We start from the raw sequence: 51,701 nt of genomic DNA on the forward strand, positions 1-51,701 counted from the left end.
CCCCCCCCCCCCCCCCCCCCCCCCCCCCCCCCCCCCCCCCCCCCCCCCCCCCCCCCCCCCCCCCCCCCCCCCCCCCCCCCCCCCCCCCCCCCCCCGCCGGTCAGGTCGCCAGGGCGCAGGCGAGGTCCTCGGCCGGGTCCGGGGCGTCCACGACGCCCTGGAGCCCGACCAGGTTGCCGAAGGGGTCGGCGACGACGGCGGTGACGAACGGTCCGTGCACCGTGGCCGGGTGGTGCACCGTCGCGTCCATCGACCGCAGCCGCGCCAGCGTGGCCGACAGGTCGTCGACCCGCCAGTGCATGACACCGCCCCCCGACGCGGCCGCCGTGCCGGGCGGGTCCTCGGTGCGGCCGGTGATCGTCAGCTCGTCGTAGTGCTCACCGACGCCGAACACGGCGTGGACCAGGCGCCCGTCGGGCCCCGCCCGGGTGTGGAAGGGCCCCACCCCGAGCAGCCGGGTGTACCAGGCCACGGCCGCGGCCACGTCGTCGGCGCGGTAGATGAGCGTGGAGAAGCCCTGCAGGCTCACGCCGGCCTCCCGTCGTCAGTCCTCGGGCTTCCAGTCGTCGGCCTGCCAGCGGTAGAAGACGTGCGCGACCGAGTCCCGCGGGCTCTGCCAGGTGTCCGGGCGGTACGGGCTCACGTACGGGCTGAGCTCGTGCATGATCCGCGCGAACGCCGGCCGGTGCGACTCGTGGTTGGCCCGCACCGCGGCCGCCTTCTCCACGTCCTGCTCCAGCAGGTGCACGAAGACGTCCTCCATCGAGAACAGCCAGCGGCCGGTCACACCGGTCACGGTCGGCAGGTCGCCGGCGTCGGAGTCGCCGAAGACGCGGGCGATGTCGGGCTCGGCGCCGGGCTTCATCCGCTGGACGATCACGGTCAGCTCCCGGTCCGCCGGCACGTCGCCCTCCGGCACCCAGGCGTAGAACGGCTTGGCCACGGAGTGCGACGGGTTCTCCCAGTAGCTCGGGTACGGCGTCACGTAGGGCGCGATCTTCTCCGCGATCGCCTGGAAGGCGGGCAGGCCGCGGCGCTGGCCCGAGACGGCCGGGTCCTCCTTGCGCTCGATGACGTGGATGTAGAGGTCGTCGTGCGAGAGCAGGTACCGCCCGATGACGCCGAGGTCCTGCGGCCGGGTGGTCCGGTCGTAGTAGGCGAAGACGGGGCCGACCTCCTCCTCGCTCCCCGGCACCATGCGGCAGACGATCACGTTGCGGAACGGTCGGAAGGTCACGGGTTCCTCCTGGGTGGGTCGGGCGGTGCGGGGTGTGCCGGCCGGGGCCTGTCCTCCCGGCCGGGTCCGGGGATGGGGTCGCGGAGCGAGGGCGCCGCCCTCACCACGCGCGGAGGTCGTCGGGGAGGTCCGGGTCCGGTGCGGGCCGGGCGGTGGGGTCCCACCAGCCGTCCCACCCGCCCGCCCAGCACTCGTCCCACGGGACGGTGCCGCACCACGAGCCGGGGACGGCCGACGAGCCGGCGAGCACCAGCCCGGCCATCAGCCGGTGGCCGACGATCGCGCCGACGGCGGCCCACCGACGGCGCGGCAGGGGCGGCAGCGCGGGCTGCTGGTCGCAGAACGGGTCGAGCACGTCCATCACGGGCCTCCTGCCTGCCCGGTCCAGGCCGGCGGCGGGCCGTGCGGGGCGGCGGCGGGCGGCGGGGCCATGCCGGCGATGCGGTCGAGCTCCGCGGTGTCCAGCGGGTCGAGCGCCAGAGCGGCCGCCGCGACGTTCTCCTCCAGCTGGGCGACCGTCGTCGCCCCGGGGATGACCAGCAGGTTGGGCGAGCGCGCCAGCAGCCACGCCAGGGCCACCTGCGTCCGGGTGCCGCCCACGCGCCGCGCCACCGTGTCGAGGACCGCGGCCTGCTCGGGTACGAGGTCGCGGACCGGGAAGAACGACGTGTACGAGAGGCCCTCCATCGACAGGAAGGCGGTGCCCTCGGCGGCGAGGGCGTCGACGAGGTCGTCGTCGGCACGGTGGACGAGGTTGTAGTGGTCCTGCACGCAGGCCAGCGGCGCGATCGCGCGGGCCTCGGCCACCTGCTCGGCGGTCACGTGGCTCACCCCGATGGAGCGGACCAGGCCCTCCTGCTGCAGCTGCGCCAGGGCCTCGAACGGCTCGACGATCGCGCTGGCCACCGGCTCGCCCACCCCCGGCATCCGCAGCAGGGCCACGTCGAGCACGTCCTGGCCGAGCGTGTCGAGGTCCTCCTGCACGGCCCGGCGGAGCTCCTCGGCCTGCAGGGCGGGGATCCAGCCGCCGTCCGGCGTCCGGCGGGCACCGACCTTGGTGACGACGACGAGCTGCTCGGGGTACGGGTGCAGCGCCTCGCGGACCAGCTCGTTGACGATGCGGGGGCCGTAGTGGTCGCTGGTCTCGAGGTGCTCGACGCCCAGCTCGACGGCGCGGCGGAGCACGGCGAGTGCGGCCGCACGGTCGGCCGGCGGTCCCATCAGCCGGTGCCCGGTGAACTTCATGCAGCCCAGGCCCAGGCGCGCCACCGGCCGGTCACCGAGGAGGAACCGTCCCGACCGTTCCGCGGAGACCGGACCGGCGGCGGTCGGGGCCGCGGGAACTGGGCTCGCCGTGGCCGGGGCCGGCTGCCCGCCGCGCGCCGGGGTGGGCGTGAAGCGCAGCGGGAGCTCCAGCAGCCCCCGGAACGCCGACGCGGCCGGCAGCCACTGCAGCTCCTCGACGGGGACGTCGAGCCGCAGGTCGGGCAGCCGGACGAGGATCCGCCGCAGCGCCGTCGTCGCCTCGAGGCGGGCGAGGGCGGTGCCCAGGCAGTAGTGGACGCCGTGGCCGAACGACATGTGCTGGGTGGGGCCCCGGCGCAGGTCGAGCGCGTCGGGGTCGGGGACCAGGTCCGGGTCGTGGTTGGCCGCGCTGAGGACGATCGTGACGATCGAGCCCGCCGGGATGGGCACGCCGCCGATCTCGAGGTCCTCGGTGGCGAAGCGGAAGCTCGACACCGGCACCGAGCCGTCGAAGCGCAGCAGCTCCTCCACCGCGGCCGGGACGAGGTCCGGGTCCTCGAGCAGCCGCGCCATCTCCTCGGGGTGCGTCAGCAGGGCCACGACGGCGTTGCCGAGGAAGTCCGAGGTGGTCTGGTAGCCGGCGAACAGCAGCAGGAACGCCGTGGACACCAGCTCGGCCTCCGACAGCCGGCCGTCCCCGTCGCGAGCGGCGATCAGCGCGCTCACCAGGTCATCGCCGGGCTCGCGGCGCTTGGCGGCGACCAGGCCGGTGAAGTAGGCGTGCAGCCGCTCCTGGGCCTGCCCGATCGCGGCCCGGTCCTCCTGGGGGCTGCGCCCGCCGGTGCCCACCGTCCGGATGACCTGGGTCCCCGCCAGGATCTCCTCGTGGTCCTCCGCGGGGATCCCGAGCAGGTCACCGATCACCGCCAGCGGCAGCCGCAGGGCGAACTCGTCGACGAAGTCGGCCCGGCCGCGCGGCGCCATCCGGTCCAGCAGGCCCTCGACGATCTCCTCGACCCGGGGACGCATGGCCTCGATGCGCCGGGGGGTGAACGCCTGCGTCACCAGGCGGCGCAGCCGGCTGTGCTCCGGCGGGTCGGAGTTGAGCATGTTGGTGTTGATCTGGCGCGCCTTCTCGCCGAACACCGCCAGGTAGGTGTCCCCCGCGCGGTACAGGTCCTTGGACAGCCGCGGGTCCGAGAGCGCCTGCCGGGCGTCCTCGTAGCGGGTGACCAGGAACGAGTCGAAGCGCGGCGTGCGCACCTTGACCACCGGCCGCTCGGCGCGCAGCCGGGCGTAGACGGGATAGGGGTCGGCGCGGAACTCGGGCGTGTAGATCTCCGCGCCGGGCACGACGTCGTCGGTCGCCGCCGGTGCCGGCCGCACGGTCTGGGTCATGTCGTCTCCTCGGGGTCGGCGTCGTCTCGGTGGCGGTGCGGTTGCGGTGGCGGGGTCACTGCGCGAAGACCCCGGCCAGGTGGTCGGCGATCGCGGCCTCGTCCACCGGGCGGGTCCGGAAGCCGACGTGGCCGTCGGGCCGGACGAGGTAGGCCGCCGTCGCCGCACCCTCCACGCCGTAGGCGGCCGCGAAGGCCCGGTCGGCGTCGCGCACCACCGGGAGGTCGACCAGCAGCGGCACGGAGGCGTCCGGAGCGGCCATGAGGTAGGCGTCGACCTGGCCGTGGCCCTGCTGCCGCACGGCGCCCGCCAGCTTCTCCAGGGCCAGCAGCTGCTCCTCCGACGCACCGGCGCCGGCGTGGAGCAGCAGCGTCGACCGCGTGCCCCGGGTCAGGTCGAACAGGCGCAGCGGGTGGGCCACGCCGAAGCGCCGGAGACCCTGCACGTCCGGTGCCCGGTGCCCGGGCTCGGGACCGGCCGGGAAGCCCTCCCCGCCGGAGAACTGGCCGACCAGCGGGCTGCCGGCGTAGTTCATCGTCATCTGCATCTCGAGGAGGAACTGGGCCTTCTCGTCGGCCATGTCCATCTCGTCGGTGAACGCGATCGCCACGGCGCGGTCGACGATGGCCTTGCCGGCCGGCCGGCGCTCGGCCTCGTAGCTGTCGAGCAGGCCCGGCGCGGCCTGCCCCCGGACGGCGAGGGCGAGCTTCCAGCCGAGGTTCCAGGCGTCCTGGATGCCGGTGTTCATGCCCTGGCCGCCCGCCGGGGGGTGCAGGTGCGCCGCGTCGCCGGCGACGAACACCCGGCCGCGCCGGTAGGCGTCGACGATGCCGTGCTTGATCCGGAAGATCGACGACCAGCGCAGGTTGCTCGCCGTCGTGCCGGCCGGGCCCAGGTCGTCGATCGCGGCCTGGATGTCGGCCAGCGTCGGCGGGGTGTACTCCTGCCAGAAGCCCGGCGGCACGACGCCCGAGCCCACCGTCCTCTGCAGCTCCTGTGGGGCGAGGGTGGCGATCCGATACCGGCTGCGGCCCTTGAGCGGGACGCAGACCAGCATCCCGGTGAAGTCGCCGTCGTCCTCGATGCGCACGAACCGCACCAGGTGGCCGGCCGGCAGGTCCCAGTCGACGTCGACGTCGCCGAGCATGAACAGCTGCGGGAACATCGACAGGCCGCCCTCGAAGACGAGCCCCAGCTGGGACCGGACGGCGCTGTGGGCGCCGTCGCAGCCGACCAGGTACTGCGCGCGGGTGGTCTCGACCTCGCCCGAGGCGTGCCGCAGCGTGGCGGTGACGCCCTCGCCGTCCTGGGTGAGGGCGGCCAGCTCCACCCCCCGCTCCACGGCCACGCCCAGCGAGGTCAGCCGGTCGGCCAGCAGCCGCTCGGTCTCGTACTGCGGCAGCCCGAGGTGGGCGTAGGGCAGCTCGTCGAGGCCGGCCCAGTCGACCTGGTGGGTCTGCTCCCCGTTGACGAAGACCGTCTGGCCGTACAGCCAGATCCCGGCGTCCATCGCCTCGGTGACGATGCCCTGGTCCTCCCAGATCTCCATCGTCCGGCAGTGGATGCCGATGGCCTTGTCGGCCTGGGTCGCCGCCTGCGCCCGCTTGTCCACGATGCGGACGGCGACACCGCGCCGCGCGAGCTCGATGGCGTGCGTCATCCCGGCAGGCCCGGCGCCGACCACCAGCACCTCGGTCGGCCGGCCGGGAGCGGGGGCGCTCACCGGCGGCACCGGGGGGACCGCGGCGGCGACGTGCGCGTCGTCCGGTCGCTCCACGAACTCCTGCACGCTCGCGCTGGGCACCGGCTCGGGCGCCGCCAGGGGCTCGGCCGGGGGAACCGGCGACGGGACCTCGGGCACGGCCGCGGGCTCCGGCGCCTCGGGCTCCGGCACCGCTGTCGCAGGCACCGGGGTGGGAGGCGCCGCGGTCGCCGGTGCCCGGAACGCCGGGTCGGGCTGCGCGGTCGAGGTGACCCCGTGCGTGGTGGCCTCCGGCCGGCCGCTCGCCGACGGTGCGCTCCAGCCGCTCCCCCCGGGCTCCTCCGGCCGGAACCGGATCTCGTAGAGCCGCCGGTCGAAGTCGACCGACAGCCACCGGATCAGCGGGCCGGTCTGGTCGGCGTGCGAGGGGTCGTCGACCCAGTTGGTGAAGTCCTGCTCGGACTCCCACTCGGCGAAGATGTGGTAGGTCCGCGAGCCGGGCTCCCGGAGCAGCTCCTCCCGGACCAGGCCGGGGGTGCCGCGCAGCCGCTCGGTGACCTTCGCGTAGCCGCGCTCGAAGGCCTCCTCCTCGCCCGGGCCCACCGTCGTGGTGATGTCGACCCGCACGTGCAGGCCCTTGTCGCCGGGGACGGTGGCCAGCACCTCGTAGGTGGCGCGCGCGGCGTCCTCGCGGAGGTCCCGCAGCGCCGCGGTGAGGGTCTCCCGTGCGCTGCTGCGCCCGAAGGCGTCGACCGCGGCGCGGTCGGTCCAGTCGCTGGTGATCAGGAACGTGCGCGGGTCGTCGGCGTCGCGGACCAGTTCCTGCCGCAGGTTCCCGGGCACCCGGGCGATCTCCGCCGCCGCCCGGCGCCAGGCCGCCTCGAACGCGCCCTCGCAGCCCTCCCGCGCCCGCATCCGGAGCATCGTCCGGACGCCGGGGAGGTCGCCGTCCGCCGAGCCCGCCGTCATGCCGCGTCCTCCGCGGACCCCTGGTGCCGGCGCAGCACCAGGCTGCTGTTGAAGCCGCCGGAGCCGCGGGCCAGGACGACCACGGTCGACAGCTCCCGCACCCGGCTGCCCTGCACCAGGTCGACGCCGGGTGCGTCGACCGGCTGGGCGAGGAAGGCGGTCCCCGGGACGATCCCGTCCCGCATCGCCAGCAGGGCGGTGGCGACGGCGAGCGCCGAGCCGCCGGCCATCAGCCGCCCGGTCCACGACGACGGCGCGGTCACCGGCACCGGCGTCGACCGCTCCCCGAAGACGGCGGCGAGCGCGGCGAGCTCCAGCGCGTCCAGCTCCGGCGTCCCGGCGCCGTCGGCGACCACGAGGTCCACCTCGTCGGGCGTCACGCCGGCGTCGGCGAGGGAGAGCCGGATCGCCCGCGCGTACTGCGTGGCGTCGGGGGCGGGGGACTCGTGGTGGTGCGCGTCGTGCGTGGCGCCGTAGCCGGCGACCTCGCCCCACACCCGGGTCGCCCCGCGGGCCCGCGCGGCCGCGGGCTCCTCGACCAGCAGGATCGCGCCGCCCTCGCCGACGACGTGGCCGTTGGCCCGCCGGTCGAAGGGCAGGTAGGCCTCCTCGGGGCGGGTGGCCGTCGACAGCCGGCCGCTGGTCGCCTGGCAGAGCAGGGCGTACGGGCACATCCCGGCCTCGGTGCCGCCCACCAGCACCGCGGGGGTGCCCCGGCGGGCGACGCGACGGGCCCACCCGATGCTGTCCAGGCCGCCGGCGCCCTCGCTGACGACGACGCCGGAGGGACCCTTGTAGCCGTCGCGGATGGAGATCTGGCCGGTGCTGGCGGCGTAGAACCAGGCGATCGACTGGTAGGCGCCGACCGACTTGGGCCCCTTGGCCCACAGGCCCTGGATCTCGTGCTGGCTGAACTCGTTGCCGCCCGACCCGGAGGCGAGGAACACCGAGGTCGCGTAGACGTCCTCGGGGGCCTCGTACCCGGCGTCCTGGGCCGCCATCGTGGCCGCGGCCAGCGACATCCACGTCCACCGGTCGGTCTGCACCTTCAGCTGCGGGGCGACGTGCTCCTCGGGCACGAAGTCCCGCACCTGGCCGGCCAGCGAGATGCCGTACCGCGTGGGGTCGAAGCCCTCGATCGGCCGGATCGCCGGCTCGCCGCGGACCAGCGAGGCCCAGTGCGCCTCGGCGCCCACCCCGGTCGGGGCCACGACCCCGATGCCGGTGACCAGCAGGTTGCTCATGCCGTCCTCCGCGTGGGGCTGGCCAGCACGATGGCCGACTGGAAGCCGCCGAACCCGCTGCCGACCGACACCGCGACGTCGACCTTCTGCTCGCGGGCGACGTTGGGGACGTAGTCGAGGTCGCACTCGGGGTCGGGCACCTCGTAGTTGGCCGTGGGGGGCAGGACGCCGCGGTGGACGGCGAGGGCGGTCGCGGCGATCTCGATCGAGCCGATGGCGCCGAGCGAGTGCCCGACCATCGACTTGATCGAGCTCATCGCCACCCGGTCGGCGGCCGGGCCGAGGCTCCGGTGCACCGCCGCGGTCTCGTGCCGGTCGTTCTGCTTGGTCCCGGAGCCGTGGGCGTTGACGTAGCCGACCTCGTCGGGGTCGATGCGGCCCTGGTCGAGCGCCTGGCGGATCGCCTCGGCCATCTCGGTGCCGTCGGGCTTGAGCCCGGTCATGTGGAAGGCGTTGCAGCGGTTGGCGTAGCCGCTGACCTCGCAGTACACCGTCGCGTCGCGCCGCCGGGCGTGCTCGAGCTCCTCGAGGACCAGGACCGCGGCGCCCTCCCCCATGACGAAGCCGTCCCGGCGGGCGTCGAAGGGCCGGGCGGCGTGCTCGGGGTCGGCGTTGTTGCCGGTCGTCGCCCGGATCGTGTCGAAGCAGGCCATCGAGATCGGGGAGATCGGGGCGTCGCTGGCACCGGCGAGGACGACGTCGGCGTCGCCGTCCTCGATGAGCTGGCTGCCGTAGCCGACGGCGTCGATGCCCGAGGTGCAACCCGTCGAGACCACCGTGGCCGGCCCGTGGGCGCCGAAGCGCACCGCCAGCTCGGTCGCGCCGCAGCTCGGGACCAGGGCGTGGGAGAGGAAGTGCGAGGCGTAGCGGGGGTCGACCAGCCAGTGCGTGCCGGCGTCGCTGACCGCCACGTACTCCTGCTCCAGCCGCATGGTCGCGCCCACGGCGCTGCCCAGCGTGATCCCGACCCGCTCGGGGTCCGGGGCGTCGTCGGCGCCGCCGGTGCCGAAGGTCAACCCGCTGTCGGCGACCGCCTCGTCCGCGGCCACGAGGGCCATCTGCACGAACCGGTCGTTGCGGTGCACCTCGTGGGCGGTCAGCCCGAGCTGCCGCCCGTCGAAGTCGACCTCCGCGGCCACCTGCGACCGGAACCGGCTGGGGTCGAAGAAGGTGATCCGCCGGGTCGCCGTCCGCCCCGCGGTGATCATGTCCCAGAAGCCCTCCCGGCCCATCGACCCGGGAGCGACCACGCCGATCCCGGTGACGACGACCCGGCGCCGCTGGTTCACTGCTCGGCTCCGCAGTCGTTCCGCGCCTCGGTCGCTGGCGCTCCCTGCGATGCTCGCTCCCGCGTCGTCATCGCGGCGCTCACCGGAGGCCGGCCGAGCCGGGCGACGGCTCGGTGTCGACGTGGCCGAGCTCCGGTCGCGGCGCCAGCGGGCCGCAGAGGAAGACGAAGAACGCGGTCGCCGACGAGTCGTTGACGATGCGGTGCCGCACGCCGATCGGGATGTGGACGGCGGACTCGGCGGTCAGCCGCCGCTCCTCCCCGTCGAGGGTGACCAGGACGTCCCCGCTCTGGCAGTAGAGGAACTCCTCCGAGTAGGGGTGCCAGTGCTCGGTCACGACCTCCCCGGGCTCGAGGGTCAGGGTGCCCATGAACCCGGCGGTGGAGCCGACGCTCGCCGGCGAGAGCAGGACGCGGATGTCGCCGCCCCGCCGGCGGTTGGGGGCCGTGTCCGACCGGTGCACCGTCGGGCCGCAGCGCACGGCCGTCGGCGCGTGCTGGATGGTGGTCATGTCTCTCCTCCGGTCGGGGCCAGGCCCGCGAGCGCGGGCTCGGGCTGGTCGGTCGGGAACGGCGTCCCCGGTGCCGAGGCGAGGCGCACCGGGAGGTCGGGGTGGACCTGGCGGACCAGCGGGCCCAGCAGGGGGGTGGCGCCGACCTCGACGACCGCGGTGGCGCCGGCCTCGACCAGCGCGGAGGACGTCGCCTCCCACAGCACCGGCGAGGTCAGGTGGGCCCGCAGGCAGGCAGCGAGGCGCTCGGGGTCCCGGGTCGGCCGGCCGTCGGCGTTGGGGACCACGGGGATCCCGGGCTCCGACCAGTCCAGGTCGGCCAGGGCCGGGGCGAGGTGCGCGGCCACCGGCGCCATCAGCGGGCCGTGACACGGCGCGCGGCCGGGCAGCCGCACCAGGTCGAGGCCGGCCGCGTGCACGACCGTGCCCGCCGCGGCCAGGTCCTCGCAGCTGCCGGAGAGCACCACCTGGGCGGGGGCGTCGCAGGAGGCGACGGCCAGCGTGCCCCCGACCCGCTCGACCGCGGTCCGGGCCACCTCGCCCGCGCCCCTCCCGACCAGCGCGGCCATGCCGGCGCAGGAGGGGCGCGGTGCCAGTGCCAGCAGCTCCGCGCGCCAGTGCACGAGCTCCACCACCTGTGCGAGCCCGAGCGCACCGGCGGCCACGAGGGCGGCGTACTCACCGACCCCGTGCCCGGCGACGGCCACGGGGGCCAGGCCCGCCGCGGTCAGGCTCCGGCAGCCGGCGATCCCCGTGACGACGACCTCGAGGTGCGTCGCGACCGGGTCGGGCGCGTTGGCCGGCTCGCGCCACCACTCGGCGACGTCGCGGCCCACCACGTCGCTGACCTCGGCGACTACGTCCCGGGCCGGCGCGTCGGCGAGCCAGGCGTCGACCATGCCCGGCCGGGCGCCGCCCTCGCCCGGGAGGACGACGGCGACCCCCCGGGACGTGCCGATCATGCCGTCGGCTCCGGCGTCCCGGCGTCCCGGGCGGCGGCTGCCTCCACCTTGTCCCGGATCACCGCCATCTGGGTCTTGGTGTTGGTGTCGATCCGCCGGGTCATGCCCTCGGTGTCGATCGGGGCCTCCGGGCGCATCCGGAAGTCCTGCACCCAGCGCATCCGGGTGCCGCTGCCCTCCGGGGCGTAGGTCCAGCGGATGTCCATGAACTCGAACGGCCCCGGCTCGACCCGCCGGGCGCGCACCTCGTGGGCCGCCGGGTCCAGCGTGCGCTCGGACACCCAGCTCCACACCCGTCCGGACTCGTCCGGGTGCATCTTGAGCCGGAAGCGGACGTAGGTCTCGCTCTGCTCGAGGATCTCCACCGAGGCGTACTCGGTGAACAGGTCGGGCCAGGTCTGCACGTCGTTGGTGGCGCGCCAGACGTGGTCGATGTCCGCGTCGATGTAGATCGAGTTGTCCGTGTGCCCGGCGGTGCGGGTCTGCGGCTCCAGGATGCTCACGGGGGTCACTCCTCGGGATGTCGGCAGGTGGTGGGGCGGACGGCCTCGCTGCAGGGCGGCCCTTCTTCAGGCCATGCCGGCGGGCCGCTGCACGGCGCCGTTGACCGTCTCGACGATCTCGCCGAGCGTGTAGCGGCCGGGGCTGTCGTCGGGCATCTCGGTGCCGTAGCGGTCCTGCAGCTCGGTCTGCATCGACAGGAAGGCCAGCGAGTCCAGGCCGAGGTCCTCGAAGTGCGCGTCCGGGTCGGTCGTGTGCGCGCTGGCGGGCAGGCCTGCCTTCTCCGTGAGCAGGGCCATGAGGTCGTCGAGGGTGAAGGTCGTGCCGGACATGGCGTCGGTCCTCTCAGTGGGTGGACGGGGCCGGCCGGGCGTCGCCGGCCGGGGTCTGGACGAGCTGCAGGGACGGGCGGGAGGGGGACGGGATGCCGAGGGCGGGGTCCTCGGCGAGGGACGCCGCGCGGGCGACCAGCTCGGGCAGCCGCCGGTCGACGAACTGGACGTCGTGGCGGTCGGCGCACACGTCGGGGTCGCGCAGCAGTGCCCGGTGGAGGGCGATCGTCGTGCGCACGCCGGGTCCCTCGACCCGCGTCTCGGCCAGCGCCCGGTCCATCCGGCGGATGGCCTGCTCCCGGTCGGGTGCCCAGACGACGAGCTTGCCCAGCAGCGAGTCGTAGTCCGGGCTGATCACGTCGCCCTGCCGGTAGCCGGTGTCGAACCGGGTCCACGGCCCGTCCGGGACCCGCAGCACGTCGAGCCGGCCGGGCGCGGGGGCGAAGCCCCGGGTGGGGTCCTCCGCGTTGATCCGGCACTCGATCGCGGTGCCGCGCGGGACGACGTCCTCCTGCCGGAGCTGCAGCCGACGGCCGGAGGCGACGAGGATCTGCTCGCGGACGAGGTCCACCCCGGTGAGCAGCTCGGTGACCGGGTGCTCGACCTGGATCCGGGCGTTCATCTCCATGAAGTAGGCGGCCCCGGAGCCGTCGACCAGGAACTCCATCGTGCCCGCGCCGGTGTAGCCGACCGACAGGGCGCCGTGGACCGCCAGCCGGCCGATCTCGGCCCGCTGCGCGGGGCTCAGGTGCCCGGCCGGGCCCTCCTCCAGCAGCTTCTGGTGCCGCCGCTGCAGCGAGCAGTCCCGCTCGCCGAGGTGCACCCCGTTGCCGTGCGCGTCGCAGAGGACCTGCACCTCGACGTGCCGGGCGCGGGGGAGGTAGCGCTCGACGTAGACCGTCGGGTCGCCGAACACCGCGCGGGCGGTCGCCCGGGTGGCGGTGAACGCCGCCGCGAAGTCGGCCGGGTCGTGCACGACGGTCATGCCGCGCCCGCCGCCACCCGCCGCGGCCTTGATGATCACCGGGTAGCCGATCCCCGCGGCGATCTCCCGGCCCTCGTCCACGGTGCGGACCGGCTCCACGACGCCGGGCAGCAGCGGCAGGCCGGCGTCGGCCATGAGCCGGCGCGCCGTCGCCTTGTTGCCCATCTGCTGCATGACCTCGGGCGGGGGGCCGACGAAGGTCAGTCCCTCGGCGGCGCAGATCTCGGCGAAGTCCGGGTCCTCGGAGAGGAACCCGTAGCCGGGGTGGACGGCGTCCGCGCCGGTGCGCAGCGCCGCCTCGACGATGTTGGGGACGTACAGGTAACTGCGCCGGGGGGCCGGCGGCCCGATGTGCACGGCCTCGTCGGCGAGGTCCACGACGGCGGAGTGCCGGTCGGCGGTCGAGTACACGGCCACGACCTCGATGCCCAGCTCGCGGCACGCCCGGGCGACCCGGACGGCGATCTCGCCCCGGTTGGCGATGAGCAGGCGGCTGATCACGACGCGCTCCCGGAGCGCGCGGCCGGCCCGGTCACCGGGTCCGTCCCGCGGGCCGCAGGACCATGAGGACCTGGTCGTACTCGACCGACTCGGCGTCGCTGACGAGGACCTCGGCCACCACCCCCGGCTCGTCGACGACGATCGGGTTCATCAGCTTCATCGCCTCGACGATCCCGACGGTCTGCCCAGGCTCGACCTCGTCACCGACCCTGACGAAGGGGTCGGCGTCCGGGGACGGTGCCGCGTAGAAGGTGCCGACGAGGGGTGCGCGGACGGCGGTGCTCCCCTCCGGGACCCCCGCCGCGCCGGGAGGCGCGGCCGGGGCCGGCGGCCCGGCGACGACCGCGGGTGCGCCGTCGGCGGGGACGGCGGGAGCCGTGCCCCGGGCGGTCTCGGAGGCCCACTCGACCTCGATGACGCGGTCGCCGCTGCGCACGGTCAGCCGGCGCAGCTCCCCGGGGAGTGCCGCGGCCAGGGCCACGACCTCCTCGCGCAGGTCCCGGGTCCCGTCGTCGGGCACCGGCACGGGGCCGGACGGCCTCGGGGTGCGCTCGCTGGTGGTCATGGTCGGTCCTCCGCCGGGAGGACGGGTTGCAGCGCGCGGCCGTCGTCCCCGCCGATGCGCGAGAGCCGCCGGGACCGGGCGTCCAGGAGGGCGGCGGGGTCCAGCCGGGACACGTCGGCGAGCTCGCGGAGCAGGGCCTGCCGGAGGAGCTGGGCCGCCGCCACCGGGTCGGTGTGGGCGCCGCCCGGGGGCTCCGGGACGACGGAGGTGGCGATGCCGGACCTCAGCAGGTGCGCCGCGCCCAGCCGCATGGCGCGGGCGGCGGTGGGTGCGGCGACCGCGGTCCGCCAGAGGATGGCGGCGCAGCCCTCGGGGCTGATCACCGACAGGTAGGCGTTCTCCAGGACGAGCAGCCGGTCGGAGGTGCACAGCGCGAGGGCGCCGCCGCTGCCGCCCTCCCCGGTGACCACGGCGACGACCGGGACCCGCAGTCGGCTGCTGCGCATGATCGTCTCGGCGATCGCGTGGGACTGGCCGCGCTCCTCGGCCTCGGGCCCCGGGTGGGCGCCGGGCGTGTCGACGAGCGTGACGACCGGGAGGCCGAAGGTCTCGGCGTGGTCGAGCAGCCGCAGCGCCTTGCGGTACCCCTCCGGGTGCGGCATCCCGAAGTTGCGGGCCACGCGCTCCCGGACCGTGTGGCCCTTCTCCTGGCCGATGACGACGACCGTCCGGCCCCCGATCGAGGCGACCCCGCCCACCACGGCGGGGTCGTCGGCGAAGGCGCGGTCGCCGTGCAGCTCGACGAAGTCGTCGAACGCCGTGTGCAGGTAGTCCAGGGTCGTGGGCCGCTCGACCACCCGTGCCCGCTGGACGACGTCCCACGGGTCGGCGTCGCCCGCGAACCCGGCGTCCCCGGCGTCGTCGGGCACCGGGGCGTCGGTGGCCGCTGCGTCCGGGACCGCCTGCTCTCCGGGACGGGTGTGCAGGGCCAGGAGGCGGGTCAGCAGCGGTCGCAGCTCCGCGCGGCCCTCGACCCGGTCGACCAGGCCGTGGCTGAGGAGGAACTCGGCCGTCTGGAAGTCGCTGGGCAGCTCGGCGCGGATGGTCTCCTGGACCACGCGGGGGCCGGCGAACCCCACGTGGGCGCCCCGCTCCCCGACGAGGACCGAGGCCAGGGTGGCGAAGGAGGCCGAGACGCCGCCGTAGGTGGGGTCGGTGAGGACGCACACCGAGAGCAGCCCGGCCTCCCGGTGCCGGCCGAGGGCCTGGCTGACGCGGGCCATCTGGAACAGCGAGAACACGCCCTCCTGCATGCGGGCCCCGCCGCTGGCACAGACGGTCACCAGGGGCAGGCCCCGCTCGAGGGCGAGTCCGGCCGCCCGGCTCACCCGGCGCCCGACCTCCACCCCCATGCTCCCGCCGAGGAAGGCGAAGTCCATGACGGCGACCACGACCTCGGCGCCACCGATCCGCGCCTCCCCGACGACGACCGCCTCGGACTCGCCGGACCGGCGCTCGGCCTCCACCAGCCGGTCGGGGTAGCCCCGCAGGTCGGTGAACTCCAGGGGGTCCGGCGTGGCGCGCGGGAAGCCGGTGGCGGTGAAGCTCCCCGGGTCGACGAGCAGGTCGATGCGGGCCCGTGCGCCCAGCCGGAGGTGGTGGTCGCACTCAGGGCAGACGTGCAGGTTGCGGTCGAGCCGCTTCCGGTAGAGCAGCCACCCGCAGTCGGGGCAGCAGATCCACCCCGCCTGGCCGGGGAACGGCGCGGCAGGAGCCGGAGTGGGTGCCGAGCGTGTCATGACTGCCTCTCAGCCGCGGGGGTCCGGGCTCACTCGGGCGACGACGTCCAGTGGTAGAAGCGGCGGGCCATCGCGTCCTGCGGTGAGCGCCAGTTCGGGTCGTAGGCCTCGATGTAGGGCTTGAGGTCCTCGCTGACCGCGCGGAAGTCCGGCAGCGACTGGGCGATCCGCATCGCCTCCGGCGCCGGCCGGTCGAAGTCGATGAGGTGCACGTAGAGGCCGTGGAACTGGTACAGCGACCGGCGCCGCACGCCGATCTCGTGCGGCATGGCGGTCGCGTCGTAGCGACCGAAGACGGCGGCGACGTCGTCCGCGTCGGTCGGCGCCATCTTCGCGATGATCATCGTCTGGTGCACAGGGACCTCCAGCGTCGCCACGGCCCCGGAGAGGGGACGGGAGGGATGCGGCGACGCTAGGGGCGAAGGGCCCTGCGCCGACATCGGCCGGACGTCGAGTTCTGGACCACACCCGCAGGGGGACGGCGGACCCCTCCGACTCCCCGCCCGGGGGATGGGGGGAGTCGTCCTCCTGGTCCGGTGCTGCCCTCTTGGGGGAGGCTGCATCTCCCATCAGGGAGGGGGCAAGCCCCCCCTTCGGGATGACGCGACCGCCCTACCTGGGTCTGAACACGCCGACGGGTGCGGGCTGTCCGTGCCGGGGCAGTGGCGGCTCGCCGGGCGGACGCCCTACGTTCCGGTACTCACCTGGCGGCGTCGCCCTCGGGCGCCGGACCGGAGCGGAGCTGACGCGTATGGGCGGTGGCGTCCTCGGGCCAGCGGCGAGCAGCCGCGGCGGGCCGCTCTCGGTGCTGATCTGCGACGACCACGAGGTGCTGCGCCACGGCCTGCGCGCCGTGTTCCGCCAGGCTCCCGACGTCACCGTCGTGGCCGAGGCCGCCGACGCCGACGAGGCGTTGTCGATGGCCGCCACCGTGCGGCCGGACGTGACCCTCGTCGGCCTCGGGGCGCAGGGAGCGGTCGTCCAGGAGCTCGTGCGGGCGCTGACCGGCATGGGGATCGCCGTCGTCCTGCTCGGTGAGACCGGAGCCGGCAGCGACCTCGTCGAGGCGCTCCAGGCGGGGACGCGCGGGTACGTGCACACCACCGTGAGCCCGGAGCGTCTGGTCGAGGGAGTGCGGGCGGTGGCCCGCGGGGAGACCGTCCTCGACGCCTCCGTCACCGGCGAGCTCCTGCACTGTCTCGACGGCGTCCGCCAGGCGGCCGACGGCGCCGGCCGGTCGGCCTCGGGCCAGCTGACCGCGCGGCAGTGGGTCGTCGCGGAGCTGGTCTCCGAGGGGCTGACCAACGCGGAGATCGCCGCCCGGCTGCGGGTGAGCCGCGCCACGGTGAAGGGGCACATCACGGTGGCGCTGCGCCGCCTGGGCCTGCGGGACCGCACCCAGCTGGCCATCCACGTCCACCGGGCCGGCCGGCCCGACGACCGGGGGGAGGCGCGGCGCTCGGGCGGGTGACCCGTTCTGCCGGCGCATCTCCCGGGGGGTGTCGTGACGCTGACCCTGTGAGAACGCTGGGCATCCGGTGGACACTGTCTGAGCGGAACCTGTGAGCACTGCATCCATGGAGTCACTCCAGTCGGAAGACAGACCGGACACGTCTCGCCGGTGGGCCCGTCTCGGGCCGGACACAGGGGGAAGGCATGACGCAGGCCGAGGTCGGTGCCAGGCCCGGACCGACGACCACCCGTCCACGCTCCCCGGGGCAGCCGACCGGCGGCACGCCGGCGGCGGAGGCGGAGGAGCCGCCGGGACCCCGGCCGGCGGCGCCGGCCCGGCCGTGTGCCGTCCGGACGCCGATGGCCCTGGTGCGGGTCCTGCTGTGCGAGGACCAGGAGGTCTTCCGCCTGGGCCTGCGGGTCGTCCTCGAGGCGCAGCCGGACATGGCCGTCGTCGCGGAGACCAGTCACCTGCCCGAGGCGCTCGCGGTCGCCGAGGGTGTGGCGACGCAGGTCGTCGTCGTCCGGCAGGGCCTGGTGGCCGGCGCCACCCTGCCCGTGCTGCGCACCCTCTGCCAGCGGGACACGGCGGTGCTCGTGCTCGCCGAGCCGGACGCGGACGTCGACGGTCGGCTGGTGGAGATCCTGCAGGCCGGGGTCCGCGGCTACCTGCCCCGTCGCGCGGCCGCGCAACGGCTCGTCGACGGCGTCCGGGCACTCGCCCGGCACGAGGCGGCACTCGACCCCACCGCCACCCGGCACCTGGTGCGGTACCTGAGTGACCCCGAGGCCCTGCTCGGCTCCGAGGAGCATCCCCTCGACCGGCTCACCGAGCGGCAGCGCGACGTCGCCGAGCTGGTGGCGCAGGGGCTGAGCAACGAGGAGATCGCCTGCCGGCTGTTCGTGAGCCTGTCGACCGTGAAGAGCCACCTCACGGCCTCGATGCGCCGCCTCGACGTCCGGACCCGCACGCAGCTGGCGATCCTCGTCAACCGGGACCGCTCGCCGGCGGCCTGAGGGCGGACCCCCTCGGGCCGAGACCGTCCTCCGGGGGGCACCAGGGGCGGGGAGGCGCCGCCGTCAGCCGATGCGGGCGTCGGCCGGGGGACGGGCACGACGGCCGACGCCGGGGACGAACCGGCCGGTGCGTGCGGCACAGGCGGCGTAGGCGTTCCCGTGCAGGAGGCTCAGGTGGGGCTCCTCGACGACGCGGACCTGCACCTCCACGGCGGCGATCAGCGCGACCAGCGCCGCGACGCTGATCCAGGTGGGCACCACCAGGACCATGCCGACCTGGGCGAGCGCCATGGCGGTGGAGACCGGGTTGCGGACGCAGGCGAACACCCCGGTCGTGACCAGGTCGGTCCGCTCGCCGGGATCGACGCCGATCCGCCAGGACGCGCCCATGCCCGCCTGGCCGGCCAGGGTGGCGGCGGACCCGCGAGCGCGAGGAGCAGCCCGACCGCGGCCAGGACGGGGTGGGGATCGGCGGGCACGGTGCCGGTCACGGCCAGCAGCGGCCCGGCCAGGCCGAGCACCACCGCGGCGACGAACAGCACTCCGCCCCACCAGGCGGCCTCGGCCGGGGTGCCGGAGATGCCCCGGAAGCCGGTGCTGCCGGTGCGGCGGTGCTGCACCCACGACCGGACGCCGAACAGCACGACCAGGGCGACGACGTACAGGGCCAGGGCGACCGCGCTCATCGGTCCTGCTGGCGGCGCGTGATCTGGAGGGTCTGCGGTGAGGTGGCGGGCGCGCAGCAGGCGTCCGTGCAGCCGTCAGCACAGCCGCACCCGTCGCCGGCGCCGTCGGGGGCCTCGCCCGGACGGTCGGGCGCGCAGCAGCCCTCGCCCCTCCACGCCTCGACCCCTTCGCGGGCCGCCACGGCGGCGATGACCAGCCCGGCGATCGGGTCGGCCCACCCCCAGCCGAGTGTCGCGTTGAGGACGAGCCCGGCGAGCAGGACGGCCGAGAGGTAGGTGCACAGCAGCGTCTGCGTGGAGTCGGCGACGACCGCGTGGGAGCCGAGCGCGCGGCCGGTGCGGCGCTGCGCCCAGGACAGGAACGGCATGACGACCAGCGAGGCGATCGCCAGGCCGATGCCGACCGGTGAGGCCTCGGGATCCCCGCCGGAGGACAGTGCGCGCACCGACTCGACGGTCACGTACGCGGCCAGGGCGAAGAACGAGAACGCCATCAGCCGCAGCGCCTGCCGCTCGCGTGACTCGGGCAGTCGATGGCGGAACTGCCACAGGATGACGAGCCCGCTGGAGACCTCGACGACCGAGTCCAGACCGAAGCCGACGAGCGCGACCGATCCGGCGGCGAGGCCCGCGACCACCGCGATGACCGCCTCGATGACGTTGTAGGTGACCGATGCCCCGGCCAGCAGCTGTGCCCGGCGGCCCAGCCGGCTCCGCTCCATCGGGGTCAGCGCCGGGTGCGCGGAGGTGGCGGTCACCGGCCGGCCGCCTCGCCGTAGACGGGGCACAGCGCCACGGCGTCGCCGGTGGCGGCGAGCAGCTGTTCGGCCGCCGACAGCACGTCGAGCAGGGGCGCGGTGTGGGCCAGCGACCACATCGACGCCCGGCCCTTCGGCCGGGAGGTCACCAGCCCGCAGTCACGCAGACAGGCCAGGTGCGCCGACACGGTCGACTGCGCCAGCCCGAGGTGCGCGGTGAGGTCGACGACCCTGTGCTCGCCGAGCGCCAGGTGACGCAGGATCGCCAGCCGGGCCGGGTCGCCGAGGCTGCGGAACACGCACGCGGCGGCGGAGAGCGCGGTGGTCTCGTCGACCGACGGCTCTGGAGCGCTCGCACTCGATGTCATCGGCATTCGGCGATGACAGCGGGGATGGGCGGCCGTGTGGGACGCGGTGTGCCCGCTCCTCGAGGCGACGGGAGGCCACCCGGGTCGGGGTGGCCCCCCGTCGCGGATCAGGTCAGCCGGTCAGCCGGTGACACGGGTGACGTCGAAGGGAGCTCGTCCTCAGTACCAGCCGGTGGACCGTGAGTGGTCCCATGCCCCGCAGGGGCTGCCGTACCGCTCCCCGATGTAGATCAGGCCGGCCTTGATCTGGCGGTACGGGTCCGACGTCTTGCGGATGCCGGTGCTGGCCCAGGTCGAGTCGAGGAACTGGGGGATGCCGTACGCGCTGCTCGTCGGGTTCTGGGCATGCGGGTTCCAGCCGCTCTCCCGCTCCCACAGCCGGTCCAGGCAGCCGAACTGGGTCCGGTTGCCACCGACCTGGCCCAGGGCGTGGTCCTTGTAGGCCTGCTTCTCGCTCGCCCCGACCGCGGCCGGGCTGCCCTGGACCTCCGCCTGGGCCAGCGACCCGCCGACGGGGGCGAGAGCCAGCGAGAGGCCCAGGGCGCCGACGACGGCGAGCCGGTGCAGGGCGCGGGGTGAGTGGGTGTGCTCGTTGTGCATGGTGGTCCTCGTGCTGTGCGGGTGCCCGGCACCGTCGGCGCCGGGACGTGCGGGACCGGCCGCGCCGGTCGGCGTGTCGTCAGCTGGGCGCGCGGCACCGGCCGGACACGGGTGCCCGGCTGGGCGCCGTCGGCCGACAGTGCGTGCCGGGCGGCTGGTACCTGGGACGTGGACAGGCGGGAGCGCGACGGTCCCGGACCCTGTGGGCGCGCGGGGGCGAGAGCCCCGGGCGCGGTGGTTCTCCTTGTCTCCCCGGGCCGCCTACCGGGTCAGCTGACGGGTTCGGGCTGGGAGTGCCCTACCCGCTCCCGGATGGTTCCCGGGAGCGGGACTCACCCCGGGTGGTGCGGGTGGGTCCCCGGCTCGCACCCACCTGGTGAGTGCGACTCGGCGGCGTCCGGCGCGGGCTCCCGGGGCTCGGGAGGCGACGATCGGCCGGACGCAGTCACCGTAAGAACGCGATGTGCACCGCGCCACTCGACGGCCGACGAATCGGTGTGACGCCGTAGTGGTGCCGACGGGACGCGCGTCACTGTGAGCGTCGTGACGGTCGCGTCCCGGAATGGCGGCCCCACGGTCGAGCGTCGAACTCCCCGTGGACCTGTTCTCCCCCGTGACCCTGGGCGACATCGAGCTCGCCAACCGCGTCGTGATGGCCCCGCTGACCCGCATGCGCTCCGGTGCCTCCGGCGTCCCCGGTGACCTCGTCGTCGAGCACTACCGCCAGCGCGCCGGCGTCGGCCTGATCATCACCGAGGGCACCTACCCCAACCACGAGTCGCAGGCGTTCGTCGGCCAGCCCGGCATCGTCACCGACGAGCAGGTCGAGGGCTGGCGCCGCGTCGCCGAGGCGGTGCACGCCCGCGGCGGCACGATCGTCATGCAGGTGATGCACGGCGGCCGGGTCACCCACCCCGACGTCAACGGCGGCCGCCGCGTCGTCGCCCCCAGCGCCATCGCCATCAACGGCGAGGGGCACACCGAGAAGGGCAAGCAGCCCTACCCGGTGCCGCACGCACTGACCGTGGCCGAGGCCCGCGACGTCGTGTCGGACTTCGTCTCCGCCGCCCGCCGCGCCGTCGAGGCCGGGCTGGACGGCGTGGAGATCCACGGCGCCAACGGCTACCTGCTGCACGAGTTCCTCTCCCCGGCGTCCAACCAGCGCACCGACGAGTACGGCGGGTCGCCGGCGAACCGGGCGCGCTTCGTCGGCCAGGTGGTGACGGCGGTGGCCGCGGCGATCGGCGCCGGCAAGGTCGGCCTGCGGATCTCGCCCGAGCACGACATCCAGGACGCCCTCGAGACCGACCGGGACGACGTCCTCGCCACCTACGGCACGCTCGTCGACCAGTTGGCCCCGCTGGGCCTGGCGTGCCTGTCGGTGTTGCACCGCGAGCCCGCCGGGGACCTGGTGCAGGAGTTGCGCCGGCGCTTCGGCGGCCCGCTGATCGCCAACAGCGGCTTCGGCACGGTCACCACCCGCGACGAGGCCGTGGCACTGATCGAGGCCGCGCACGCCGACGCCGTCGCCGTGGGCCGCGCCGTTCTCGCCAACCCCGACCTGGTCGAGCGGTGGGCCGGCGAGCACCCGGAGAACGAGCCCCGGGCGCACCTGTTCTACGCGGCCGGCCCCGAGGGCTACACCGACTACCCGACGCTGACCGACCGCCGGGCGAGCTGACGCCCCGGTTCGTGCACCCAGTGCGCCCCGGTGCCGTCCGGGATCGCGCTGGGTGCACACGGCGCTCGCCTGCCGGGTACGGGAGTTCCGTGGACCTCGACGACGTGCTGGCGGGAGCCGACCACGTCACCCGCCAGGCGCGGTGGGTCGACGCCCCGCCGGCCGTGGTCTGGGAGGAGCTGCACCGCGTGCGGCTGTCCCGGCTGCCGGTGACGGTCGCGCTCGGCGCCGCGCGGTTCCTCCCGGTCGTCCTCGCCGGCCGCGGGGTCGGACACCTCCGCGACCGGCCGTTCCTCGAGGCGCTCCCGGTGCCGCTGCTGTCCTCGGTCCCGCCGGTCTCCGTGGTGTTCGGCGGCGTGCTGCAGGCGTGGCGGCTGGGCGGCGGGGAGCGACCTCCGCCGCTCGACGCCGACGGCCTGCGGGCCTGGTCGGAGCCCGGCTGGGTCAAGGCGGCCCTGGACTTCCGGCTGACGCCGTCCTGCGGGGGCACGGAGCTCAGCTCGGAGACCCGCGTGGTGGCGACCGACCCGGCCACGCAGCGGCGCTTCGCCCGTTACTGGCGGGTGGTCCGGCCGGGCAGCTCCGCGATCCGCTGGGAGCTGCTGGCCGCGGTCGCGCTGCGCGCGGAGGCCCGCGCCGCCTGACCCGGTGCGGGTCAGCCCCTGCGGCGGCCCAGGAGCCAGCCGACGACGACGCCGAGCAGGGTCAGCCCGGCACCGCCGAGCGCGCCGGTCACCAGCGTCCGGACGTCGGAGGGCGCGGCCGGCGCGGCGGCGGCCCGGCCGGCGAAGACCGTGGGGGCAGCGGCAGCCGGGGCGGCCTCGCCGGCAGCGGCGGGAACGGCCTCAGCGGCCGGAGCCTCGACCGCAGGAGCGGCCACCCCGGTCAGCTCGTCGTCGATCGCCGTGAAGAACTGCCCGGCCATCCGCTTGGCGACGCCGGTGATCATCCGCTGGCCCACGCCCGCGACCGGGCCGCCGATGACCGCGTCGGCCGAGTAGGTCAGCGTCGTCGCGCCACCGTCCGACGGCTCCAGGTTGATCGTCACCTGCGCCCGCGCGTTGCCCGGCGCACCGGCACCGGACGCGTGCATCACGTAGGACTTCGGCCGGTTCTGGTCGGTCAGCCGCACCTCGCCGGCGTAGGTGCCCTTGATCGCCCCGACCCCGACCGAGACCCTCATCTCGTACTCGTCGTCCCCGACCTTCCGGAGCGACTCGCACCCGGGGATCGTGCGGGCCAGGACCGCCGGGTCGGTGATCACCGACCACACCTTCTCCGGGTCGGCGTGCAGCACCGCAGAGCCGTCGAGGTTCACGCACTCACTCCTGTCCTGCGGGCGGACGCCGCCGTCCGCTCCGAATCGGGGGACCGCATCAGGTCGTACAGCTGGGTGGGGGAGAGCGGCATCGCCGCGATCCGCCGTCCCGTCGCGTCCTCGACGGCCGAGGCGATCGCCGCCGTCCCGGGGATGACCCCGGCCTCGCCGGCGCCCTTGATGCCCAGCGGGTTCAGCGGCGACGGGGTCTCCTGGTGGTCGATCACCACGTCGGGGACCTCCGACGCGTACGGCATGAGGAAGTCCATGAACGACGCGTTCTGCAGCTGCCCGTCGGCGTCGTAGGCCATCCGCTCGTACAGCGCGCCGCCGATGCCCTGGGCGACGCCGCCGTGCACCTGGCCCTCGACGATCATCGGGTTCACGACGTTGCCGCAGTCGTGCACGACCGCGTACTTCACCACGTCGATCTCCCACGTCGCCGGGTCGATCTCGACCACCGCCGCGTGCGCCCCGGACGCGAACGTCGACCGGATCGGCGAGTAGTAGTCGCGGTGCTCCAGGCCCGGCGCGTCGCCCTCGGCCACCGGCGGCTTGCTGTCGTCGGCCGGCCCGGCGAACTGGGTGGCCTGCCTCGCCGCCTCGTCGAAGGCGTAGCGCAGCGGGTTGGACAGGACGGCGACCGTCCGCAGCGGGATCGACGCCCCCGGGGTGCCCTTGACCTGGACGACGCCGTCGTCGATCTCCAGGTCGCCGGCGTCGACCTCGAGGACGTCGGCGGCGATCCGCAGCGCCTTCTCACGCACCCCGCGGGCGGCCAGCGCGATCGCGTTGCCGCTCATCACCGCCGCGCGGGAGGCGAACGTGCCGACGGCGTACCCGAACCGGCGGGTGTCGCCGGTGGTGACCTCGATGTCCTCGATCGGCACCCCGAGCTCGGAGGCGACGATCTGCGCGAACGCCGTCTCGTGCCCCTGGCCCTGCGAGGTCAGCCCGGTCGAGACGAGCACCTTGCCGCTGCCGAGCACCTGCACGTGCCCGCCCTCGTACGGGCCGGGGCCGGTGCCCTCGACGTACATCGCCATGCCGACGCCGAGCAGCTTGCCCCGCGCCTCGGCGTCCGCCCGGAGCTGCTCGGCCTGCTCCCAGCCGACGAGGTCGCGCAGCTTGTCGAGCAGCCCCGCGTAGTCGCCCGAGTCGTAGATGACCGGCCGGCCGTCCTGGAACGTCAGCCGGTGGTCGTAGGGGAACTGGTCGCGCTGGATGAGGTTGCGCTCCCGGACGACGGCCCGGTCCAGCCCGAGGTCGTCGGCGATGCGGTCCATCGTCCGCTCCATCGCGTAACAGCCCTGCGGCCGCCCGGCGCCGCGGTAGGGCGTCACGATGACGGTGTTGGTGAAGACGCTCTCCACGACCACCCGGTACACCGGGATGACGTAGGGCCCGACCAGCTGGGTGGCGGTCACGATCGGCACGATGATCCCGTAGGGCGTGTACGCGCCGTTGTCGTGCCAGATGTGGACGTCGAGCGCGGTGATCCGGCCGTCGTCGTCGTAGCCGACGGTGATCTCCTGCCGCTGCTGGCGCTCGTGGGCGCTGGAGATGAAGTGCTCACGGCGGTCCTCGGTCCACTTCACCTCGGCCTGCAGCGCGATCGCCGCCATCGGCACCAGCAGCTCCTCCGGCCACGGGTGCACGATCTTCACGCCGAAGCCGCCGCCGACGTCGGGTGCGATCACCTCGACCTCGTCCAGCGACAGCTCCAGCTTGGCCGCGATCGCGGCGCGCACCGACGTCGAGGCCTGGGTGCTGGTGTAGACCCGCAGGCTGTGGTCCGCGGCGTCCCACCGCGCGTGCACGCCCTTGCCCTCCATCGGCATGCAGGCGCTGCGCTCGATGTACTGGGTGAACGACAGCGTGCGCGGGCTGCTCGCCAGGGCCGGCTCGACGTCGCCGGTCTCCTGGTGGTGCCGCGCGGCGACGTTGTCCGGGACCTCCTCGTGGACGGCGTGCGCGGCCTCGCGGGCGGCGTCCACCCCGACGACGGGCGGCAGCTCCTCGTAGGTGACGACGATCCGCTCGGCGGCGTCCTCGGCGAGGTACCGGTCGGTGGCCACCACCATGACGATCGGCTCGCCGACGTGGTTGACCTCGCCGTTGGCCAGCGGGTAGCCGGTGCGCGGCGCGTGCAGCTGCGGGTGCGGGATGAGCACCGGCAGCGGCTCGGCGAGCGGGCCGGTGAGGTCCTCGTAGGTGTAGATCGCGACCAGGCCCTCGACGTCCAGGGCGCCCTCGACGTCGATGTCGACGATGCGGGCGTGCGCGTGCGGGCTGCGCACGAAGGCCGCGGCCAGCGCGGTGGAGCCGATGTCGTCGAGGTAGCGGCCCTTGCCGGTGATGAGGCGGGCGTCCTCGCGCCGGCGGACCGGCTCCCCGAACAGCTTGGTGGTCACTGCCGCGCCTCCCCGGCCGCCGTCGGTATCGGAAGCGATGCCCGCGTGTCGGGGGCCCGGACGGCGGTGTCGCTTCCGACACCGCCGGAGGAGCCGGTCACTGCGCGTCCCGCATCGCCGCGGCCGCGTGGTGCACGGCCTTCTTGATGTTCGCGTACCCGGTGCACCGGCAGAGGTTGCCGCCGACCAGGTCGTCGACCTCCTCCTCGGTGAGCTCGGCCGACGCGTCGCGGTTCTCCAGCCCCGCCTTGATCGTCATGAGGAAGCCCGGCGTGCAGAAGCCGCACTGCAGGGCGTGACACTCGCGGAAGGCCTCCTGGACCGGGTGCAGCACCTGGCCGCCTCGGCCGTCGTCACGGGCCAGGCCCTCGACGGTCTGCACCGACGCCCCGTCCACCTGGACGGCGAGCACCAGGCAGGAGCGCACCGGGGCGCCGTCCACGATCACGGTGCAGGCGCCGCAGACGCCGTGCTCGCAGCCGACGTGGGTGCCCGTGAGGCCGAGGTCGTGGCGCAGCGCGTCCGACAGCAGCCGGCGCACCGGCACGGTGGCTTCACGTGGAACACCGTTCACGGTGACGGTGATGGTCCGCTCGGAGTCGACGGAGACGCTCATGCGGCGGTCCTCTCGGTGCTCATGGCTCGGTTCCGGACCCGCTCCGCTCCTCCGTCGCTGTCCCCCGCGCGCGGGGGGTGCCCCCAGCCTCCGGCGGTGCTCACTCGCCCGGCACCTTCGCGGCGGCTTCAGCAGCGGCCTGAGCCAGGGTGCGCTCGGTCAGGACGCCGACCAGCAGGCGGCGGTAGTCGGCGCTGGCGTGCAGGTCGCCGTCCGGGTCGACCAGGGTCCGGGCCAGGGCGCCGGCGGCGGCCCAGTCGGCCTTCTCGACCGGCTGCCCGGCGACGGCGTCGGTCAGGTCGTGCACCTCGGGCACCAGACCGACGGAGATGTAGGCGGCGCGCGCGGCGGCCACGCGGCGGGACTCGTCGAGCGTGACGACGACGCCGGCGCCGCACACCGCGTAGTCGCCCTTGCGGCGGGCGACCTCGGCGAAGGCGGTGCCCGAGCGGTCGGGCAGGGCGCCGAAGGACGCGGAGGTGACGATCGCCGGGCCGGCCAGCGAGGTCTCCAATGGGCCGACGAACAGGTCGCGCCAGGCCACGTCCCGGGTGCCCGACGGCGTGGCGACGGTGACCGAGCCGTCGGTCAGCGCGAGGACCGAGGTCATCTCGCCGGAGGGGTCGGCGTGCGCGATGGAGCCGACCGTGGTCCCGCGGTTGCGGATCGCGGGGTGGGCGACGTTCGCCGTCGCCCGGGTGAGCAGCGGCTGCACCCGTGCGGCCCCGGCGTCGGAGAGCAGCGACGCGTGCCGGACCAGCGCGCCCACCCGCACGCCGTCCGCGGTCGCCTCCACGGTGTCGAGGCCGGGGATCCGGTTGATGTCCACCAGCGTGGCCGGCGCCGCGAGCCGCATGGACAGCAGCGGCAGCAGCGACTGGCCGCCGGCGAGCACCTTGGCGCCCTCCTCGTCGGCGAGGACCGCGAGGGCCTCCTCGAGGGAGCGCGGGTCGGCGTAGCGGAAGGGTGCCGGCTTCACCGCGCGCCGACTCCCCGGCTGGTGCGCCCAGCCCTCGACCGGCGAGGGACCGGCGCGGTGTCCCCGCCCCTGTCCTCCGACTGGCGCAACGCCACGAATGCCTCCCTGTCGCACGGGTCCGACTCGAGGGTGCCGCTCGACGGGCGACACCCGGGCCGGCCAGTCGAATGTTCCACGCGGCCTGCCGGGACGGAAGTACCTCAGCGCTAAATGTTCGAACCGGGTCGAACGGTGTCCGCCGCCACTCCGGCACGGCCGGCGGAACCGGCCTCCCAACAGGGCAGGGACCCCGCCACGGGGTGGCGGGGTCCCTGCCGAGGAGCGTTGCGCCGGGCCCTTCGAGGAGGGCGCCGGCGCAGCCCCGTCACTTGCTGAGCGTGTCCCCGCCCGGCGCGCGGGTGCCGGGGATCCCCGGACGGCCCACCTGGTCGACCGAGGAGGGGTCGGCGCTGACCTCGTGCCGGCCGGCGTGGCCCAGCGCGGGCCCGGTGCCCTCGCCGAAGCCGCCCTCGCGTAGCAGTGCCTCCTTCATCTCGGCCGGCGCCACCGCACGGGCGAGGTGCCAGCCCAGGACGGCGACGATCGAGCCGAGCGCGATGCCGCCGAGGGAGAAGTTGTCGGAGAAGACCAGCTGCACGTCGCCGATCGCGATGATGATGCCCGCGGCGAGCGGGACCAGGTTGATCGGGTTGGCGAAGTCGACCCGGTTCTCCTTCCAGATCTTCGCGCCGAGCAGGCCGATCATCCCGTAGAGGACGACGGTGATCCCGCCGAGGACCCCGCCCGGGACGATGTTGATCAGCGCGCCGAACTTCGGGCACAGGCCGAGCAGGATCGCCACGACCGCGGCCACGTAGTAGGCCGCCGTCGAGTAGACGCGGGTGGCCGCCATGACGCCGATGTTCTCGGCGTAGGTGGTCGTGGGGGAGCCGCCGACCGACGTCGCCACGACGGTCGCGACACCGTCGGCCGCGATCGCCCGGCCCATGTAGGGGTCCAGGTCGCGCTTGGTCATCTCGGCGACCGCCTTGACGTGCCCGGTGTTCTCCGCGATCAGCGCGATGATCGCCGGCAGCACCAGCAGGGAGAAGTTCACCGAGAAGCTCGGGGCGATGAAGTCGGGCAGCCCGAACCAGTCGGCCTGGGCCACCGAGTCGAAGTTGATCCGGTCGCGGGTGGTGACCGTGCCGGTGCCGTCGGGCGAGGTGATTTGGCCGGCGGTGGCGTCGAGCAGCACCGACAGCAGGTAGCCGAAGACCAGGCCGAGCAGGATCGAGATGCGCGCCCAGAAGCCCCGCAGCAGCAGCGAGGCGACGATGACGAACGCCATCGTGGCCAGCGCGACCCACTGGTCCTGCGGCCAGTAGATGCCGGCGACGACCGGGGCCAGGTTGAACCCGATCAGCAGCACCACCGCACCGGTGACCGCCGGCGGCAGGATCGCGTGCAGGAAGCGGACGCCGGCGACGTGGATGAGCAGACCCACCAGGGCCAGCACCACGCCGGAGACGAGGATCGCCCCGACGACGTCCGAGGAGTCACCGCCCGCCCCCCGGACGGCGACCACGCCGCCGACGAACGAGGCGCTCGTCCCCAGGTAGCTGGGCACCTTCCCGTTCACGATGAGCAGGAAGATGATCGTCGCGATCCCGCTCATCATGATGGCGAGGTTCGGGTCGAGCCCCATGACGATCGGGAAGACGAACGTCGCCCCGAACATGGCGACCACGTGCTGGGCGCCGATGCCGATCGTGCGCGGCCACGACAAGCGCTCATCGGGCGCGACGGCCTCGCCCAACGGCGGGGTCTTGCCGTCCCCGTAGAGCTTCCAACCGAACGCCATGAGTGCCTCCTCGACGTGCACTACGACCTGGCCCGGCCCGGCCGACGGGTGTCGCCCGGCGCCAGGGACGCGTCAATGTGGCACGGGCCGGGAGGCGCGCGGAAGTACCTCAGTGCTAAATCGTTATTGCCAAGATGTCTCAGCGCTGAGATAAATTGGCGGGGTGAGCGCCCCTCCCTCCGTGACCGGAGCCCGGCACGTCTCCCTGCGCAGCGGCGTCTACGCCGACTCCGTGAAGTTGATGCAGGTCAGCCGCGACATCGGCGCCCGCGAGGGGGTCGCCGCCGTCCTGGTCGCGATGGCCACGCCGCTGAACCTGGAACTGGCCGCCGGCATGGGCCTGGCGCCCGACGGCGAGGCCTCTCCCGACCAACTGCTCATCGCCATCACGGCGTCCGACGACGAGGTCCTGGCCGACGCGGTCGCCGCCGTCGACGCCGCGCTCGCGGCCCGCGAGCGCTCCGGTGGCACCGCCGAGGTCATCCCGGCCCGGACCATCGGCGCGGGGCTCGACGCCCTGCCTCCCGACGGCTCGGCGCTGGCCATCGTCAGCGTGCCCGGGCAGTACGCGGTCGCCGAGGCCGCCGACGCGATCGCCGCCGGCCGCAGCGTGCTGGTCTTCTCCGACGGGGTGCCCGTCGAGGACGAGGTCGCCCTCAAGCGCGCCGCGCACGATGCCGGCGTCCTGGTCATGGGGCCGGACTGCGGGACGGCGATCGTCTCCGGCGTGGCCCTCGGGTTCGCCAACGTGGTGCGCAGCGGCCCGGTCGGCCTGGTCGCCGCCTCCGGCACCGGCGCGCAGCAGGTCTCCTGCCTGCTCGACATGGCCGGGGTCGGCGTCAGCCACGTCCTCGGCGTCGGCGGCCGGGACCTGTCCGAGGCCGTCGGCGGCCTGGCCACCCTCGACGCGCTCGCCGCCCTGGACGCCGACCCCGCCACCGAGCGGGTGCTGCTGGTCTCCAAGCCGCCGGCGCCGTCGGTCGCGGCCGCGGTGGAGGAGGCCGCCGGGCGGCTGTCGGTCCCGGTGCGGTCGGCCGCCCTGTCGCCCGACACCCCCGACCTCACCGCCGCCGTCGAGGCGCTGCTCACCGACATGGGTGCCGAGGTGCCGCAGTGGCCGTCGCGGCCGGGCGACGGCACGCCCGCCGCACCGGGCGCCGTCCTCAAGGGCCTGTACTCCGGCGGCACGCTGGCCGACGAGGCGATGCTGCTGGCCGCCCCGGTGCTCGGCGACATCCGGTCCAACACCCCGCTGCGTCCCGAGCTCGACCTCGGGACGGACCTGTCCGCCCGCGGGCACGTGGTCGTCGACTTCGGCGACGACGCGCTCACCGTGGGCCGGGCGCACCCGATGATCGACCCGACGCTGCGGCTCGAGGCGATCAGCAACCTGGCTGCGCGCGGGGAGCCCGCGGTGCTGCTCCTCGACGTCGTCCTCGGGTACGGCGCCGACCCGGACCCCGCGCGCTCGCTCGTGCCGGCCCTGACCGCCGCCCGTCGCCACGTGTCCCTGCCGGTCGTCGTCGCCCTCGTCGGCACCGAGGCGGACCCGCAGGGCTGGAGCCGCCAGGCCGACGCCCTCGCGGCCGCCGGCGCCGCCGTCTTCGCCTCCAACGCCGCGGCCACGCGGTACGCCCTCGACCTGCTGGGAGCAGCGCGATGACCCTGGGGAACCTCCTCTCCGCCCCGCCGGAGATCGTCGCCGCCGGTGTGGACGTCTTCTCCGACGCGCTGCGCGCCCAGGGCGCCGAGGTGCACGACGTCGACTGGCGCCCGCCGGGCTTCGGCGACCCCGCAGACCTGGCCGCACTGGCCCTCGACCCCCGGCGCGCGGCGGCCAACCGCACCGCGGTGGAGCGGGTGATGGCCGCCGGGTCGCAGCTGGTCGACGTCCGGCCGGCCCGCGAGGTGCTGGACCTGCCCGACCGCACGCTGCTGCACGCCGGGCCGCCGATCGCGTGGGCCGACGCCAGCGGTCCGCTGCGCGGCGCCCTGATCGGCGCCTGCCTGTTCGAGGGCTGGGCCGACTCGGTGGAGGACGCCGAGCGGGTGCTCGCCGCCGGCGAGATCACCCTCGACCCCTGTCACCACCACCGGGCGGTCGGCCCGATGGCCGGCGTCACCAGCCCGTCCATGTGGATGTGGTGCCTCTCGGACCCGGTGCACGGCGGGCAGGCCTTCTGCAACCTCAACGAGGGCCTGGGCAAGGTGCTGCGGATGGGCGCCTACAACGACGAGGTGCTCACCCGGCTGCGCTGGATGCGCGACGTGCTCGGGCCGGTCCTGCAGGCGGCGGTCCGCTCGATGGCCGAGCCGCTGGACGCCAAGGCCGTGCTCGCGCAGATGCTGCAGATGGGCGACGAGGGGCACAACCGCAACCGCGCCGGCTCGCTGATGACCCTGCGCGAGCTCTCACCGGCGATCGTGGAGGTCGACGCCCCGGCGTCCGACATCGCCGCGGTGCTGCGCTTCATCGGCGGCAACGAGCACTTCTACCTGAACCTCGGCATGCCGACGGCGAAGCTCGCGATGGACGCCGCCCGCGGCATCCCCGGGTCGACGATGGTCACGGTGATGGCGCGCAACGGCACCGAGTTCGGCATCCAGACCGCCGGCACCGGCGACCGCTGGTTCACCGGCCCGGCGAACACCCCGGTCGGCCTCTTCCTCGGCGACTACGGGCCCGAGGACGCCAATCCCGACATCGGCGACTCCGCGATCATGGAGACCTACGGCGTCGGCGGGTTCACCATGGCGGCGGCCCCGGCGATCGTCCGGTTCGTCGGGGGCACCGTGCCCGACGCGCTGGCCACCACCGAGCGGATGTACCAGCTCACCCTGGCGGAGAACCCGGCCATGCAGGTGCCGATCCTCGGCTTCCGCGGCTCGCCGACGGGGATCGACGTCCTCAAGGTGGCGCGGACCGGCTGGCTGCCGCAGATCAACACCGGCATGGCCGGGCGCGTGGCCGGCACCGGCCAGGTCGGCGCGGGGCTGGTGCAGCCGCCGCAGCAGTGCTTCGAGCAGGCGCTGGCCGCCCTCGCGGGGGAGCTCCGCGCCGCGGCCTGACCGCCGCCTCCCCAGCTCCCCCGCCGAGACCCGCACGACTCGCGGGCCTCAGGGCCTGGGTCGCCGCGGAGCCCACGACGACAGGCTCCCGACGGGGATCGGATCAGCCGCGGGGGCGGGTGGGGTGCGGCGTCCGCCGGTAGAGGTGCACCGACACGGCCGCGATCCACCCCCAGCCGACGACGACGCCGACCCACAGGCCGAGGACCGCCCAGGAGGACGTCGACCCACTGGCGACCCCCAGGAAGCCGGCCAGCACGACGGCGGCCGCGGCCACGGACGCGCGGGCCCAGCCGCGCCGTCCCTCGGTGGCGAACCGTCGTGCCATCACGGCGGCCGCGGTCACCAGGCAGCCGAACCCGATGCCGCCGGCGGCCAGGTGCAGCACCCCGGAGAGGCTGACCTCGACCGGGGCGCCGGTGGGCGTCCCGACGGGGAACCCGTCCATCGGGTCGGCGACGAACGCCCCGGCGGCCACCAGGGACAGGCCGTAGCCGGCGAGCAGGCCGGCGACCCCGGAGCCGAGCCGCCCGCCGGCCAGCGCGCGGCGCAGGCCCACGGCGGCGGCGACGGTCATCAGCCCGGTGACGACGAGCGTGGTGACGTGGATCCAGCCGAGGGGGCCGTTGGCCAGGAGGCTCAGCGAGTGGCGGGTGAGGTCGAAGCCGTCCCGGGTCAGGGCCTGCACCAGGCCGGAGGCCAGGTAGACGGCGCCGGCCAGTGGCCCGTAGCCGAGGAGGGAGCGGGTGACCGCCGAGGCCCGGTCGCATCGGGGTGCGGACGAGGGGGCGGCGGAGAGCGGGGCTGCGCTGGCGGTCATCGGTCTGCCTCTCGGGAGTTCTTAGACTCGTCAGTGCAAGAGACGGTGTGGGCGGGTGGAACTCATCGGAGGTCCCGGCGATGGGCGGACCAGGCGCGGGCGATGCCCCGCCGACCGCACCCCGCGAGCCCGGTGGAGGCCAGCGCCCCGCGCTCGACCCGCGCGCGGTGCGCAGCCGGTCCGCCGTCCTGGCGGCGGCCACCGCGCTGTTCCTCGAGCGGGGCTACGTCGAGACGAGCATCGACGACGTGGCTGTCCGCGCGGGGGTGGCGAAGAAGACCGTCTACAACCACTTCGTCGACAAGGAACGGCTCTTCACCGAGGTCGTGCTGGGCACCACCGCCACGGCCGAGACGTTCGCCGACGAGCTCGTGCGGGCGCTCGACGAGGTCGCAGACGTGGAGGGAGCGCTGCACGAGCTGGCCCGCCGGCACCTCGCGTCGGTGACCCGCCCGCAGGTCGTCCGGCTGCGCCGGCTGGCCAGCGCCGAGTCCCGGCGCTTCCCCGAGCTGGCCCGCGAGTACCACCAACGCGCGCCCGACCGGGTGATCAGCGCGCTGGCCGCGGCGTTCGCCGACCTGGGCCGTCGAGGTCGGCTGCGCGTCGCCGATCCCCGGCTCGCGGCCGAGCACTTCGCCTTCCTCGTGGTGGGGCCGACCCTCGATCGGGTCATGTTCGAGGGGGAGGGCGCGGTGCCGGACGGGGCCGAGCTCGACCGTCGGGCCCGTGCCGGCGTCGAGGTGTTCCTCGCCGCCCACGGTGCCTGACCCCGAGGTCGACAGCGCCGGGACCGGCGGCTGCCGGCACTCGCGGTGGCGGGGCGGGATCGCGGCCCCGACGGTCACTCGCGGTCGCGGGGCAGGAGCGTGGCCCGGACGGTCAGTCGCGGGCGCAGGCCAGCAGGGTGGCGACGGCCCCCGGGAACTCCCCGGGGCCGCTCAGCGGCGCGCGGAACGGCGTCCGCAGGTCGTAGCACCCGCGGCGGTGCTCGACGCGGAAGAGGATGCCGAACCGGTCGACGCCGAGCAGGTGGACGTCGTCGTCGCCGGTCCACGCCCGGACCCGGGCGCACAGCTCGGCCAGCGGGCCCGCGGAGTCGGCCAGCAGCTCGTCCTCGGCAGCGCCCAGCGGATCGGGCCGGGCGGCCGCGTACTCCTCGGGCGTGACCTCGGTGCACCCGCCCCCCTCGTGCAGCAGGACCTCCGCGAGGTCGAGCCGCAGCAGCACGGCCGACAGCCCCACGTCGAGCAGGACGTCGGCCGGGCTGACCTCGGCGAAGGCGAGCACCAGGTCGGGCTCCTCGCGGGCCGGGACCGGGGTGAGCCACCCGGCCAGCTCCAGCCGAGCCCGGAGCGGGTTGCGCAGCGGCAGGGCCGCGCGGGCGGTCACCGTCACGCGGGCGGGCAGGTCGCCCTCGGGTGCGCGGTGCACCGCCTCGGCCAGGCCGCCCGCGCGGGGCACCACCACGAGCACCTCGCCGTCGGCGGTGGTGGTCGCGGCCAGCAGTCGGCTGGTGCCCAGCCCGAGGGCGGTGATCGAGGCGGCGGGCCGGGTGACGACCGTGCGGGCCCGCTCGGCGGCGGTGGCCGTGCCGGCGGCGGAGTCGCGGGCGGCGGAGGGCGGGGTCGGGTGGCCGGAGGTCATGGCATCCCTCGGGGTCGACGGCGGGGTGCTCCAGAGGAGTAAGGTGAGCCTAACCAAACCAGGAGGTCCCGTGAACACCCCGCGCCCCAAGGTCCGGCTCAGCCGCGCGCTGGGCATCCCGCTGACGCCGAAGTCGGTCGCCTACTTCGAGCGCCGCCCGTACCCGCCGGGTGAGCACGGCCGCAAGCGGAAGACCACCAGCGACTACAAGACCCGGTTGCTCGAGAAGCAGCGGCTGCGCGCCCAGTACGACATCAGCGAGACCCAGCTGCGGGCGGCGTTCGACCGGGCCAAGCGCGCCGGCGGCAAGACCGGCGAGGCGCTGATCCAGGACCTCGAGTCGCGCCTGGACGCCACCGTCCTCCGCGCCGGCTTCGCGCGGACCATCTACCAGGCCCGCCAGTTCGTCACCCACCAGCACGTGCTGGTCAACGGCAGGCGCGTCGACCGCCCCTCGTACCGGCTCGAGCCCGGCGACCTCATCCAGGTCGCCGAGAAGTCGAAGACGAAGGAGCCCTTCCTCGTCGCCGCCTCCGGAGCCCATGCCCAGGCTCCGGAGTACCTCGAGGTCCGGCTGGCCGACCTGGTCGCCCGCGTGGAGCGGACGCCGGCCCGCGACGAGGTCCCGGTGCTCTGCGAGGAGCAGCTCGTCGTGGAGTACTACTCCCGCTGACCGACGCGCGAGATCTGCACAGTGGTGCTCATCAGCCGCCCGATGGCGACCACTGTGCAGATCTCGCCGACAACTCAGGTCAGGTGGCGGGCCAGCGCGGCGTTCACCGTCTCCGGGTCGGTGGCGTTGGGCAGGTGCGCCGCCCCGGGGACGACGACGAACTCCGCGCCGATGCCGTCGGCGATGACCCGCACCATCTCCGGCGGGGTGGCCGGGTCCTCAGCGCCGGCCAGCACGATCGTCGGCGTTGCGATCTCGCCCAGCCGGTCGCGGACGTCGAACGCGCCGATCGCCTCGCAGCAGGCGGCGTAGCCCTCGCGCGGGGTGTCGCGCAGCATCTTCAGCAGCCGCAGGGCCTCGTCGGGGTGCTGTTCGGCCCAGGCGGCCGTGAACCACGTGCCGGTCCGGGACCCGACCAGCGCCTCCGTGCCCTGCTCGCGCACCTGCTGGGCTCGGGCCGTCCACGAGGGCGGGTCGGCGAACTGCGCGGCCGAGGCGATGACCGCCAGCTTCTCCAGCCGCTCGGGCACGGTGAGGGCCAGCTGTTGGCCGATCGCCCCGCCGATCGAGACCCCGGCGTAAGAGAAGCGCTCGATCCCGAGCCGGTCGAGCAGGGCGAGCACGTCGGCGGCGAGGTCGGCCATCGTGCACGGCCCGGGGACCACCTCCGAGCCGCCGTGCCCGCGCAGGTCGTAGCGCACCACGCGGAAGCGGTCGGCGAACGCCTCGGCCTGGGCGTCGAACAGCCCGGTGTCGGTCCCGAGGGAGGGGCCGAGCACGAGGACCGGCGCCCCCTCCTGGCCTTCGTCGATGCAGTGCAGGCGTGCGGTCATCTACAGAGCTCTCCCGGGGACGGCGGCGCTGCGGGCCGCCTCGAGGGTGAAACGGTGCTGGTCCCATCCAACCGCCAGCGGTGCCCAGTAGGAGAACCGGACCTGCTTGACCCGGTAGCGCCACCCCTCCCCGGTGCGGACCAGATCGTCGGCGTACCGACCGGCCGCGACGTGCGGCACGCCGTCGACGACGCACGGCTGCCACAGCAGCGAGCGCACCGCGGCGGTGTCGCCGTCCACCGCGACCTCGAGGTTGGACACGTGGTGCCAGAAGGCGGTCAGCCCGCCGCCGGCCAGCCCCGAGAAGAAGGCGAGCAGGTCGTCGCGGCCCTGCACCCGGGACAACCCGTCGAACACGCCGTCCGGGGTGAACAGCCCGACCAGCGCCGGCCAGTCGCCGTCGTCGAGCAGCCGGCAGTAGGCGGCGTCGAGGCCCCGGATCGACTCGGCGTCCTCGAGTCGCCGCAGCCGCTCCTCGACCGACGTCACGGGTTGGCCGACAGTGCCGAGGGGTGCTGGGTCAGCGGCGTCACCGCGATGGTCATGAACGGGAACAGCGGCAGGTTCCAGAGGATCTCGTGCAGCTCGTCGGAGCTGTCGACGTCGAAGACACTGATGTTGCTGTACTGGCCGACCACCCGCCACAGGTGCACCCAGGTGCCCGTGCGCTGCAGCTCCAGGGCGCGGGCCTTCTCCCGGGCCAGCAGGTCGGTGCGCTCGGCGGGGTCGAGGTCGCGTGGGACGGCGACGTCCATGCGGACGTGGAACAGCATGCTCAGCTCCTCCTGAAGCGGGCGACGGCGGCCGGGTCGAGCTCCACGCCCAGCCCCGGGCCCTCGGGCAGGTGCAGGTGACCGTCGGCGTAGCGCAGCGGCTCGGTCAGCAGCTCCTCGCGCATGAGCAGCGGGCCGAACAGCTCGCTGCCGTACGTGACGCCCGGCATCGCGCAGGCCAGGTGCAGCGAGGCCGCGGTGCCGATCGGGCCCTCGATCGACGTCCCGCCGTGGCAGGGGACGCCGGCCGCGGCCGCGACGTCGGCGATCTGGCGGGTGTACCGCAGCCCGCCGGACTTGGTGGTCTTGAGGGAGAAGACGTCGGCGGCCCGCAGCCGCACCAACCGCAGCGCGTCCGACGGAGTCCGCAGGCTCTCGTCGGCCATCACCGGGATCGGCAGCGCCGCGTTGATCTCGGCCAGCCACTCCACCTCGGCGCCGGGCACCGGCTGCTCGACGAGGTCCACACCGGCCTCGGCCAGCCGCAGCAGCCAGCGCAGCGAGGTCATCAGGTCCCACCGGGCGTTCACGTCGACCCGCACGCTGGCCTCGCCGGCCAGCTTCGAGGCGATCTCGGTGACGCGGGCGACGTCGTCCTCGGGCTCCTGGGCGCCCATCTTGAGCTTGAAGCTGGTGTGCAGCCCGGCGGCGAGCTTGGCCTGGGCCTCCTCGACCACCTCGGCGGCGGACTCGGTGCCCAGCGCCCAGGTGACCGGGATCGACGTCCGGGCAAGGCCGCCCAACAGGGTGTGCACGGGGACGCCGAGGCTGCGGGCCCACGCGTCGTGCAGCGCCACCTCCACGGCGGCCTTGGCGTAGAGGTTGGCGTTGACGACGTCGTTGACCGCCTGCTGGATGCCGGCGATGTCGTCGACCCGGCGGCCGAGCAGCAGCGGGGTCACGTACCGCTCGATGACCAGCTGCATGGTCTCCACCGACTCGCCGCCCCACCACGGCCCGCCGGGGACGACGCCCTCGCCCACGCCGCGCGCGCCGCCGCGGGTGGTCACGGTGACCAGCAGGACCGGCTGCGCGTCCATGCCGGTCCGCGCGAAGCGGTGGGCACGGCGCAGGGGGACGTCGAGGACCACCGTCTCGACGCGCTCGATGGTCAGGTCGCTCATGGTCTTTCCCTCCGCGGAGCGGCCGTCCTCCCCGCCCGGGCGTGCCGGGGCGGGGAGGACGGGATCGGGTCTCAGGCCGGCTCGAGGACGAAGTCGTAGGTGACCGCCCGGGTGCCGTCGCCCTGGTCCTGCGGGTCGAGGATCAGCTCGGGCTTGGTCGCCTCGGCCACGTCGCTGTCGACCCACTCGCCGCCGGCGAAGTACAGCTGGGTGGTGATCGTGCGGTGGCCGGGCGCCCGCACCAGCAGGTGCAGGTGGGCCGGGCGCCACGGGTGCCAGCCGGCGGCGGTGATCAGCTTGCCGGTGGGGCCGTCGGTGGGGATCTGGTAGGGCGCGGGCTGGATGGTCCGGATCTCGAAGCGCCCCTCGTCGTCGGTGACGACGACCCCGCGCAGGTTGCCCTCGGGCAGGTGCGGGGCGAAGCCGGAGTAGTAGCCCTGGTCGTCGGCCTGCCAGATGTCGACCTCGGCGCCGGGCAGCGGGGTGCCGTCGACGTCGCGGACCTGCCCGCTGAACACCAGCGGCGTGCCCACCTCGTCGTCCCGCATGGGCAGGGTGGCCTGCGCCGGCAGCCGCTTCTGGCCGGGCAGGTAGTAGGGGCCGAGGATGCTGCCCTTGGTGCCGGTCTGCGTGCGGGCGGCGACCTCCTCCACGACGTGCTCGACGAAGACGTCGAGGAACAACGGCCACTCGCCGCCCTCGCCCACCTCGATCAGCCAGGCCTTGGCGGCCTGGAACTCCGGATAGGTCACGTCGTGCTCGCGGATGGCCTGGTGCACGCCCTGCAGGACGGCCTTGGCCACGGTGCTGACCCGCTCCGGGGAGACGGTGGCGGCGTCCCCGCCGCGGTACTGCTCGGTGCTCCGGAACGACGCCGTGGCGTTGGCGCCGGAGCCGGCCGCGGTCGGGCTGCTCTGCTCGACGGTGGTCATGGGATCTCTCCTGTCGGTGGTGTGGTGGAGCGGATCCGTCCGCGGAACGCAGCCGGATCCACTCCGGCTAGCGGCGGTTGGCGAAGAAGGAGACGTCGTCGTTGCCGACGAGGTCGGGCACGGTCCAGCCGTCGAGGTCGTACTCGGCGAGGCAGGCCTCGGCGAGGCCCTTCATCGAGCCCGTGGTGCCCTGGGCCTCGGCGGCGAAGAGCAGCTCGGCCTTCACGTTCTCGTGGTTGCCGGAGTAGTTGCGCTCGTAGAGCTCGTGGCGGCCGCCGAACTCGGTGCCGACGGCGTCCCAGAGGGCCTTCATGACCTTGACCCGGTCGACGGCCTCGATGCCGTTGGACCCGCGCACGTACTTGTCCAGGTAGGGGCGGACCTCGGGGGTCTGGAAGTCGATCGCGTGCGAGTTGAGGTAGATCAGCCCGCTGGCGACGTCGGACTCGATGATCTCCTTGACCCGGGGATAGCCCTGGATCATGAACATCCGGTAGGTCAGCCCGTAGTCGAGCTTGGGCAGCGTGGTGCCGCCGACCCACTCGTCGGGGTTGGCGCACATCGCGTCGGTGAGCGCCCAGAAGACGTTGCGCCAGCCGATGACCTCACCCACCCGGGTCTGCACGCCCCGGAAGTCCTTGCTGCCGGTCGCCTCGAGCGCCTTGAGCAGCAGGCCGGCGATGAAGTCCAGCTTGACCGCCAGGCGGGTGCAGCCGTGCAGGGTGAACCGGGGGATGAAGCCGGACACCGGGAAGAAGCCGTTGATCTTCTCGATGTCGCCGTAGAGGAAGACGTTCTCCCACGGCACGAGCACCTTGTCGAAGACGAAGATCGTGTCGTTCTCGTCCATCCGGCTCGACAGCGGGTAGTCGAACGGGCTGCCCATGACCGCGGCCTGCTGGGTGTAGGACGTCCGGCAGATCAGCTTCACGCCCGGCGCGTCCATCGGCACCGTGCAGATGAGCGCGAACTCCTTCTTCTTGATCGGGAGTCCGTAGTGGGCGATGAAGTTGTAGTTGGTGATCGCCGAGCCGGTGGCGACGACCTTGGCGCCGGAGACGATGAGCCCGGCGTCGGTCTCCTTCTCCACCTTCATGAAGACGTCGCCGACCTCGTCCGGTGGGAGGTTGCGGTCGACCGGCGGGTTGATGATCGCGTGGTTCCAGTACAGGACCTTCTCCTGCGACTCCCGGTACCAGCGCTTCGCGTTGTCCTCGAACGGCGCGTAGAACTCGCTGTTGGCGCCCAGGGTGCCGAGGAAGCTGGCCTTGTAGTCCGGTGAGCGGCCCATCCAGCCGTAGGACATCCGGGCCCAGTGGGCGATCGCGTCGCGGTCGCGGACCATGTCCTCGCTCGAGTGCGGCGCACGGAAGAACGGGTGGGTGAAGCCGCCGCTGCCGGTGTCGGTCGGCACGGTCAGGACCTTCTGCTGCTCTGGGTCGTGCAGCGAGTCGTAGAGCCGGGCGGTCATCCGGACCGGGTTGCGGAAGGCCGGGTGCGTGGTGACGTCGGGCACCCGCTCGCCGTAGAGCCAGATCTCCCGTCCGTCGCGGATGCTCTCGATGTACTCGTCGCCGGTCATCGGCCGGGTGGCCGTGGCCTTGCCGGGCTCGGTGGGCGTGCGGGGGCTGACCGTCTCGCGTTCTTGCTCGAGCGTCACAGGGACCCTCCTTCGTCGGTGGAGTCGGGACTGCGGCCGTGCGGTGGAACGGGTGGTGCGGCTGGCCCCGTCCCGAGGAGGGACGGGGCCTTTCTCAGGACGCGGCCCGGGAGGAGTGCGGGTGCAGCGCCGGGAAGGCCGTCGTCGCGTCGAACCAGCCCAACTCGGGGCAGTCGAGGGACCCGCCCCAGTGGACGCCGGTGGCCGGCGCGGCCAGCTCGCGGAACCGGCCGCCGAAGAACAGCAGCGGGTCCGCGTCGGTGACGTCGAGGTCGACCACCTCACCGATCACGATGACGTGGTCGCCGCCGTCGTAGGTCCGCCACGGCCGGCAGGAGATGGTCGCGGCGTTGCCGACGAGCACCGGCGCCGTCGGCCCGTCGGCCCACGCGGGCTCCGGGTCCTGCGGGCGGCCGGCGAAGTGCCACGCGGTGTCCCGCTGGTCGGCGGCGAGGACGTTGACCGCGAACGGCGCGCTCTCGAGGTACCCGCAGGCCTTCGACTGCCGGGTGAGCGTCACCTGGCACAGCGCCGGCTCCAGGGAGACCGCGGTGAACGCGTTGACCGTGGCGCCGTGCGGCACGCCGTCGTCCTTGGCGCAGGTGACGACGGTGACGCCGGTGGCGAACCGCCCGAAGGCGTTGCGGGTGCTGCGCGGGTCGGGCACGGTGCTCCTCCTCGCCGGTTGTACGCTTTGCGTACTCACTGACCGCATGGCGTGCAGGGACTGCGGGTCACGCGGGTCCGTCAACCCCCGCCGTGCACGAAGATGGGTGGCGATGTCCGAGGGCGAGCGCGAGAGCACCAACGGCGACCGCGACCACGTGCAGAGCCTCGAGCGCGGGATCGCGGTGCTGCTGGCCTTCGACGCGGAGCACCCGGAGCCGACGCTGGCCGAGCTGGCGCAGATCACCGGCTTCTCGCGGCCGGCGGTCCGGCGGTTCCTCCTCACCCTCGAGCGGATGGGCTACGTCCGGGGCCGCGGCGGGCGCTGGTCGCTGACCCCGCGGGTGCTCTCCATCGGGCAGCACTACACCGCGTCGCACGCGCTCATCGAGCTGGCCCAGCCGCACCTGCTCCGGCTGGCGGAGGAGACCCACGAGTCGGCCTCGCTGGCCACGCTGGACGGCGACGAGGTCGTCTACGTCGCCCGGGTGCCGGTGCGCCGGATCATGAGCATCAACGTCTCCGTCGGCACGCGGGTCCCCGCCTACGCCACCTCGATGGGCCGCGTGCTGCTGGCCTGGGCGCCGACCGAGGTCGTCGACGCCGCGCTCAACCGCAGGCCGCTGCGGGCCATCACGCCCAACACCGTCACCGACCCCTCGGCGCTGCGTGCCGAGCTCGCGCGGGTGCGCGAGCAGGGCTGGTCGGTCGTGGCCGAGGAGCTGGAGGCCGGGCTGCTGTCGGCCTCGGCGCCGGTCCGCGACCGGTCCGGGCAGGTGGTGGCCGCGCTGGCGTCGTCCACCTCGGTGGGCCGGTCCAGCAAGGGCGAACTGCAACGCACCGTCGTCCCCCTGCTGGTCGAGACCGCCCGCCGGATCACCGCCGACCTGGGTGGGCGGCCGTAGCGGCATGGACCGTCGGGACGTCGTCCGGCTGGGCAAGCGGCTGTCCTACCTCCTGCGGCACGCGCCGGAGAGCGCCGGTCTGGCCCTGGACGCGGCCGGCTGGGCCGACGTCGACCGGCTGCTCGCCGCGCTGGGCGTCGACCACGCGACGCTGGAGCAGGTCGTCGCGACCGACGACAAGCGCCGGTTCGCGTTCGACGACACCGGCACGCGGATCCGCGCCAGCCAGGGTCACAGCGTCGCGGTCGACCTCGGGTACGCGCCGCAGGCCCCGCCGCCGGTGCTGTTCCACGGGACCGTCGCCCGGTTCCTCCCGGCGATCCTGGCCGAGGGGCTGCGACCCGGTCGGCGGCACGCGGTCCACCTGAGTGCGGACGTCGCCACCGCCCGCCGGGTGGGCGGCCGGCGCGGGACGCCGGTCGTCCTGCGGGTGGACGCGGCGGGGCTCGCGGCGGCGGGCGCGCGGTTCACCCGCTCGGCCAACGGCGTCTGGCTGGTCGTCGCCGTCCCGCCCGCCTACCTGGCGTGCGAGGACTCCTGACCGGGCAGCCGGACGGCCAGCAGGGCGACGTCGTCCTCCCGGCTGCCGAGCTCGCCCAGCACGCCGTCGCAGAGCTGCTCCAGCGGCTCGTGGCCGACCCTTTCCAGGGTCGCGACCAGCTCGGTCACCCCGTCGTCCAGGGTCGCCTGCCGGCGCTCCACGAGGCCGTCGGTGTAGAGGACGACGGTGTCCCCGGGACCCATCGGGATCTCGTGGTCGGCGCGCCGGGCCGTGTGGGTGACGCCGAGGAGCGGGTCGGCCGGGCGCTCGAGCAGCTGCACCCGGCCGTCCGCGCGGACGAGGACCGGCGACGGGTGCCCGGCGTTGGACCAGCGCAGCACGGTCGCGCCGTCGGCGCCCGGGTCCAGCGTCGCCACGGCCACGGTGACCAGCGTCCCGACGCGCAGGTCCGCGAACACGGCGTCCAGGGCGGTGAGGACGGCGGCCGGCGAGCCGGGCACGGTCGGGCCGAGGGCGCGCAGCATCCCGCGGGTCTGCGCCATCACCGCCGCGGCCGGTGCGTCGTGGCCCGCGACGTCGCCGATGACCAGCATGGTCCGCCCGTCCCCGAGCCGGAAGGCGTCGTACCAGTCGCCGCCCACCCGGGCGTGCCGGCTGGCCGCCAGGTAACGCACGGCGGTCTGCACGGGTGCCACGTCGGGCGGATCGCCGAGCAGGTGGCGCTGCAGGGTCTCCGCCGTCTCCACGACCGCCTGCGCCGCCGCGGCCTCGGCGCTGAGCCGCGCCAGCTCGGCCTCGCGCCGCAGGCGCAGCGTGCAGGCGCCGACCGCCAGCAGGCTGCCGAGGGCGATCAGCACCAGCCGCACCAGCTGAGCGGGCAGCGCCTCGGCCGTGTACTGCCGGTCGTAGACGCCCAGCGCGGCGGCCAGGCCGAGGGCCAGGACGCCGTAGGCCACGGTGGCCCGCCGGCCGAGCACCGTGGCCGCGACGAGGGGGGCCAGGCCCACGAGCCCCAGGACGACCTGCTCGGGTCCGGCGGCGACGTCGAGCACGGCGACCAGGACCAGGAAGACCGCGGGCAGGGCGCGCTGCACGCGGGCGGACCCGTTCACCTGGCTGCGCTCCCGTCCGGCCCGGCCCCTCCGCCGACTGCCGGCGGCCACCGTAGATCAGGGCACCCACCGCTCCTGGGTGCCGTGCCGCTCGGACGCGGTGGAACACCCGGCTGTCCCGCTGCCTTGCTCCTCGCGTGCAGATCGACCTGAGCGGCCGCAGGACCGTCGTCACCGGTTCCTCGCAGGGCATCGGCCTGGCCATCGCCACCGGACTGGCGCGGGCCGGCGCCGCCGTCGTCCTCACCGGGCGGGACGACGGCAAGCTCGCCGGCGCGGCCGACCGGCTACGGTCCGAGGTCCAGGGGGCCGAGGTCGCCACCGTCGCCGGCGACGTCACGACCCACGAGGGCACGGCCGCGCTGCTGGCCGCGGTCCCGGACGCCGACGTCCTGGTCAACAACCTCGGCGTCTTCGGCGCGCAGCCGGTGCTGGAGATCCCCGACGACGAGTGGCGCCGCTACTTCGAGACCAACGTGCTCACCGCCGTCCGGCTGACCCGCGCGTACCTGCCCGGCATGCGGCAGCGGGGCTGGGGCCGGGTGCAGTACATCGCCAGCGACTCGGCGGTCGTGATCCCGGCGGAGATGGTGCACTACGGCGTCACCAAGACCGCCCTGCTCGCCGTGGCCCGCGGCTTCGCCAAGGAGGCCGCCGGGTCGGGCGTCACGGTCAACTCGGTGATCGCCGGGCCGACCCACACCGGCGGCGTCGAGGACTTCGTGCGCTCCCTCGTCGGCGACCTGCCCTGGGACGAGGCGCAGCGGGAGTTCATGCGCCTGCACCGGCCCAACTCGCTGCTCCAGCGGCTGATCGAGCCCGAGGAGATCGCGAACATGTGCGTCTACCTGGCCTCGCCGCTGGCCTCGGCGACCACCGGGGGCGCCCTGCGGGTCGACGGCGGCTACGTGGACGCGATCCTGCCCTGACCGCGGGCCCGGTCGCCGCCGGGCACGCGGCTGATCTCGCTCAGACTGGAGCGGTGATCCGCAACGTCGTGGTCGGCCGGGTGCGCCCGGGCGTCGACCCCTCGCTCCTCCGGACGGCGCTCGACGCGATCGCCGCCCTGCCCGTCGAGGGCCTGCTCGACGTCCGGCTGGGGGTGGACGCGGGGCTGCGCCGGGGCGCGTGGAGCTCCGCCGTCACCAGCGACCTCGTCGATGCCGAGGCCTACCGCGCCTGCGACGCCGATGCCGAGCACAACCGCGTGCGTCGGGAGCCGTTCGACCCGATCTGCGAGGAGGCCGCGCGGGTGCAGTTCGCGGCGTGAACGCGGCGAGGCGCCGGTCCCGGAGCCCGGGACCGGCGCCTCGTCAGCGGTGGGTCAGGCCTCGTCCACGGCGCGACTCCGCGCCCCGGTCCGCTCCTCGCTCGCAGAGCTCGCTGCGGTGCTCCCGGGGCTGTCGTCACGCACGGACGATGGCGGCGACCGGGCCGCCTCCCGACGGGCCCTGGTGCACGGCGGCGACCGAGACGAACACCGCCGGGTCGCCGGTGACCGAGGCCGTCACGCCGCCGACGGTGGCCTTGATCTGCCGGTGCCAGTGCACGTCGGAGTCGTCGAGCATGGCGTTGCGCCGGCCACGCACCTTGCCGGTCGGGTCGGCCTCGCACTTGAGGAAGACGTTGACCAGCCGGTCGCCGAGGTCGGTGTGGTGCGGACGCTCGGGCAGGTCGAGGCCGGCGTCCCGGATGGCGTTCCAGATGCCGTCCTGGTCCAGGGCGTCCTCCATCACCGAGTGCCCGATGCGGTAGTTGCCGCCGTGCCCGCGGGCGTTGCCGACGACGACGATCTGTGCCTGGTCCAGTTCCACGCCCGACGAGCACGACGCCACCGAGGAGAACAGCGACAGGTCGCGCATGACCTGCTCCTGCGTCGGCATCTCGATCTCGCCGAGCGCGACGGCGATGCCCAGGGCCGTGGTGCCGTTGGACAGGTCCATCGACCCGTGCGGCTCGTCGTAGTAGGTGGTCTGCCCGCGCTCGTGGGCGTCGCGGATCGTCTCGATGGTCAACAGCGGCGTCTTGGTCTGCACGTAGTGGACGTCGGCCGGGTCCTCGATGCCGGCCTCCTTCATCGCCCGGCGCACGCCGTCGGCGACCTTCTCCACCATCGAGATGCGGCCGATGTCCTCGGGCAGCAGCTTCTCGCTCATCGCGAAGCCGACGGTCAGCCGCGGCTCGTCGGTCTTCTCCACGGCGTCCTCGGGCAGGGTCGCGAAGATCGTGGCGTGCGGGCTGATCACGCCGTCGGTGCCGCCGGACCACACGATCGGGATCTGCTTGACCTCCTCGGCCGAGCGGGTCCCCTTCTCCTGCAGCACCTCGCGGAACGCGCGGTCGGCGATGATCCGGGTGTAGTCGTTGACGCCGCCGTTGCCCTCGGTCTTGCCGATCACGGCGACGACCCGGTCGGCCTCGATGACGCCCTCGTCGATGAGCCGAGCCAGCTCGGAGGCGTCACTGACGTTGTGCAGCGGGACCTTGCGGACCTCGATCGGTGCGGGCACGGGATCACTTCTCCTTCGTCGGGGCGAGAGGGTCGTTCTGCAGGACGGTGCCGGCGTCGTCCCCGTGGACGGCGTCGGAGATGTGCTCGAGGCTGGTGATGACGGCGCGCCCGCCGGTCCCCTCGACGAACCGCAGGGCGGCATCGACCTTGGGGCCCATGCTGCCGCGGGCGAACTGCCCGGCCGTGGCGTGCGCGCGCAGCTCCGCGGCGGTCACCCGGCCCAGCGGCCGGGCGTGCGGGGTGCCGAAGTCGACCATCACGTTCGGGACGTCGGTGGCGATGACCAGCGTGTCCGCGCCCAGCTCGGCGGCCAGCAGGGCGGCGGTGAGGTCCTTGTCGATGACCGCCTCGACCCCGCGGAGGGCACCGCCGTCGTCCACCACCGGGATGCCGCCCCCGCCGGCGCAGGCGACGACGAAGCCGGCCCTCGCCAGGGCGGAGATCGCGGGGACGTCGACGACCGACCGCGGCTCCGGGGAGGCGACCACCCGGCGCCAGCCGCGCTCGCCGCGGTCCTCCCAGATCTGCCCGTGCGCGATGAAGGTCTCGGCCTTCTCCCGCGGGAGGAACCGGCCCACCGGCTTCGACGGGTCGCGGAAGTGCGGGTCCTCGGGGTCGACCAGCGTGCGGGTGACCAGGCTCGCGGTCCGCTGGGCGAGGCCACGCGCGGCCAGGGCGGCGTCGAGCTCGTCGGCCAGGGTGAAGCCGATGGTCGCCTGGGTCTGCGCCACGCACCAGTCCAGCGGCACCGGCGGGACCTCGTGCGCCGCGAGCTCGTTCTTGACCAGCAGGTTGCCCACCTGGGGGCCGTTGCCGTGGGTCAGCACGACCTCGACCCCCGTCGCCACGACCTCGGCGACGTGCACCGAGGCGGCCGCCAGCGCCGCCTGCTGGGCGCCGGGCGTGGCCGAGCCGTCCGGGCCGGTCATCGCGTTGCCGCCGAGGGCGATCACGACGCGGCGGGGAGAGGTCACCCGCCGACCCTAGCGGCAGATGCCTTAGCGGTGAAGTACTTGCCGGGACCGGATGGGGTCAGCGGCGCCAGAAGTCGAAGGCGTCCCGGCCGGGGCGGAAGCCGGCGGACTCGACGACGTCCACCGCCAGGTCGAAGTGCTGGCCGACGACGGCCGGCTGGTGGGCGTCGCCGCCGAAGCTGATCGCCTCACCGCCCTCCTCGTGGAACCAGCGCACCTGGTCGACCGAGGCCAGCGGGCTGGTGGTGTTGACCTCCAGTGCCCGGCCGGTCCGCGCCAGCGCGCGGAAGACCGCCCGGTACTCCTCCTCGTAGTCCTTCTCCGAGTAGCGGTCGCTGCCGCCCGGCCAGTACCGGCGGGGGAAGTCGACGTGCGCGAGCACCTGGAAGACGTCGCTGTTCTCCACCATGTCGACGACCTCGGCCAGGTAGCGGCGCATCGTGGTGTCGGGGTCGGGGTAGAGCAGCCGGCCCACGCCGTAGAGCCGGCCGTCCTGGCTGAGCGAGTGCAGCGACCCCAGCACGCGGTCGACCGGGGCGTCGCGCAGGTGGCCGGCGACGCTGGCGGCGAACAGGTGCGGCTCACCGGTCTCCACCCCGGACCAGATGCGCAGCTCGGGGAAGCGTTCCCGGCACTCCTCCAGCTCGGCGAAGTACCCCTCGACGTCGATCGGCAGGTGGCGCGAGGCGTGCCGGTCGACCAGGCCCTCGGCGGTGGCGCGGTCCTCGGGCGACCAGGTGGTGAAGTCCAGGTGCTCGGTGAAGGCGATGGCCGGCAGGCCGCGGGCCACCGCGCGCTCGCAGGCGCGCACCATCGTCGCGGAGTCGGGGGTGTCCCAGGACCAGTGGGTGTGCACGTGGTTGTCCGGCGGTCGCATCGCCTGTGGATCCTCCTCCATCATCCCCAGGATCCGCGCGGCGGCCGGTCCTGTCGCTCCGGGTGCCTAGTGTCGGCGGGCATGAGCACCGCCGCGCCGACGTCCGACCTCGCCGTCGAGGCCCTCGAGGTCCTCCGCGAGCTGACCGGCCGCGCCGACGCCGCGTTCCGCGAGGGGCAGGACGCCGCCGTCGCGGCGCTGGTGGAGCGCTCGGAACGCGCCCTGGTCGTGCAGCGCACCGGCTGGGGCAAGTCGGCGGTCTACTTCGTCTCCACCGCGCTGCTGCGCCGCCGGGGAGCCGGGCCCACGCTGCTGGTCAGCCCGCTGCTGGCGCTCATGCGCGACCAGGTCGCGGCCGCCGCGCGGGCCGGCATCCGCGCGGTGGAGATCTCCAGCGCCAACGCCACGGAGTGGGACGACGTCGCCGCGCGGCTGGCCGCCGACGACGTCGACGTCCTGCTCGTGTCCCCGGAGCGGCTGACCAACCCGCGGTTCCGGGAGGAGCAGCTGCCCGGCCTGGTGGCCCGCTGCGGGCTGCTGGTCGTCGACGAGGCGCACTGCGTGTCCGACTGGGGGCACGACTTCCGGCCGGACTACCGCCGCATCCGCGACCTGCTGGGCACCCTGCCCCCGGGCACGCCGGTGCTGGCCACCACGGCGACCGCCAACGAGCGGGTGGTGGCCGACGTCGCCGAGCAGCTGGGCGCCGGCGGGGTCTCGGTCACCACCGTGCGCGGCCCGCTGGCGCGGGACTCGCTGCGCCTGGGCGTGCTCCGGCTGCCCACCGACCGCGCACGCCTGGCGTGGCTGGCCGCCCACCTCTCCGACCTGCCGGGCAGCGGCATCGTCTACACGCTCACCGTCGCCGCGGCGGAGGAGACCGCCGCCCTGCTCCGCGACGCCGGCCACGAGGTGCGCGCCTACACCGGGCGGCTGGACGACGCCGACCGGCGCGACGCCGAGGAGGCGCTCCGGTCGAACTCCGTCAAGGCGCTGGTCGCCACCTCCGCACTGGGCATGGGCTTCGACAAGCCCGACCTCGGCTTCGTCGTCCACCTGGGCGCCCCGTCCTCCCCGGTCAGCTACTACCAGCAGGTCGGCCGCGCCGGGCGCGCCGTCGAGCACGCCGACGTCCTGCTGCTGCCCGGCCCGGAGGACCTCGCCATCTGGCAGTGGTTCGCCACCTCCTCCATGCCCCGGCAGGACCACGCGGCGGCGGTGCTGTCGGCCATGGCCGACGGGAAGGCGTGGTCGGTGGCCCGGCTGGAGACGGTGGCCGACGTCCGCCGCTCGCGGCTGGAGCTGCTGCTCAAGGTGCTCGCCGTCGACGGCGCCGTGGAGCGGGTGCAGGGCGGCTGGCGGGCCACCGGGCAGCCCTGGGTCTACGACGCCGACCGCTACGCTCGCGTCACCCGCACCCGGGAGGCCGAGCAGCGGGCGATGATCACCTACGCCCGCCCGGTGACCGAGGCCCGGTGCCGGATGGCCTTCCTCCAGGAGGCGCTGGACGACCCGACCGCCGCGCCGTGCGGGCGCTGCGACGTCTGCGCCGGGCCCTGGTACGCCACCGACGTGCCCGAAGCGGCGGCCGAGGCCGCCTCGGCGGCGCTCGACCGCCCCGGTGTCGAGCTCGCGCCGCGGGCGCAGTGGCCGACCGGCGCCGACCGGCTGGGCGTCCCCGTGAAGGGCAAGATCGCCCCGGCCGAGCAGGTCGACCCGGGCCGGGCCGTCGCTCGGCTCACCGACCTCGGCTGGGGGCAGCGGCTGCGCACCCTGCTGGGGGACGACGGCGTGGGTGGCGTCGTCGACCTGGAGGCACCGGGGATCGAGGAGGACCCGGACGCCGCCTTCGACGTCCCGGTGCGGCACTCGGTCGCCGACACCCTCCCGGACGACGAGCTGATCCGCGCCTGCGCCCGCGTGCTCGGCGCCTGGGACTGGGCCGAGCGTCCGGCCGCGGTCGTCGCCGTCCCGTCGCGCCGGCGCCCGCGCCTGGTGACCGGTCTCGCTCAGGGCCTGGCGGGTCTCGGGCGGTTGCCGTACCTCGGTGAGCTCTCCCTCGCGCACGGCGGCCCGACCGGACAGCCCGGCGGGAACAGCGCCTTCCGCCTGGCCGGGGTGTGGCAGCGGATCGTCGTCGGCCCGCAGCTGCGCGAGCAGCTCTCGGCGATGGGACCGGTGCCGGTGCTGCTCGTGGACGATCTGGCCGACTCCCGATGGACCATGACGGTCGCCGGCCGGGAGCTGCGGCTGGCCGGCGCTTCCCGCGTGCTGCCCTTCGCGCTCGCCCTGACCGCCTGAGGGAGGCAGCGCCCCCAGCCGGTCGCCCGGGATCGAGCCGCCCGCGGCATACTCGTACACACGTTCGATCCGGCGTAGCCTGCGCGCATGTCGCTCGCGCACCAACCGTCGATGTGGGACCTCGCCGAGGAGCCGACGCTCGGGCCGCTCGCCGTGACCCGGCACCGGTTGAGCCGCGGCGCGTGGGTCGACCACCTGCCCGGGTGGGTGTCCGGCTCCGACGCGGTCCTCGAGGTGCTGCTCGGGGACATCGGCTGGCGCGCCGACCGTCGGCAGATGTACGAGCGGGAGGTCGCCGTCCCGCGCCTGCTCCGGTGGTACGGCGGCGACGAGGTCCTCCCGCACCCGCTGCTGACCGCGGCCCGGAGCGCACTGGACGCCCACTACGCCGAGGAGCTCGGTGAGCCGTTCGTCACCGCCGGCATGTGCCTGTACCGCGACGGGCGGGACAGCGTGGCCTGGCACGGGGACCGCATCGGCCGCGGTCGCAGCACCGACACGATGGTGGCGATCGTCTCCTTCGGCTCCCCGCGGCCGCTGCTGCTGCGCCCGGTGGGTGGCGGCGAGAGCCTGCGCTTCCCGCTGGGGCACGGCGACCTCGTCGTCATGGGCGGGTCCTGCCAACGGACGTGGGAGCACTGCATCCCGAAGACCGCCAAAGCCGTCGGCCCACGGGTCAGCGTGCAGTTCCGGCCCCGCGGGGTCGCCTGACGCCGTCCACCGACGGCCGCACGCCGGTCACCGGGCGAGAACCGAGACCCACGCCACAGCCGCGGCCGGAAGGCGGCCCGCGGGCACGGCGTTGAGAGGCAACGTCGGGACACCGGGTCCCTCCTCCCGACCGGCGACCCCACCCCTGTCTCCATGACGACGCGGAGCACGGTTGCGGTGGGCGGCCGGCGTGGGGGCCGGGAATCGTGCCCCGGCGGAACGGGAGGCGCGAGCCTCCGCCCCGGGTCCGCCCTCGGGACACGAGGGCCCAGGACCGGGGATCGGCGATCGGCGCCGGCGTTCCACCTCTGTCCAGGCCGGACGGCGACGAGCCGCCCGTGATGGGCGCCGAGGACCTCGGACGACGGGGTCCCCGGAGCCGGGAGAACGGTCGGGGGACCCCCCCCCGTGCACGCCCCCTCAGGGCCGTGTATGGTTCTTCCTGCACCGAGCGAGAACGGACCGGGCCGCCAGCCTGGTAACCGCCAGACGAACCCCGCGGTTTGACTGATGCGGAGCTCGGTGTAAAGTGGAGACACCGCCCCGAACGAAGGCCGAAAAGGCTGGGGTTCGAGCGCGTCCGCTCCTTGAGAACTCAACAGCGTGCCGAAAGTCAGTGCCAAGTAACAACCCCTTTGTGGGTTTCTTTGGGTTGATTGATCGAGAGTGTCAGCTCTCGGTTCTCGCCCGGATTCGAATTC

51 protein-coding genes and 1 riboswitch are annotated in these 51,701 nt (G+C 74.6%); of the genes, 14 read left to right on the forward strand and 37 right to left on the reverse strand.

Going from position 1 to position 51,701, the window contains the following annotated elements; all coding sequences use genetic code 11:
* Positions 1-100: 100 nt before the first annotated feature.
* The 15 genes from ACI79I_RS21525 to ACI79I_RS21595 all read right to left on the reverse strand — a co-directional run bounded on the left by ACI79I_RS21525 (position 101) and on the right by ACI79I_RS21595 (position 15,557).
* Positions 101-529 (reverse strand): VOC family protein, encoded by a 429-nt coding sequence (locus tag ACI79I_RS21525; protein WP_456994363.1) that lies wholly within the window; start codon positions 527-529, stop codon positions 101-103.
* Between the two features lie 15 nt (positions 530-544).
* Positions 545-1,237, reverse strand: a complete 693-nt coding sequence (locus ACI79I_RS21530) for a TcmI family type II polyketide cyclase (protein ID WP_456994364.1) — start codon at positions 1,235-1,237, stop codon at positions 545-547.
* Between the two features lie 100 nt (positions 1,238-1,337).
* The gene (locus ACI79I_RS21535) at positions 1,338-1,598 is read right to left on the reverse strand and encodes a hypothetical protein (protein ID WP_456994365.1); all 261 of its coding nucleotides are present in this window, start codon (positions 1,596-1,598) and stop codon (positions 1,338-1,340) included.
* Positions 1,598-3,880 (reverse strand): oxidoreductase, encoded by a 2,283-nt coding sequence (locus tag ACI79I_RS21540; protein WP_456994366.1) that lies wholly within the window; start codon positions 3,878-3,880, stop codon positions 1,598-1,600. The genes ACI79I_RS21535 and ACI79I_RS21540 overlap by 1 nt, the downstream gene beginning before the upstream one ends.
* A gap of 55 nt (positions 3,881-3,935) precedes the next feature.
* Positions 3,936-6,551, reverse strand: coding sequence for an FAD-dependent monooxygenase (locus ACI79I_RS21545; protein ID WP_456994367.1), 2,616 nt, complete (start codon positions 6,549-6,551; stop codon positions 3,936-3,938).
* A complete protein-coding gene (locus ACI79I_RS21550; RefSeq protein ID WP_456994368.1) occupies positions 6,548-7,795 on the reverse strand; it encodes a beta-ketoacyl synthase N-terminal-like domain-containing protein in 1,248 nt (415 codons plus the stop codon). Before ACI79I_RS21550 ends, ACI79I_RS21545 begins: the two co-directional genes overlap by 4 nt.
* Positions 7,792-9,084, reverse strand: coding sequence for a beta-ketoacyl-[acyl-carrier-protein] synthase family protein (locus tag ACI79I_RS21555; protein WP_456994369.1), 1,293 nt, complete (start codon positions 9,082-9,084; stop codon positions 7,792-7,794). The genes ACI79I_RS21550 and ACI79I_RS21555 overlap by 4 nt, the downstream gene beginning before the upstream one ends.
* Positions 9,085-9,163: 79 nt before the next feature.
* Positions 9,164-9,595, reverse strand: coding sequence for a cupin domain-containing protein (locus ACI79I_RS21560; protein WP_456994370.1), 432 nt, complete (start codon positions 9,593-9,595; stop codon positions 9,164-9,166).
* Positions 9,592-10,557, reverse strand: a complete 966-nt coding sequence (locus ACI79I_RS21565) for an ACP S-malonyltransferase (RefSeq protein ID WP_456994371.1) — start codon at positions 10,555-10,557, stop codon at positions 9,592-9,594. Before ACI79I_RS21565 ends, ACI79I_RS21560 begins: the two co-directional genes overlap by 4 nt.
* A complete protein-coding gene (locus ACI79I_RS21570) occupies positions 10,554-11,060 on the reverse strand; it encodes an SRPBCC family protein (RefSeq protein ID WP_456994372.1) in 507 nt (168 codons plus the stop codon). Before ACI79I_RS21570 ends, ACI79I_RS21565 begins: the two co-directional genes overlap by 4 nt.
* 66 nt (positions 11,061-11,126) lie before the next feature.
* Complete coding sequence (locus tag ACI79I_RS21575) at positions 11,127-11,390, reverse strand: acyl carrier protein (RefSeq protein WP_456994373.1); 264 nt, start codon at positions 11,388-11,390, stop codon at positions 11,127-11,129.
* A gap of 13 nt (positions 11,391-11,403) precedes the next feature.
* A complete protein-coding gene (locus ACI79I_RS21580) occupies positions 11,404-12,876 on the reverse strand; it encodes an acetyl-CoA carboxylase biotin carboxylase subunit (RefSeq protein WP_456994374.1) in 1,473 nt (490 codons plus the stop codon).
* Between the two features lie 31 nt (positions 12,877-12,907).
* A complete protein-coding gene (accB, locus tag ACI79I_RS21585; RefSeq protein ID WP_456994375.1) occupies positions 12,908-13,441 on the reverse strand; it encodes an acetyl-CoA carboxylase biotin carboxyl carrier protein in 534 nt (177 codons plus the stop codon).
* Positions 13,438-15,180 carry an acetyl-CoA carboxylase carboxyltransferase subunit alpha gene (locus ACI79I_RS21590; RefSeq protein ID WP_456994376.1) on the reverse strand — a complete coding sequence of 581 codons (1,743 nt, stop codon included), beginning with the start codon at positions 15,178-15,180 and terminating at the stop codon, positions 13,438-13,440. Before ACI79I_RS21590 ends, accB begins: the two co-directional genes overlap by 4 nt.
* A 29-nt stretch (positions 15,181-15,209) precedes the next feature.
* Positions 15,210-15,557: a TcmI family type II polyketide cyclase gene (locus tag ACI79I_RS21595; protein ID WP_456947827.1), complete on the reverse strand. Its 348-nt coding sequence runs from the start codon at positions 15,555-15,557 to the stop codon at positions 15,210-15,212.
* 374 nt (positions 15,558-15,931) lie between these two features.
* Between ACI79I_RS21595 and ACI79I_RS21600 the strand changes: the two genes are divergently transcribed.
* Both ACI79I_RS21600 and ACI79I_RS21605 read left to right on the forward strand, forming a co-directional pair.
* Entirely contained in the window at positions 15,932-16,651 is a 720-nt protein-coding gene (locus ACI79I_RS21600; protein WP_456994377.1) for a LuxR C-terminal-related transcriptional regulator, read from the forward strand.
* Between the two features lie 341 nt (positions 16,652-16,992).
* Positions 16,993-17,649 carry a LuxR C-terminal-related transcriptional regulator gene (locus ACI79I_RS21605; protein WP_456994378.1) on the forward strand — a complete coding sequence of 219 codons (657 nt, stop codon included), beginning with the start codon at positions 16,993-16,995 and terminating at the stop codon, positions 17,647-17,649.
* Between the two features lie 63 nt (positions 17,650-17,712).
* Here ACI79I_RS21605 and ACI79I_RS21610 read toward each other — a convergent pair whose 3' ends face one another.
* The 4 genes from ACI79I_RS21610 to ACI79I_RS21625 all read right to left on the reverse strand — a co-directional run bounded on the left by ACI79I_RS21610 (position 17,713) and on the right by ACI79I_RS21625 (position 20,061).
* Positions 17,713-18,039, reverse strand: coding sequence for a methyltransferase family protein (locus tag ACI79I_RS21610; RefSeq protein ID WP_456994379.1), 327 nt, complete (start codon positions 18,037-18,039; stop codon positions 17,713-17,715).
* Between the two features lie 292 nt (positions 18,040-18,331).
* Complete coding sequence (locus tag ACI79I_RS21615) at positions 18,332-19,093, reverse strand: cation diffusion facilitator family transporter (protein WP_456994380.1); 762 nt, start codon at positions 19,091-19,093, stop codon at positions 18,332-18,334.
* The gene (locus ACI79I_RS21620) at positions 19,090-19,467 is read right to left on the reverse strand and encodes an ArsR/SmtB family transcription factor (RefSeq protein ID WP_456994381.1); all 378 of its coding nucleotides are present in this window, start codon (positions 19,465-19,467) and stop codon (positions 19,090-19,092) included. The genes ACI79I_RS21615 and ACI79I_RS21620 overlap by 4 nt, the downstream gene beginning before the upstream one ends.
* Before the next feature lie 153 nt (positions 19,468-19,620).
* Positions 19,621-20,061, reverse strand: coding sequence for an aggregation-promoting factor C-terminal-like domain-containing protein (locus ACI79I_RS21625; protein WP_456994382.1), 441 nt, complete (start codon positions 20,059-20,061; stop codon positions 19,621-19,623).
* Between the two features lie 243 nt (positions 20,062-20,304).
* Positions 20,305-20,464: riboswitch (cyclic di-AMP (ydaO/yuaA leader) on the reverse strand.
* A 192-nt stretch (positions 20,465-20,656) separates the two neighbouring features.
* On the opposite strand from ACI79I_RS21625, the gene ACI79I_RS21630 reads away from it, so the two are divergent.
* Both ACI79I_RS21630 and ACI79I_RS21635 read left to right on the forward strand, forming a co-directional pair.
* Complete coding sequence (locus ACI79I_RS21630; RefSeq protein WP_456994383.1) at positions 20,657-21,742, forward strand: alkene reductase; 1,086 nt, start codon at positions 20,657-20,659, stop codon at positions 21,740-21,742.
* 89 nt (positions 21,743-21,831) lie between these two features.
* Positions 21,832-22,386 carry a hypothetical protein gene (locus tag ACI79I_RS21635; RefSeq protein ID WP_456994384.1) on the forward strand — a complete coding sequence of 185 codons (555 nt, stop codon included), beginning with the start codon at positions 21,832-21,834 and terminating at the stop codon, positions 22,384-22,386.
* A gap of 11 nt (positions 22,387-22,397) precedes the next feature.
* Here ACI79I_RS21635 and ACI79I_RS21640 read toward each other — a convergent pair whose 3' ends face one another.
* The 5 genes from ACI79I_RS21640 to ACI79I_RS21660 all read right to left on the reverse strand — a co-directional run bounded on the left by ACI79I_RS21640 (position 22,398) and on the right by ACI79I_RS21660 (position 28,912).
* Positions 22,398-23,060 carry an SRPBCC family protein gene (locus tag ACI79I_RS21640; RefSeq protein WP_456994385.1) on the reverse strand — a complete coding sequence of 221 codons (663 nt, stop codon included), beginning with the start codon at positions 23,058-23,060 and terminating at the stop codon, positions 22,398-22,400.
* Positions 23,057-25,474 (reverse strand): aerobic carbon-monoxide dehydrogenase large subunit, encoded by a 2,418-nt coding sequence (cutA, locus tag ACI79I_RS21645; protein ID WP_456994386.1) that lies wholly within the window; start codon positions 25,472-25,474, stop codon positions 23,057-23,059. The genes ACI79I_RS21640 and cutA overlap by 4 nt, the downstream gene beginning before the upstream one ends.
* 97 nt (positions 25,475-25,571) lie before the next feature.
* Positions 25,572-26,090 (reverse strand): (2Fe-2S)-binding protein, encoded by a 519-nt coding sequence (locus tag ACI79I_RS21650; RefSeq protein WP_456994387.1) that lies wholly within the window; start codon positions 26,088-26,090, stop codon positions 25,572-25,574.
* Between the two features lie 100 nt (positions 26,091-26,190).
* Positions 26,191-27,069: an FAD binding domain-containing protein gene (locus ACI79I_RS21655; RefSeq protein WP_456994388.1), complete on the reverse strand. Its 879-nt coding sequence runs from the start codon at positions 27,067-27,069 to the stop codon at positions 26,191-26,193.
* Positions 27,070-27,433: 364 nt separating this feature from the next.
* The gene (locus ACI79I_RS21660; protein ID WP_456994389.1) at positions 27,434-28,912 is read right to left on the reverse strand and encodes a uracil-xanthine permease family protein; all 1,479 of its coding nucleotides are present in this window, start codon (positions 28,910-28,912) and stop codon (positions 27,434-27,436) included.
* Positions 28,913-29,075: 163 nt separating this feature from the next.
* Here ACI79I_RS21660 and ACI79I_RS21665 point away from each other — a divergent pair, with 163 nt between their 5' ends.
* Both ACI79I_RS21665 and ACI79I_RS21670 read left to right on the forward strand, forming a co-directional pair.
* Positions 29,076-30,575: an FdrA family protein gene (locus tag ACI79I_RS21665; protein WP_456994390.1), complete on the forward strand. Its 1,500-nt coding sequence runs from the start codon at positions 29,076-29,078 to the stop codon at positions 30,573-30,575.
* A complete protein-coding gene (locus tag ACI79I_RS21670) occupies positions 30,572-31,981 on the forward strand; it encodes a DUF1116 domain-containing protein (RefSeq protein ID WP_456994391.1) in 1,410 nt (469 codons plus the stop codon). The genes ACI79I_RS21665 and ACI79I_RS21670 overlap by 4 nt, the downstream gene beginning before the upstream one ends.
* Positions 31,982-32,084: 103 nt before the next feature.
* On the opposite strand, the gene ACI79I_RS21675 is transcribed toward ACI79I_RS21670, so the two are convergent.
* Positions 32,085-32,801, reverse strand: a complete 717-nt coding sequence (locus tag ACI79I_RS21675) for a DUF998 domain-containing protein (RefSeq protein WP_456994392.1) — start codon at positions 32,799-32,801, stop codon at positions 32,085-32,087.
* Between the two features lie 80 nt (positions 32,802-32,881).
* On the opposite strand from ACI79I_RS21675, the gene ACI79I_RS21680 reads away from it, so the two are divergent.
* A complete protein-coding gene (locus tag ACI79I_RS21680; RefSeq protein ID WP_456994393.1) occupies positions 32,882-33,568 on the forward strand; it encodes a TetR/AcrR family transcriptional regulator in 687 nt (228 codons plus the stop codon).
* Positions 33,569-33,680: 112 nt separating this feature from the next.
* Here the strand turns inward: ACI79I_RS21680 and ACI79I_RS21685 are convergent, their stop codons facing one another.
* Positions 33,681-34,445: a DUF2470 domain-containing protein gene (locus tag ACI79I_RS21685; protein WP_456994394.1), complete on the reverse strand. Its 765-nt coding sequence runs from the start codon at positions 34,443-34,445 to the stop codon at positions 33,681-33,683.
* A 70-nt stretch (positions 34,446-34,515) separates the two neighbouring features.
* Here ACI79I_RS21685 and rpsD point away from each other — a divergent pair, with 70 nt between their 5' ends.
* On the forward strand, positions 34,516-35,118 hold the full coding sequence (gene rpsD, locus ACI79I_RS21690; protein ID WP_456994395.1) for a 30S ribosomal protein S4: 603 nt from the start codon (positions 34,516-34,518) through the stop codon (positions 35,116-35,118).
* Between the two features lie 74 nt (positions 35,119-35,192).
* Here rpsD and pcaD read toward each other — a convergent pair whose 3' ends face one another.
* From pcaD to ACI79I_RS21725, 7 genes are all read right to left on the reverse strand, one after another.
* A complete protein-coding gene (pcaD, locus tag ACI79I_RS21695) occupies positions 35,193-35,951 on the reverse strand; it encodes a 3-oxoadipate enol-lactonase (protein ID WP_456994396.1) in 759 nt (252 codons plus the stop codon).
* The gene (locus ACI79I_RS21700; protein ID WP_456994397.1) at positions 35,952-36,440 is read right to left on the reverse strand and encodes a nuclear transport factor 2 family protein; all 489 of its coding nucleotides are present in this window, start codon (positions 36,438-36,440) and stop codon (positions 35,952-35,954) included. It lies immediately after the preceding gene.
* The gene (catC, locus tag ACI79I_RS21705; protein WP_456994398.1) at positions 36,437-36,724 is read right to left on the reverse strand and encodes a muconolactone Delta-isomerase; all 288 of its coding nucleotides are present in this window, start codon (positions 36,722-36,724) and stop codon (positions 36,437-36,439) included. Before catC ends, ACI79I_RS21700 begins: the two co-directional genes overlap by 4 nt.
* A gap of 2 nt (positions 36,725-36,726) precedes the next feature.
* The gene (locus ACI79I_RS21710) at positions 36,727-37,848 is read right to left on the reverse strand and encodes a muconate/chloromuconate family cycloisomerase (RefSeq protein ID WP_456994399.1); all 1,122 of its coding nucleotides are present in this window, start codon (positions 37,846-37,848) and stop codon (positions 36,727-36,729) included.
* A gap of 71 nt (positions 37,849-37,919) precedes the next feature.
* A complete protein-coding gene (gene catA / locus ACI79I_RS21715; protein WP_456994400.1) occupies positions 37,920-38,780 on the reverse strand; it encodes a catechol 1,2-dioxygenase in 861 nt (286 codons plus the stop codon).
* 67 nt (positions 38,781-38,847) lie between these two features.
* A complete protein-coding gene (locus ACI79I_RS21720) occupies positions 38,848-40,440 on the reverse strand; it encodes a 4-hydroxyphenylacetate 3-hydroxylase N-terminal domain-containing protein (RefSeq protein WP_456994401.1) in 1,593 nt (530 codons plus the stop codon).
* A gap of 94 nt (positions 40,441-40,534) precedes the next feature.
* A complete protein-coding gene (locus tag ACI79I_RS21725; RefSeq protein ID WP_456994402.1) occupies positions 40,535-41,107 on the reverse strand; it encodes a flavin reductase family protein in 573 nt (190 codons plus the stop codon).
* Between the two features lie 112 nt (positions 41,108-41,219).
* On the opposite strand from ACI79I_RS21725, the gene ACI79I_RS21730 reads away from it, so the two are divergent.
* Both ACI79I_RS21730 and ACI79I_RS21735 read left to right on the forward strand, forming a co-directional pair.
* The gene (locus tag ACI79I_RS21730) at positions 41,220-42,011 is read left to right on the forward strand and encodes an IclR family transcriptional regulator domain-containing protein (RefSeq protein ID WP_456994403.1); all 792 of its coding nucleotides are present in this window, start codon (positions 41,220-41,222) and stop codon (positions 42,009-42,011) included.
* 4 nt (positions 42,012-42,015) lie between these two features.
* Positions 42,016-42,552: an RNA 2'-phosphotransferase gene (locus tag ACI79I_RS21735; protein ID WP_456994404.1), complete on the forward strand. Its 537-nt coding sequence runs from the start codon at positions 42,016-42,018 to the stop codon at positions 42,550-42,552.
* On the opposite strand, the gene ACI79I_RS21740 is transcribed toward ACI79I_RS21735, so the two are convergent.
* The gene (locus ACI79I_RS21740) at positions 42,528-43,625 is read right to left on the reverse strand and encodes a PP2C family protein-serine/threonine phosphatase (protein WP_456994405.1); all 1,098 of its coding nucleotides are present in this window, start codon (positions 43,623-43,625) and stop codon (positions 42,528-42,530) included. The genes ACI79I_RS21735 and ACI79I_RS21740 overlap by 25 nt on opposite strands.
* A gap of 137 nt (positions 43,626-43,762) precedes the next feature.
* On the opposite strand from ACI79I_RS21740, the gene ACI79I_RS21745 reads away from it, so the two are divergent.
* Together ACI79I_RS21745 and ACI79I_RS21750 are read left to right on the forward strand one after the other, a co-directional pair.
* Positions 43,763-44,554 (forward strand): SDR family NAD(P)-dependent oxidoreductase, encoded by a 792-nt coding sequence (locus tag ACI79I_RS21745; protein WP_456994406.1) that lies wholly within the window; start codon positions 43,763-43,765, stop codon positions 44,552-44,554.
* A gap of 53 nt (positions 44,555-44,607) precedes the next feature.
* Positions 44,608-44,895, forward strand: a complete 288-nt coding sequence (locus ACI79I_RS21750; protein ID WP_456994407.1) for a Dabb family protein — start codon at positions 44,608-44,610, stop codon at positions 44,893-44,895.
* Between the two features lie 136 nt (positions 44,896-45,031).
* Here ACI79I_RS21750 and bar read toward each other — a convergent pair whose 3' ends face one another.
* Genes bar through ACI79I_RS21765 form a run of 3 tightly spaced genes read right to left on the reverse strand, consistent with a single transcriptional unit; the run spans position 45,032 to position 47,988 of the window.
* On the reverse strand, positions 45,032-46,135 hold the full coding sequence (bar, locus tag ACI79I_RS21755; RefSeq protein ID WP_456994408.1) for a barbiturase: 1,104 nt from the start codon (positions 46,133-46,135) through the stop codon (positions 45,032-45,034).
* Positions 46,136-46,139: 4 nt separating this feature from the next.
* A complete protein-coding gene (gene arcC / locus ACI79I_RS21760; protein WP_456994409.1) occupies positions 46,140-47,111 on the reverse strand; it encodes a carbamate kinase in 972 nt (323 codons plus the stop codon).
* Between the two features lie 58 nt (positions 47,112-47,169).
* Positions 47,170-47,988, reverse strand: a complete 819-nt coding sequence (locus tag ACI79I_RS21765; RefSeq protein WP_456994410.1) for a PHP domain-containing protein — start codon at positions 47,986-47,988, stop codon at positions 47,170-47,172.
* A gap of 81 nt (positions 47,989-48,069) precedes the next feature.
* On the opposite strand from ACI79I_RS21765, the gene ACI79I_RS21770 reads away from it, so the two are divergent.
* The gene (locus ACI79I_RS21770) at positions 48,070-50,289 is read left to right on the forward strand and encodes a DEAD/DEAH box helicase (protein ID WP_456994411.1); all 2,220 of its coding nucleotides are present in this window, start codon (positions 48,070-48,072) and stop codon (positions 50,287-50,289) included.
* An 87-nt stretch (positions 50,290-50,376) separates the two neighbouring features.
* On the forward strand, positions 50,377-51,000 hold the full coding sequence (locus ACI79I_RS21775) for an alpha-ketoglutarate-dependent dioxygenase AlkB (protein ID WP_456994412.1): 624 nt from the start codon (positions 50,377-50,379) through the stop codon (positions 50,998-51,000).
* The last annotated feature ends 701 nt before the right edge of the window (positions 51,001-51,701 follow it).

This window comes from Geodermatophilus sp. SYSU D01105, from assembly GCF_054050095.1.

Excerpts from the sequence above, each read along its gene's own strand:
- ACI79I_RS21680 (WP_456994393.1), top strand. The coding sequence starts at position 32,882 with ATGGGCGGACCAGGCGCGGGCGATGCCCCGCCGACCGCACCCCGCGAG.
- ACI79I_RS21675 (WP_456994392.1), bottom strand. The coding sequence starts at position 32,801 with ATGACCGCCAGCGCAGCCCCGCTCTCCGCCGCCCCCTCGTCCGCACCC.
- ACI79I_RS21650 (WP_456994387.1), bottom strand. The coding sequence starts at position 26,090 with ATGAGCGTCTCCGTCGACTCCGAGCGGACCATCACCGTCACCGTGAAC.
- ACI79I_RS21735 (WP_456994404.1), top strand. The coding sequence starts at position 42,016 with ATGGACCGTCGGGACGTCGTCCGGCTGGGCAAGCGGCTGTCCTACCTC.
- ACI79I_RS21565 (WP_456994371.1), bottom strand. The coding sequence starts at position 10,557 with ATGATCGGCACGTCCCGGGGGGTCGCCGTCGTCCTCCCGGGCGAGGGC.
- ACI79I_RS21685 (WP_456994394.1), bottom strand. The coding sequence starts at position 34,445 with ATGACCTCCGGCCACCCGACCCCGCCCTCCGCCGCCCGCGACTCCGCC.
- ACI79I_RS21625 (WP_456994382.1), bottom strand. The coding sequence starts at position 20,061 with ATGCACAACGAGCACACCCACTCACCCCGCGCCCTGCACCGGCTCGCC.
- ACI79I_RS21560 (WP_456994370.1), bottom strand. The coding sequence starts at position 9,595 with ATGACCACCATCCAGCACGCGCCGACGGCCGTGCGCTGCGGCCCGACG.
- ACI79I_RS21620 (WP_456994381.1), bottom strand. The coding sequence starts at position 19,467 with ATGCCGATGACATCGAGTGCGAGCGCTCCAGAGCCGTCGGTCGACGAG.
- ACI79I_RS21610 (WP_456994379.1), bottom strand. The coding sequence starts at position 18,039 with ATGGGCGCGTCCTGGCGGATCGGCGTCGATCCCGGCGAGCGGACCGAC.
- ACI79I_RS21670 (WP_456994391.1), top strand. The coding sequence starts at position 30,572 with ATGACCCTGGGGAACCTCCTCTCCGCCCCGCCGGAGATCGTCGCCGCC.
- ACI79I_RS21775 (WP_456994412.1), top strand. The coding sequence starts at position 50,377 with ATGTCGCTCGCGCACCAACCGTCGATGTGGGACCTCGCCGAGGAGCCG.
- ACI79I_RS21535 (WP_456994365.1), bottom strand. The coding sequence starts at position 1,598 with ATGGACGTGCTCGACCCGTTCTGCGACCAGCAGCCCGCGCTGCCGCCC.
- catC (WP_456994398.1), bottom strand. The coding sequence starts at position 36,724 with ATGCTGTTCCACGTCCGCATGGACGTCGCCGTCCCACGCGACCTCGAC.
- ACI79I_RS21660 (WP_456994389.1), bottom strand. The coding sequence starts at position 28,912 with ATGGCGTTCGGTTGGAAGCTCTACGGGGACGGCAAGACCCCGCCGTTG.
- ACI79I_RS21605 (WP_456994378.1), top strand. The coding sequence starts at position 16,993 with ATGGCCCTGGTGCGGGTCCTGCTGTGCGAGGACCAGGAGGTCTTCCGC.
- ACI79I_RS21590 (WP_456994376.1), bottom strand. The coding sequence starts at position 15,180 with ATGACACGCTCGGCACCCACTCCGGCTCCTGCCGCGCCGTTCCCCGGC.
- ACI79I_RS21550 (WP_456994368.1), bottom strand. The coding sequence starts at position 7,795 with ATGAGCAACCTGCTGGTCACCGGCATCGGGGTCGTGGCCCCGACCGGG.
- ACI79I_RS21540 (WP_456994366.1), bottom strand. The coding sequence starts at position 3,880 with ATGACCCAGACCGTGCGGCCGGCACCGGCGGCGACCGACGACGTCGTG.
- ACI79I_RS21765 (WP_456994410.1), bottom strand. The coding sequence starts at position 47,988 with ATGCGACCGCCGGACAACCACGTGCACACCCACTGGTCCTGGGACACC.
- ACI79I_RS21600 (WP_456994377.1), top strand. The coding sequence starts at position 15,932 with ATGGGCGGTGGCGTCCTCGGGCCAGCGGCGAGCAGCCGCGGCGGGCCG.
- ACI79I_RS21730 (WP_456994403.1), top strand. The coding sequence starts at position 41,220 with ATGTCCGAGGGCGAGCGCGAGAGCACCAACGGCGACCGCGACCACGTG.
- accB (WP_456994375.1), bottom strand. The coding sequence starts at position 13,441 with ATGACCACCAGCGAGCGCACCCCGAGGCCGTCCGGCCCCGTGCCGGTG.
- ACI79I_RS21575 (WP_456994373.1), bottom strand. The coding sequence starts at position 11,390 with ATGTCCGGCACGACCTTCACCCTCGACGACCTCATGGCCCTGCTCACG.
- catA (WP_456994400.1), bottom strand. The coding sequence starts at position 38,780 with ATGACCACCGTCGAGCAGAGCAGCCCGACCGCGGCCGGCTCCGGCGCC.
- pcaD (WP_456994396.1), bottom strand. The coding sequence starts at position 35,951 with ATGACCGCACGCCTGCACTGCATCGACGAAGGCCAGGAGGGGGCGCCG.
- ACI79I_RS21770 (WP_456994411.1), top strand. The coding sequence starts at position 48,070 with ATGAGCACCGCCGCGCCGACGTCCGACCTCGCCGTCGAGGCCCTCGAG.
- ACI79I_RS21545 (WP_456994367.1), bottom strand. The coding sequence starts at position 6,551 with ATGACGGCGGGCTCGGCGGACGGCGACCTCCCCGGCGTCCGGACGATG.
- ACI79I_RS21710 (WP_456994399.1), bottom strand. The coding sequence starts at position 37,848 with ATGAGCGACCTGACCATCGAGCGCGTCGAGACGGTGGTCCTCGACGTC.